The organism is Comamonas guangdongensis (assembly GCF_041079535.1).
In the GTDB taxonomy this organism is placed as follows: Bacteria; Pseudomonadota; Gammaproteobacteria; order Burkholderiales; family Burkholderiaceae_C; genus Comamonas; species Comamonas guangdongensis.
The window spans coordinates 1-56,504 of sequence record NZ_JBFYGN010000018.1; the positions used below are offsets into that span (position 1 = coordinate 1).

Sequence of the window (56,504 nt, forward strand, 5' to 3'; positions counted from 1 at the left end):
GGCATCACCCCCAAACAGCGGCTGGCCATGGCTGCATAGCTCTACTTCTCGGGGCTATGGATTCTGGGGGGATTACCATCTCAGGGCCATCCGGCGTGACCACTCGGCGAGAGTGTTTACCCCGGATGAAAGCGCACTCTCACTTTTTCCCGCCGCCAACCAGATAGACGTTGCCGTCAGCTACGGCTTTGAGCAGATCTCGATAAGTATTCGCCAGAAAGTTGCGGGACTGCACGAAATCCGGATCGGCTCCGCATAGGCCATCTTGATGTTTGGCATCCAGCTGCGCGGCGCGCAACTCCCGCCAAACCTGATGAGCCACGTTGGGAGGAAGCGCCTTGACGATGGCAGTCACGACCATAGACAGCGCTGTGAGTGCGCCAGTTTCCTCTTGAGTCATTGATCAGCTCCAGTGGTTGGCCCATTCTAGTTTTCAGCCAGGCCTGGGGGCATCTCCTCCCTCCCTCTCTATCACTTCCCAAGGCACGCTCGGCCTGCACAAAAGAAAAGAGCTCACGCCTTTTCAGGTGTGAGCTCTTTTTAAAGGCAGAAGAAACTTATTTGCGTGGACGGGCCAGAGCCACTCCTATTGCACGCCCACCAAGCGGTTGATCGTTCAGCATCTGGATAGCTTTCTGCGCCTGCTCCTGAGTGCTCATTTCCACAAAGCCGAAGCCGCGCGAGCGCCCAGTGTCGCGATCCGAGATGACGTCTGCAGAGATCACATCACCACAGCTGCTGAAATGTGCGCGCAAGGCTTCGCCGTCGATGGAATAGCCAAGATTGGTAACGTAGAGATTGGATTGCATTGTGTTCTTTCAAAGATAGCTCAGGCATTTCAGCGATGAGCGGTTACAAGGTGGATAAGGGTTAACGGCGGCGCTTGAAGGCAGGCTTGGCCCCAGTAGCACCGCCAGTGCGTGGAGCAAGATGGCGGAAGGTCACCCGCCCTTTGTTTAGGTCATAGGGCGACATCTCGACAGTCACTTTGTCGCCAGCCAGCACGCGAATACGGTGCTTGCGCATCTTTCCGCCGCTGTAAGCAATGAGCTGATGGCCGTTTTCCAGAGTCACGCGAAAGCGTGCATCTGGTAGCACTTCATCAACTTGTCCTGACATCTCGATTAGTTCTTCTTTAGCCAAAGCGTCTCCTGTGGGTGAAGGATGCAGCCGCTCAATTCAGTTGATGCCTTAGCACCATGTTGCGCCCCTCAGTCAGAGCGTAGGTAGAGGCGAGCGACTCGTTAGAAAACTGGGGAACAAAGCGAAAAACGCGGTCATAAGCTCCGCGGCGAATAGAGACGGCAGCGACAAATTGGCCGTTTGCGTTCGTCTGAGTGAGAGGCGTGACCGCATAGCGACCAATCTGCTCTGTATTGTTTTTTTGCAGCATGAAAACGGACAGCCGCACGCACGATTGCGCAGGCCATCGAATGAAATAGGGAGTGTCCGTGCAGAACGCAGAGACAGCACGGATCCAGGAGGGGGTTGAGGATCCTGAGGGATTCGCCGTAGAGAGAGTGACAACCGCAAGCTTCGTGTAGGAAGGGCGGCTACCGGCGGCCAAGGGGCGGCTTAGGTGTCAGACAGGCGCTGCAGGGACGAACGACAAAACAGCGAGTGGAACCAGTATAGGTGAATTGGAATGACCTTCGGAATTTTGTCTGCTTCAACTGAGTACGACATCCGCAGGCCCCATCGCCTATGGATTCGCGGCGCACCCGAACCGCTTGTGCAGCCTTTGAAGTTCCCAGGCTCGGATGGCGTCTACACGAAATCGCTAGACCTAGCTGGCTTATCCATGTACCGTCTAAAGCGGTTCAGCAACATCACCAGAAGCGCGCTCATGAGCAAAACTAAAGAGTCAATGGTCCGCCACATCGTGGAGGCCAAACGATGGGAGCTCAGTCGAGAAAAGGAGCGCATCACATATCCGCCCGAGCATGCTGGACCGATACAGATGGACTGGCGCAAGCGCGAAAACTATTCAGCCACCGATCTCGACTATCGCGGAAGAACCAAAACTCCGTAAAAGCAGATACGCCATTCACCCGCCCACGGCCTGCCACTGCGGGCTTTTTGCTTTTTGGAGAAACGCTAGGCTGGTAGCAGGCTGACGATCGAGTCCAGCAGGTGCCGGCCGCGCGTGGCAATGCGGGGCACGTTCTCGAAGAGGATCGGCTCCGGCAGATCGTCGTGCCAGGCCTTGAGCATCAGCCAGACACCCCACAGCGTGAGACGGTTCAGGGCTTGGTTTTCAACGTATTCGAGCCGACTTCGGCATTCGAATACCAATGCAAGTCATTGATTTATATTGAATTCGAAAAATTTCGCTTATAAAAGCATCCGCTACAAGATCGAGCTGATCGAGTGCAAGGAACGGGCACGGGTCTGCGCTGAACGCGAGTTCCTGCCCCTTGCTCACAAAGCGGTGCCCAGGCACCGCTTTTTTGTTGCCATCGTCCGAATGCAGGTTTCGCCCGGTGCTGCAGTTCCCAGAATCCCGGGTTCAGACAACCGGGAGACAAACCATGAGTGAAGCGGCTTTGGCGGATTTGCAGCAGCGACTGCAGCGCCTTGAAGATATTCAAGCCATACAGGCCTTGAAGGCCCAGTATCTGCGTGCCTGCGACCGCAAGCAGGCCGATGCCATGCGCCGGTGTTTTGTGGCGCATGGCGCGGTGATCGAGGCCGATGGTTTTCCGCTATTTACGGACCGCGAAGACTGGGTCGCGACCTTCACCCGGTTGGCCGTTGAGAATCCTGCGATTCAAGACATGCACCACGGCCACAATCCGCAGATTTCAATCACCGGACCCGATAGCGCCACGGGCCTGTGGGATCTGGAGTTCTGCCAGATCAATGTGAAAGAGCGGACCATCGTGCAGCTGTCGGGCCAGTACACCGATGAATATGAGCGTGCCAATGGCCGCTGGCAGATTCGCAGCATGCGTTTTCAGCGCGGCTCGTTTGTGATGCGCCAGATCGATGAGCATGGGTTTGAAAAACTGCTGGCCCTGGGCCAGCCGCCGGCCTCGGGCTTTATCGAAAACAGCTGATTTTCAAGCGCCGTCCTTGAATGGCAAAAAAGCCCGATACGGCAAATACCATATCGGGCCTTGGGGCGAGAAGCGCCGGGCTTAGTCGGCCAGGATCACTTCCACACGGCGAGCTGCGGCGTTGTTGCCATCGGCCTGGGTTTGTTCGGGCTTCTTCAGCTCGACCTTGTCTTCGGCCACGCCCAGGCCGATCAGTGCGGCTTGCACGGCTTGGGCGCGCTTCTTGGCCAGTTCGGCATTGACTTCGGCGCTGCCGGTTGCGTCATGGAAGCCCGAGATCACCGCGCGCTTGCCCTGCTGCACGCCCTTGACCACATCGGCCAGCGCTTCATTGGCGCCATCGGCAACTTCGGCCATGCCGGTGGCGAAGTAGAACTTGACCACGCCGTCTTCCACGATCACGCGTGCCACTTCCTCCTGCACGACGACCGGCACATTGGTCGAGGCGGCGCTCACGGCTTCGGCCTTGGGCGCATGGGCAATGCCGCGCTTGTAGACGACGGTGCCCACCACCGTGGACACGACCAGGGCGATCAGGGCAAACAGAAAGCCCAGGGCAAAACGTTGTTGGCTATCGTCGTCAGAGCTGTTGAAGGACATCGAGAATCTCCGTTATTGGGAATGAGGTTGAGGTGGAAAATCTGTCTCTGCTGCGCCCGGCGCATTCACCGGACCTCGGGCGGCAAAACCACGCATTGTAGAGGTTTGGCATGAAATACCTGCCTGCGGCGAATGGCGGCAAATTATTTCCGCGTTGCTTTTGCGCATGCTGGCGCTGCCAGGTACACCGCTAGGCGGGCAGACGCGTTATACATGTCAGGCAAGCCAGTCCGGATGCCGGTTTTGGGAGTTTTCATGTCCACCCTGCTCTCGTTGAATGCGCAGTCGCGCGATGCAGATCACATGCTGGAGCAGGCCTTGCAGCAATGGGGCGGCGAGAGGGATTTGTGGATTTTCGGCTATGGCTCGCTGATCTGGCGGCCCGATTTTGACTTTAGCGAGCGCTGCTCTGCCCATGTCCATGGCTGGCATCGTGCTCTCAAAATGTGGAGCACCATCAACCGTGGCACGCCGCAATGCCCGGGCCTGGTGTTCGGCATGCTGTCGGGCGGCAGCTGCCAGGGCATGGTCTTCAGGATTCCGCGCGACTATGGCGAGGCCGTGATGCGCAAGCTCTGGCTGCGCGAGATGCCCAATGCCGTCTACGACCCGCGCTGGCTGCCCTGCAAAACCCTGCAGGGGCCGGTTCAGGCCCTGGCCTTTACCTTGTCGCGCCAAAGCCCGCACCATACGGGCGAGCTGGAGCCCGATGAATATCGGCGCATTTTTTCGCAGGCCAGAGGAATTTACGGCACAACCTTGGACTATGCACAGGCCACTTTCGATGAACTGCAGCGCCTGGGCATCGCCGACAAGGCTTTGCAACGGCTGCTGAGTTATGCCGATTGCGATCGCTCCGTCGAGTCTGTTGCTATCTGATCCATAGCTTACAGCGCTCTATCGGTCTGGGTTTCAAGAATGTAGAGTGCTTGGGGCACAATGCGCTTTTGATTTCAGGAAAGAAGCCATGTCCTCCAGCCGTGCTGCCACCCTCTTTTCTCGCCCTCTGCTGACCGGCCTGTCGCTGGCGGCCGCCCTGGCCCTGACGGCCTGCTCCACCAGCGCCCCCTCCACCGTGGCGGATAGCAGCACGGCTACGGTGCGCAGCAGCAGTGGCGTGCAATCTGTTGCGCGGCTGGAGGCCACCAAGGGCAGCAAGGTCAGCGGTGCGGTGCAGTTCATCCCGCTGGCCGAGGGCGGTGTCCGCGTCCAGGGCCGGGTGGAAGGCCTGGCGCCCAATAGCGAGCATGGTTTTCACATCCATGAAAAAGGCGATTGCTCCAGCGGCGACGGCCTGAGCGCCGGCGGCCACTTCAATCCCACGCAGCAGGCCCACGGCAGGCTCAATGGCAGCCAACCCCACCACCTCGGTGATCTGCCCAGCCTGGATGCCGATACCCAGGGTGTCGCGACTATCGACTTTGTGAGCAAGAGCATCACGCTGGATAAAGGCAGCAGCGGCATTCTGGGCCGGGCTCTGATCGTGCATAACGCCCCCGATGACTACACTACCCAGCCTACGGGCAATTCGGGGGCACGCCTGGCCTGCGCCGTGATCGAGCGCGGCGCCTAAAGCCTCGCTCCGAAATCCTGTTTCCGCCGCAAGCCCCTTGTTTCCAGGGGCCGGCTTATTTGGAAGCCCGCACCTTCTGGCGCTCGCGCCAGATCCGGCGGGCCTGCTCCAGTGCCTCTACCGTGTCCACGTCCAGAACGCAGCCCATGTCTTCGCAGTCCCAGCGCTGCAGACGCTTGGCATCGGCGGCCTGGCGCACGATGGCGGCTGCGCCCTGATCGCCGCTCAGTTGCATCAGCGCCGGGCCAGCGGCGCGGCTGAAAGCCACGGGATGGCCTTTTTGAGCTTGATAGAAGGGCTGGATCACCTGCAGCGCATCGGGATCGGCCTGGGCCAGCCGCGAAGCCAGCTCCTGCAGGGTCTGCGGCCGGACCAGAGGCAGGTCCGCGGGCAGGATCAGCCAGCCATTGGCCTGTGCCGTGGCCTTGACTGCCGCCGCAATGCTGTCGCCCATGCCCGGATGCGGGCCGCTCTCCAGATGCCAGGGCAGGCCGGACGCCCGAACGCTGGCCAAGGTGGTCTGCAGCACGCTGCGCTCGCCCAGCATGGCCTGCAGCTTGTGGCTGGAGCCGCCCGAGGCCAGAAAGCGCTCTCCCCTGCCCGCGGCCAGTATCAGCATGCAGGGCTGGTGAATATTCAGCTTGGAGTCTTGTTGATCCATGTTGCGGCCGAGCATAACCGCGAGTCCGCCGACGCGGCACAATGCGGTTATGAGCAGCTTATCTTCTTCCATTGCCGATCTTCGCAAAAGCTATGAGCGCGCGGAGCTGAGCGAATCCGCATCCAACGCCAACCCACTGCAGCAGTTCGACCAGTGGCTGCAGGAAGCCCTGCGCGCCCAGATTCCCGAGCCCAACGCCATGACCGTGGCCACCGTGGGCGGAGATATGCGCCCCAGCACGCGCATCGTGCTGATCAAGGCCTATGACGAGAGCGGCATCGTCTGGTACACCAATTACGACAGTCGCAAGGGCCAGCAGCTGGCGGGCAATCCGTTCGCGGCGCTGCAGTTCCACTGGGTGGAGCTCGAGCGCGTGGTGCGCATCGAAGGCCGGGTGGAGAAGGTCAGCGACGAGGAAAGCGACGCCTATTTCGACAGCCGCCCGCTGGACTCGCGCATCGGTGCCTGGGCCAGCCCGCAAAGCCAGGTCATCAGCGGCCGCGGGGTGCTGGTGGCCAATGCCGCCAAATACGGCGCGCAGTTCATGCTGAACCCGCCCCGCCCGCCGCACTGGGGCGGTTTCCGCCTGATTCCCGATCGCTGGGAGTTCTGGCAGGGCCGCAAGAGCCGCTTGCATGACCGCCTCAGCTATCGCCTCGAAGGAGACGTATGGATTCGCGAGCGTTTGGCGCCCTGAGCACGGACGACTGGAGGGGCTTCGCCCCTCCTTTGCTGATAAGCAGTGATCCCAATCAGCAAATCTTTGGAACGGATGCCTAACATATACATGTAAGTTACATAGAATAACTGTATGAAGCCAAGCTCTATCCAGACATCGACACCCTCTTCGGATCTGCCCTCGGGGCCCGATCTGTTCAGCGACTGGCTGGCCCATGAGGGCAGCAAAAGCTGGGATGCCCTCGACACATCTCCGGAAGGCAGTTACGAGAAGGTCTGGCAGGCCTGGCTCTGGCATCTCAGCGATCAACAGGAATCCGGGACCGGGCCCTCCTCTTCTCACGCGAAGCCCTGGCACGAAGCCACGGCCGTGGATGTGCAGCGCTTCTTGCGCATCCGTGAAGGCCAACGCGCCCACCACCACCCCGACAGACAGATCAGCCCCGTCACACGCCGCCGCTACTGGCGTTTGCTGGAGCGCATCTATGACCATGCGCTGGAGCATGGCTGGATTGCCGCCAACCCGGCAACCGGACTCGAGCCTGCCGAGCGCCCCCCTGCCGAAGACGGCAAAGGCCATTGCCTGCCGCCGCTGCTCTGGCAGTCCCTGCCGCGTCACTTCCCCACGGCCGACGGTTATCAGAACGCACGCGACAGAGCCATCATCCTGCTGCTGTACGAGATGGCGCTGGCACCCGAAGAGGTCCGGACCCTGCTCTGGAAGGATTTGCGCGCTGCGCCGGACGAAGGAGCCACTGCTCTGCCCCGCTTTCTGCATATCGAAGGCGGGCGGGCCGCGCAGCAACGGCGGCTGGAGCTTCCCGGCAGCGTGGCCCAGGCCCTGGCCGACTGGCGGCGCTACAGTGCCGCCCAACGCGGCCCGGCCGTGACGGCGGATGAGCAAGCGGTTTTCTATTCGCGCCGCGGCGGCCCGCTTTCGGTGCGCATGCTGTTCCATGTCGCATCGCAGATCATCCAGCGTGCCCACCAGGCACAGGCCGAGGGCAGCCAGAAATACCCGCTGCAGCGGGTGGGGCCGCAGGTGTTGCGCAACACGGCCATAGTCCAGTGGCTGCGCGCCGGCGTACCGGAGCTGGAGGTGATAGCCCGGATAGGCGTGGACAGCGGCCGTGCCCTGCGCCATCTCCAGCACTATCTATAGCTTGCAGCCCTTGCACTGCTAGGGCTGCAGGCTATTTCCCTCGGAGAGCGACGATCAGAAGTCCATTCTCAGGCCGACCACCAGATTGCGCCCCGTCAACGGCGCAGCGGTCTTGATGAAGGAGGTCGCGGCATAGGCCAGGCGATTGGTCAGATTCTGCCCCTTCACATAGAACTGCCACTGATTGCCGCCGCTGCGCCACTGGTAGCTGGCGCCCAGATTCAGCATGCCGTAGCCCGGAGTCTCGGTCTCGAAATTGGCGGTGCGGTTCTGGCGCAACACCTGGGTCCATTCGGCCATGGTGTCCCAGCCGGCCAGACGCGCATTCACCCGCAGGCCGGCGCGCAGGGCCGGAATGCGCGGCAGCGCCGACCCGTCGTCCAGGCGCGCACGCACGCCGTCGCCAAACACGGTCAGACTCAGTTCACGGCTCAGGCGCTGGCTCAGCTGTGCTTCCCAACCGGTGAAGCGCGCATTGCCCTGGGTGTACTGCAGCAGTTGCAGGCCTTCGTCCTCATCCAGGGTGGCGCCATAGATATAGCCCTTGATCCGGTAGTGGTAGGCATTGAGCTTCCAGGTCGTGTCGCCGGCCGTCTTGGCCAGGCCCAGATCCAGTGCCTGGGAGCGTTCGCGCTTCAGATTCGGGTTGCCCAGCTCATAGGTGGCCGTGGCCATGTGCAGGCCGTGGGCGAACAGCTCTTCGGCCGTAGGCATGCGGCCGCCGCTGGTCACGGATGCCGTGGCGCTGTATCCGGGCTGGAACTTCCAGACCGTGCCCAGCGAGAATGAGGTCGCGCTGTGGTTGCGGCGCTCGTCGCTCTGCTCGGCATCGATGCGCTGGCGGTCGTGCCGCATCGCGGCCTGCAGGCTCCAGTCCTGCCAGCGGTATTCCTCGAGCAGATACAGGCTCTGGCGCTGCGTCTCTGTGGGCTGGACATAGGCTTCCTCGCCGGTAGCGCTGAAGCGCCGGTTCAGCGTCTGCAGGCCCAGCGTACCGCGCCAGCCCGCAATGGGCTGGTGCTCGAGCTCCAGCCTCAGGTCATGGGCGCGGTTTCTGAACTGCGTGCTCACCGCGCCGTCCTCGATTTCGTCATGGCGGTAATTGGTCCAGCCGCCGCGCAGGCGCAAGGCGGCAATGCCTGCTGCAGGGTTGCGCCACTCGCCGCGCAGATCCCAGCGCTCGCTGGTCAGGTCCACCACGGGCACGCTGGTCGAGGCACCGGGAGCCGAATGGTCGTGGCCGTCATCGCCGCCGCAGTGCAGATGGTCGCCATGCGCATGGCAGCCTTCGAAGCTGTGCTGATGGCCGGGCAGGCCGTAATAAGCCGTCTGCCGGGTATAGGCCAGGCCCAGGTAGCCGCTGTTGCCCACCCAGGACAGGCCCACGCTGCCGGTGTTGCCGCGGCTGAAGCTGCCGGGCACCTTGCCCTGGCCCCAGCCGCTGCCCACGCGGTAGTCGCCCGCGTTGCGCGCCACGCCCTCAGCATGCAGGACCAGCGTGCCGTTGTCGTTCTTCAAGGGGGTGGCGCCGGTCAGCGAGAACGCGCCGGCCGACATGCCCGCGGCCGTGCCGGCCTGCGCCTCGACCGAGCCTTCCACGCCTTTGTCGGGCACCGTCGTGGGAATCTTGCCGTCGAGCACATTGACCACACCGCCCATGGCACCCGCGCTGTACAGCAGAGCCGACGGCCCGCGCAGTATCTCCATCTGCGTGGCCAGCATGGGTTCGCTGGTGACCGCATGGTCGGGGCTCACGGTGGAGGCGTCGAGCAGCTCCGAGCCGTCGCTGAGCACCGACACCCGGGCACCGTCCATGCCGCGGATCACCGGGCGGCTCGCGCCCGCGCCGAAGTGGCTGGCATTGATGCCGGGCTCGGCAGCCAGGGTCTCGCCCAGCGTGGCCGCGCGGCGCAGGCGCAGCTCCTTGTCGTCCAGCATCTGGACGGGCGTGGCCATGTCGCCGGCAGCCATGCCCGTGGCGGAGACCGTGACCTCGGCCAGGCTCGCGTCCTGGGCGGCCGGTGCGGCCTCGGCCTGAGCCATGGCCATGGGGGCGCAGACCAGCAGGCCCGCGCCCAGGGCCAGGCCGCGCCCGGCGGGCTGCAGCGCATCGATGGCCAGCATCAGCGCCGATTTGGGAGAGTGTCGAAAAACGGAAGACGAAGAAACAGAAAAACGGTGAATCATCACGGTTCCACAAACAGCCGTGCGCGCCGGTTCATCGCGTTGGCGGACACGGAAATTTCAATCAAAACAGCTTGCTGCGCCCATCAAACAAGCGCTAGCTGCTACGAATTTTGGAGATTGGGGCGCGATGCGGCCCGGCCACGCGCAGCATGGCCGGCCGGACTTAGGCCCGGGAACTGTGGAGTGGAGGCGCGCGCGCGTCGAAGGGCGCGGCGAGAGCCACGGCACGTGGTGCCGCAACAAAAGGCCGGGGCAGCGCGGATTCGGGCGCGACGCCGACAAAAGCCAGCATGGCCGGCGGGCCTGCATAGCCATGGCTGGCCTGGTCCAGCAACTGACAGGCGGCCGGGCCATGGCCCGCAAACAGCGCATGCACCCAGGAGTTGGATGCGCAGCCGTCGGCGCAATCGGCACCGTCTGCCGCCTGCGTTGCAAAGCCCGCATGGGTGACGCCATGCTGCACCGCCACCGATGCCTGGGAGGCTGCGGCCGCGTGCACCGCACGGTGCATCTGGCCCAGCGTGGGCCCCAGCACCATGGCCCAGACCAGCAGGCCCAGCAACCAGCGGGTCAGGCCGGCACCGCGCAGGCTTGCGCGCCCCGCAGCATGGGCTGGCGGGGTCTGACTAGGCTGGCGAGGGGAATGCTGCTGGGACAACATGATGGGAACGGTCGGCTGCGGCTCATCGGCGAGAAGCCGCCGATGAGGATTGCAAAGTGTATCGCGCCTGGGACGGGCCGGCGCGAACAAACTCTAATCCTTGAGCCAGCGCGAGAAGGTCTGGCGGAATTTCTGCACCTTGGGGCCGACCACGAACGCGCAATAGCCCTGGTTGGGGTGCTTGGCGAAATAGTCCTGATGGTAGTCCTCGGCACTCCAGTAGCTGCGCAGAGGCTCGACCTCGGTGACTATGGGAGCGTCATAGGCCCCCTCCTCGCGCAGCTCCTGCAGCAAGGCCCTGGCGGTCTCTGCCTGGGCGGCGCTGCCGGTGTAGACGCCGCTGCGGTACTGGGTCCCCACATCATTGCCCTGGCGGTTGAGCGTGGTCGGGTCGTGGGTGCCGAAGAAAATCAGCAGCACATCGCGCAGGCCGATGACGGCCGGGTCGAACTCCAGCTTCACCACCTCGGCATGGCCGGTCTGGCCCGTGCAGACGTCTTCGTAGCTGGGATGCTCCAGATGGCCGTTGGCATAGCCGCTTTCCACATCGACGATGCCGCGCACGCGATCGAACACGGCCTCGGTGCACCAGAAGCAACCTCCGCCAAGCACAATTGTTTCCGTCATAGTTTTCACCTGAATCCTTGACGCCCGGCAGCAAAACCAACTGGTATTTTTTGCGACGCAAATCGCCGCGGGCCATAGAATTTTAAGGGCCCGGAATAGCCGGCACCAGCAGCCAAGGCCGGCCGGTGCTGTGAAGGAGATGCCGGCCCTGAACCCCGGCGCCCCTATCCGGATACCGGGCCAGATTTTTGAGTCAACCTCAGCCAGAGCCATGAAGAGAAAAAAGATATTTGCCATCGCAGCCGTATTTCTGGCCTGCATTCCGGTCGCCGCATTTTCAACGGTCAAGCCCTTGAGAATTCTTGCGCCGGCACTCTTTGCCAAGTTGACATGCGTGGACGGGAATGTCTGCACCGACGACCCGGCGAGGCTGGCGCAGGCTCGGCGGCTGTATCAAGACAACCAACAGCTTGTCGCCAGCCAGATCGGCGGTTTCCGCCATGACGCCAAGATCCTGTTCTGCTCGTCGCCGCAATGCGCGCAAACCTTTGGCCTGGGCCAGCGTGCGGGACTTGCCATCGGCAATTTCGGCATCGCGATTGCACCCCGCGGCTGGACGGATTTCTATGTGAAACACGAACTCATTCACCACAGGCAGGCCGAGGAGCTGGGAAACTGGGGTGTTCTGAGCAAACCCGAATGGCTGATTGAGGGAATGGCATATTCTCTGAGCGACGACCCCAGACGTCCCCTGCCCGCGCTTTCCGAGGCTTGGCGTGCCGATTTCGAAGCCTGGCACGCAAAAATGAATGCCGCAGATCTATGGCTCAACGCCAAGGCCTTGCCTTAGGCCTCTCGCGAACGATTTCTCCGGGCGAGAAATCCTGCGATCTGCCGAAGCGCGGCGCCAGACTGCCGCCCCCTGCCTCGCACTCCCCGCTACACTGATTGTTGGCCATGCAATAAAACCGGCCCGTCCAGCATCTAGGATGCTGGCTGGAGACCGCACCATCACAGACCACCAAGAGTTTTGCCGCAGAGGGACCCCGACACCATGAAGCGTTCAGGCCGCTGGGCCATAGGCCTGGTCATTGCCGGCTTGCTGGCCGTAGCCGGCTGGCGTGCTGCCAGCCATCAGCAACAGAAGAAGCAGGCCATGGCCGCCGCAAGCGCGCCGCTGGAGTTGCCGATCCAGATTGCCGCCCCAGAGGTGCTGGCGCTACAGCCCCAGCAGCTGGCTCTTACCGTTCCCGTCAACGGCGTGGTCCAGGCCGTCAACTCGGCCGTGGTCAAAGCCTATGTGGCCGGCGAGCTGCGCGGCTTCAAGCTGCGCGAAGGCGACAGCGTCGGCAAGGGCCAGCAGCTGGCGCACATCGATGCGACCGAGGCCGAGGCGCGCTGGCGCCAGGCCAGGCTGCAGGCCGAGGCCGCCAAGGGCCAGCTGGCGATCGCCCAGCGCAACCAGGACAACAACGCGGTTCTGGTGCAAAAAGGCTTTATTTCCACCACGGCGCTGGCCACCTCCCAGGCCAATCTGGATTCGGCGCTGGCCAATCTGGCCGCCGCCCAGGCCGCGGCCGACGCCGCACGCAAGGCCGTGACCGACTCGGTGATCACCAGCCCCATGAACGGCCAGATCGCTCAGCGTTTTGTGCAGAACGGCGAGCGCGTCGGTGTCGAGGCGCGCATCGTCGAGGTCGTGGACCCGGCGCGGCTGGAGATCATGGCCCAGCTGGCCCCCGCGGATTCGGTGCAGGTCCAGCTCGGCCAGACGGCCGAGCTCCTGGTGCCGGGTGCGCCCCAGGACATGGCGGCCGTGGCGGCCAAGGTGGTGCGCATCAACCCCAGCGCCCAGACCGGCTCGCGCACGGTGGCCGTCTATCTGGCTGTGCCGCAAGCCAGCAACAGCGATGGCAGCCAGCGCAGTCTGCAACTGCGCCCCGGCCTGTTCTTGCAGGGCAGCATCATCACCGGCAGGAGCAGCCAGCTGGCCGTGCCGCTGACCGCGGTGCGCACCGACAAGCCCCAGCCCTATGTGCAGGTGCTGCAGGCCGCCGCGCCCGGCGCACAGCAGGCTCCGCTGCGCGTGCGCCACCAAAGCGTAGAGCTCGGGCGCCAGACGCCGCACCAGGGCGCGACCTGGGTGCAGGTGCTCAGCGGCCTGAACGCCGGCGACCGCATCCTGGCCGGTAGCGCCGGCGGCCTGCGCGAAGGCACGGCCGTCGAGATCCTGGCACCCGCGCACGCCTCCGGCAGCGCCAAGGCCGAGGGCAGATAAATGTGGTTCACCCGCATCAGCCTCAGGAATCCGGTGCTGGCCACCATGCTCATGCTGGCCTTTGTGGTGCTGGGCGTGTTCTCCTACCAGCGGCTCAAGGTCGATCAGTTTCCCAATATCGAGTTTCCCGTGGTGGTGGTCACGGTGGAATATCCGGGCGCCTCGCCCGAGATCGTGGAGAGCGAGGTCACCAAGAAGATCGAGGAAAGCGTGAACTCGGTCGCCGGCATCAACGCCCTGACCTCGCGCAGCTATGAAGGCACGAGCGTGGTCGTCATCGAGTTCCAGCTGAACATCGATGGGCGCCGCGCCGCCGACGATGTGCGCGAGAAGGTGGCCTCGGTACGCCCCACGCTGCGCGACGAGGTCAAGGAGCCGCGCGTCATACGCTTCGACCCGGCGAGCACCGCGATCTGGTCGCTGGCCGTGCTGCCCGACCCTCAGGCCCTGCATGGCGAGGCGGCGCCCAAGGGCCAGAGCGTGACGCCGCCCGATGCGATCGCGCTGACGAGCTGGGCCGATCAGGTGCTCAAGAAGCGGCTTGAAAACGTGCGCGGCGTGGGCGCCGTCAATCTGGTGGGCGCCACCAAACGCGAAATCAACATCTATCTCGACCCCGAGGCGCTGGAAGCCTATTCCATCACGCCCGAGCAGGTGGCCCAGGCCGTGCGCGCCGAGAACCAGGACCTGCCCGTGGGCGCCATACGCTCCAAGGCGCAGGAGCGCGTGGTGCAGATCGATGCCCGCATCCAGCGCCCCGCGGAGTTCGCCAACATCATCGTGGCCCAGCGCAATGGCGCGCCCATACGCGTGCGCCAGCTGGCCCGCGTGCAGGACGATGCCCAGGAACTGCAGACCCTGGCGCTCTACAACGGCGCGCGCACCCTGCTGATGTCGGTGCAGAAGGCCCAGGACGAGAACACCATCGAGGTGGTCGACGGCCTGAATGCCGCGATCAAGGCCATGGCGCCCGAGCTGCCGCCCGGCGTGCGCCTGCAGGCCATTGCCGACAACTCGCGCTCGATACGCGTGGGCGTGGACAACGTGCGCCAGACCCTGATCGAAGGCGCGCTGCTGACCGTGCTCATCGTGTTCCTGTTCCTCAACTCCTGGCGCTCCACGGTGATCACGGGGCTGACGCTGCCGATCGCGCTGATAGGCACGTTTCTGTTCATGTACTGGTTAGGCTTTTCCATCAACATGGTCACGCTGATGGCGCTGTCGCTGTGCGTGGGCCTGCTGATCGATGACGCCATCGTGGTGCGCGAGAACATCGTGCGCCATGTACAGATGGGCAAGGGAGCGTTCCAGGCCTCGCTGGACGGCACGCAGGAGATCGGCCTGGCCGTGCTGGCCACCACACTGTCCATCGTGGCCGTGTTCCTGCCCATAGGCTTTATGGGCGGCATCATTGGCAAGTTCTTCCACGAGTTCGGCATCACCATCGTCGCGGCCGTGCTGATCTCCATGTTCGTGAGCTTCACGCTGGACCCCATGCTCTCCAGCGTCTGGCACGACCCCGCCATCCATGCCCATGGCGAGCATGGCCGCCGGAGCCTCTACGACAGGACGCTGGGCCGGCTCACGGCCTGGGTGGAGCGCTGCGGCGACAGGCTCGCGGAGGTCTATCAGACCATGCTGCGCTGGTCGCTGCGGCACAAGCTGCTGACGCTGGGTCTGGCGCTGCTGATCTTCGTGGCCAGCGTGGCGCTGGTGCCCCTGCTGGGCACGGAGTTCGTGCCCAAGGCGGACTTCTCCGAAACCACGGTCAGCTTCAACACGCCCGAAGGCTCGTCCATAGAAGCCACCGAAGCCAAGGCCAGACAGGTCAACGCCGTCATAGCCGGCATGGCCGAGGTGCGCTACACCCTGACCACCATCAACACCGGCAACGCCAACGGCAAGAATTACGCCAGCATCTATGTACGCCTGGTGGATCGCAGCCAGCGCGGCCGCAGCGTGGACGCGCTCTCGGCCGAGCTGCGCACCCAGCTGCGCGCGATCGCCGGCATACAGCTCACCCATGTGGGACTGCGCGAGCCCGTGGGCGGGCAAAAGCAGGTGGAGTTCTCGCTGATGGGCCCGGACCTCGACGAGCTGGCCCGCCTCAGCCGCCTGGTGCAGGAACGCATCCGCGGCATTCCCGGGCTCGTGGATCTGGACTCCAGCCTCAAGCCCAACAAGCCCATGGTCAATATCGAGGTGCACCGCGATGCGGCCGCCGATCTGGGCCTGTCCGTGGGCGGCATGGCCAGCGCGCTGCGCACCTGGGTCGCGGGCCAGACCGTGGGCAACTGGCGCGCCAGCGACGACCAGACCTATGACGTGAACGTGCGCCTGGCCCCCGAGGCGCGCAGCACGCCGCAGGATCTGGAGCGGCTGCCGTTCGCGCTGTCCGCCGCCGACGGCGGCACGCGCATCGTGCGCCTCAACCAGGTGGCCAGCGTGGTGGACAGCACGGGCCCCAGTCAGATCAACCGCCGCAACCTCAATCGCGAGGTGGCCATCAACGCCAATGTCTATATGCGCAGCGCGGGCGAGGTCACGGCGGATATCAAGCAGGCCCTGGCCCAGGTGCCGCTGCCTCCGGGCTACAGCTACCAGTTCAGCGGCGCGGCCAAGAACATGGCCGAGTCCTTCGGCTATGCGATTTCCGCGCTGGCCCTGGCCATCATCTTCATCTACATGATTCTGGCCAGCCAGTTCAAGAGCTTTCTGCAGCCGCTGGCGCTCATGACCTCGCTGCCGCTGACCCTGATCGGCGTGGTGCTGGCCCTCTTGATGTTCGGCTCGGCCCTGTCCATGTTCTCCATCATCGGCGTGGTCATGCTCATGGGGCTGGTGACGAAGAACGCGATCTTGCTGGTGGATTTCGCCATCCGCGCGCGCGCCCCCCACCGCGACGAGGCCACGGGCCGAACCCTGGACGGCCTGCCGCGCGACGAGGCGCTGCTGCTGGCGGCCCGGGTGCGGCTGCGCCCGATCTTGATGACCACCCTGGCCATGATCTTCGGCATGGTGCCGCTGGCCTTTGCTGTGACCGAGGGCTCGGAGCAGCGCGCGCCCATGGGCCAGGCCGTGATCGGCGGGGTCATCACCTCCTCGCTGCTGACCCTGGTGGTCGTGCCCGTGGCCTATTGCTATCTGGATGATTTCGCCGCCTGGCTGCGCCGCAAATGGTTTGGCGCCGCCGCAAAAAATGCCGAACCGCCGCACGATGCCTCCGAGGCTCGTAGAATCGATGGTTTGTCCTGATAAGTCTTTCCCCCGGAGATCTCCATGGCCTTGCCAATGAACGCCCAAGTGGACCCGCGCGATGTGCACGCGCAGGCTCGTTTCAACATGATCGAACAGCAGGTCCGCCCCTGGAACGTGCTGGACGAGAATGTGCTGGAGCTGCTGGGCCGGGTCCGCCGCGAAGACTTTGTGCCGCCCGAATACCTGAACATGGCCTATATGGACATGGAAGTGCCGCTCAAGGGCACGCCCGAAGAGGCTGCCAGCCACGGCTGGCACATGCTCGCGCCCAAGATCGAGGCCCGCACCCTGCAAGACCTGCAACTCAAGCCCACGGACCGCGTGCTCGAGATCGGCTCCGGCTCGGGCTATATGGCCGCCTTGCTGGCCGCCCAGGCCAAGGAAGTCGTCACGCTGGAAATCGACCCCGAACTGGCCGAGATGGCCCGCGAGAACCTGCTCGGCGCCGGCATCAAGAATGTGGAAGTCAAGCTGGCCAACGGCGCCACGGCATCCCTGGCCCAGGGCACTTTCGATGTGATCGTGCTCAGCGGTTCCGTGGCCGAGATCCCCGAGGCGCTCTACGCCCAGCTCAACGACGGCGGCCGCATCGCCGCCATCGTGGGCAAGATGCCCGTGATGCGCTTCACCCTGGTGACCAAGAAGGGCAACCACTTCGACGTCAAACAGCCCTGGGACACGGCCGCGTCGCGCCTGACCGGCTTTGAAGAGCCTTCGCGCTTCTCGTTCTAAGAAGACCCCCGCCCTGCCCGATGCCGGTTCGGTCAGGGAGTTTCATCTGCCAGGGCGGTCGCCGCCAGGAGTTTCTATGTTGTCCCAGGTTTTGCCCGCACAGTTCAAGCAATGGCTGGCTTCCCATGCCGCCCATGGCGTCACGCCCGTGGTGCTGGACGTGCGCGAGCCCTGGGAGATCGCCCAGGCCAGCGTGAAGGCCGACGGCTTCGAGCTGCGCTGCATTCCCATGCACGAGATTCCGGCCCGGCTCGAGGAGCTGAACCCCGACCACCCGGTCGCCTGCCTGTGCCACCACGGCGCGCGCAGCATGAGCGTGGCGGCCTTTCTCGTCAACCGCGGCTTCGAGGATGTGAGCAACATCACGGGCGGCATAGACGCCTGGTCGCTGAGCGCCGACCCCAGCGTGCCCCGTTACTAGACCCCCGCCGCTTTGGCCCAGGCAAGACGCCTGGCTTGCGGACTGCCTGTTGTGCGCCCTGCCCGGCCAAAGTCCGGCCAGGGTTTCCATCCGACCGAGACTGCCCAGAACCAACGTCTATGACCAAGCTGCCCCGGCCCCTGCAAGCCCGTCCCGCCAATGCGCTTTGCGCTGTTTCACTCGGGGCCCTGCTCGGCTGGCTAGGCGGCCCCGCCCAGGCCCAGACCCTTTCGGAGCTGGTGGCCCAGGCCCGCGGCTATGATGCCTCCTGGCAGGCGCAGCAGGCCGATGCGCGCGCAGCGGCAAGCCGCGCCGACCAGGCGCTGGGCGGGCTGCTGCCCAGCGTGGGTCTGCAGGCCGGCGCCAACCGCACTCATGTGGACATTCATACCGGCTTGCCCATCCCCGGCGTGCCCGGCAGCTTCAACAATACCCAGCAGAACCTGCAGCTCAGTGCCCAGCAGCCGCTGTACCGGCCCGCCAACAAGCTGGCCTACGAGCAGGGCCAGCGCGGCGCGGACGCGGCGCAGGCACAGCTCGACGGCGCGGCCCAGAGCCTGATCGTGCGTGTGGCTCAGGCCTATTTCGACGTGCTGGCCGCCCAGGATTCGCTGAACGTGGTCCAGGCGCAGCAGAAAGCCATCTCCCAGCAGCTTGAATCGGCCCGGCGCAACTTCGAGGTCGGCACGGCTACCATCACCGACTCACGCGAAGCCCAGTCGCGCTTCGATCTCGCGACGGCCCAGGAAATCGCGGCCCAGAACGATTTGCAGGTCAAGCGCGTGGTGCTGGATCAGCTGGTGGGCCGCGTCGGCACCCAGCCCGCGCGCCTGGCCACGCCCGTGACCCTGCCCAAGATACAACCCGACAACGCCCAGAGCTGGGTGGATACCGCCTTCGCCAACCAGCCGCAGATCCGCCAGGCCCAGCTGGCCCTGGATATCGCCAAGCTCGAAACGCAGAAGGCCGAAACCGGCCACAAGCCCACGGTTGATCTGCAGGCCGGCTATGTGGTCAACCGCTACCCCAACGGCTCCATGACTCCTTCCATACCGCTGAGCTACCGCACCAATGCGGCACAGATCGGCGTGGTGATGAATATGCCGCTGTTTGCGGGCTTTTCGGTGCAGAACCGCATCAAGGAAACCGTGGCCCTGGAAGAGAAGGCCGGCGCCCAGCTCGACGATGCGCGCCGCAGCGTGGAGCAGAGCACGCGTACGGCTTTTCTCGGCGTGCAGTCGGGCCAGGCCCAGGTCAAGGCCCTGGAAGCCGCCCTCGCCTCCAGCCAGAGCGCGCTGGACGCCAACCAGGTCGGCTACGAGGTCGGCGTGCGCATCAATATCGATGTGCTCAACGCCCAGAGCCAGCTCTACCAGACCGAGCGCGATCTGGCCAACGCGCGCTACCAGGTGCTACTGGGCCAGCTCAAGCTGCGCCAGGCGGCCGGCGTGCTCGGCGATGAAGATCTGCGCGGCCTGGATGCACTGACCATGGCGCCCGCCATCTCCGGCGCCGCCGGGCCTCAGGCCAGGCCGGCTCTCAAAACCTCGAAACGCTAAGGCCTGCTCTCTCAGAAAAAAAGAGCTGCTAGCGCTGGTCAGCTCTTTCTTTCAGAGATATTCATCTCTGAAACCATTGCAGATCAGGCGCTAGCAGCTCCTGATAAAGCAGCAATTCAGCGCATGAGCGCCACGATGGCCTGTGCCGTGGCCCGGGCAGCGCCGCGGTGCTGCTGCATGAACTCGCCGGCCCGGGCCTGGGCCGCGGCCAGCCTGGGTCCGTCCTGCACCAGGGCCATGGCGTCCTGCACGGCCGCCGCCATATCGGCGCTGCGCAGCGCGGCACCGGCCTGCACGGCCTGCTCCGAAGCCTGGCTGAAATTGAAGGTGTGCGGGCCCAGCACCACGGGTGTGGCGCAGGCCAGGGCCTCGATCAGGTTCTGTCCGCCCAGGGGCTCGAAGCTGCCGCCCATCAGAGCGGCGGCCGCGAGGCCGTAATACAGAGGCATCTCGCCCAGCGAATCGCCGAGCCAGATGTCGGCCTGCGGCTCGGCCAGCGCGTCTCCCCATGCACTGCGCCGCGAAAGCGTGAAGCCCGCTTCGGCGATCAGCTGCGCCACGACGTCGAAACGCTGGGGATGACGCGGCACGATCAGCCACTGCACGGCATGCGCCGCGGCCCCCAGCACCTTGAGCCGCTCCAGCAGCAGCGCCTCCTCGCCCTCGCGGCTGCTGGCCAGCAGCACCACGGGCTTGGCCAGCTTCGGCCGCCAGCCGGCCGCACGGGCCAGCTGCGCCTCGTCGGGCCGAACATCGAATTTGAGATTGCCGAGCACCGCATCCACCTGCGCGCCCACATGGCGCAGGCGCCGCGCGTCGTCCTCGGTCTGGGCCCAGACCGCGGCCAGCGCGCCATAGGCGGGACGCGCTATCGGCGCCATGCGCAGGGCTCCGGCCTCGGATTTTTCGTTGAGGCGCGCATTGGCCAGCGCCAGGGGAATGCCGGCATTGGCGCAGCCCGCGATCAGATTCGGCCAGATCTCGGTTTCCATGAGCACGCCCACGGCCGGGCGAAACTGCGCAATAAAGCTGCGCGTGGCGGCCAGGGTGTCCCAGGGCAGCCAGACCTGCAGATCGGCCTTGCCACCCGCCCCTTCCAGCAGCCTGGCCCCCTCCTCTCGGCCCGTGGCCGTGCTGTGGGTCAGCAGCAGACGCATGCCGGGCAGGATCTCGCGCAAGGCCCGGATCAGAATCGCCGCGGCCCTGGTCTCCCCCAGGGATACCGAGTGAATCCAGATCCATTGCCCGCGCCCGTCCTGTCCCAGATCGGCGGGCGTGTAGTGGCCGAAGCGCTCGGCCACGGCCAGGCCGTAACCGGGCTCGGCCAGGGCGCGGCGCCGCAGCTTGCGGCGCAGCAGCGGCTGGGCCGCCCAGGCCAACACGCTATACAGCGCGCGGGCAAGACTCAGTGGAACGCGCCTGGCCATATTGCGGTGAATAACGCGGTGAGGTCGCCTGGCTGAACTCAGTGAGCCGCATGGCCCAGCTGGGCATCGGGCTTGACGCGCTTGAGCAGGGCCAGCATCTGCGCTTCGATACGCTGCAGCGCCTGCTGACTATGGCCTTCAAAGCGCAGCACCAGCACCGGCGTGGTGTTGCTGGCGCGGATCAGGCCGAAGCCGTCGGCCCAGTCCACGCGCAGACCGTCGATGGTGCTGACCCGGGCCGGCGCCGCAAATTCGGTCGCGGCCAGTGCCTGCAGCTCGGCCGCCAGACGGTGGGGCTCGCCCTCGGCGCAGCTCACGTTGAGCTCGGGCGTGGAAAAGCTGGTCGGCAAGGCGTTGAGCACGGCGCTGGGGTCGGCCTCGCGGCTCACGATTTCCAGCAGGCGGCAGCCCGCATAAGTGCCGTCGTCAAAGCCGTACCAGCGCTCCTTGAAGAAGATATGGCCGCTCATCTCGCCGCCCAGCGGAGCACCCAGCTCCTTCATGCGCGCCTTGACCAGCGAATGGCCGGTCTTGTACATCACGGCCTTGCCACCCGCGGCCTCGATCTCGGGCGCCAGACGCTGCGTGCACTTGACGTCGAAGACGATGGAGCCGCCGGGCACGCGCGACAGCACGTCCCTGGCGAACAGCATCATCTGGCGGTCGGGGAAGATGGTCTGGCCGTCCTTGGTCACGATGCCCAGGCGGTCGCCGTCGCCGTCGAAGGCCAGGCCCAGCTCGGCATCGGTGGTCTGCAGCGCATGGATCACGTCGCGCAGGTTCTCGGGCTTGCTGGGGTCGGGATGGTGATTGGGAAAATCGCCGTCGACCTCGGAGAACAGCTCGATCACCTCGCAGCCCAGCTGGCGGAAGATGCCCGGGGCCGAGGCACCGGCAACGCCGTTGCCGCAGTCCACGACGATCTTCATGGGGCGCGCCAGCTTCACATCGCCCACGATGCGCGCCGTGTAATCGGCCAGCACATCGGCCCGGCGGATCTTGCCCGTGCCGCTGATGCTCCAGTCGTCCGCCTCCATGCGCTGGCGCAGTGCCTGGATCTCGTCGCCGTAGATGGCACGGCCGCCCAGCACCATCTTGAAACCGTTGTAATCCTTGGGATTGTGGCTGCCCGTGACCTGGATGCCGCTGGTGCACAGCGTCGCGGCCGCAAAGTACAGCATGGGCGTGGTGGCCATGCCGATATCGATCACGTCCACGCCCACCTCGGTCAGGCCCTGCATCAGCGCCGCCGACAGCGACGGGCCGGACAGCCGGCCGTCGCGGCCCACGGCCACGGTGCTCTCGCCGGCCGCCAGGGCCGCCATCCCGAAAGCGCGGCCTATGCCGCGCGCCACCTCTTCGGTCAGCGTGGACGGCACGATGCCGCGAATGTCATAGGCCTTGAAAATGGATGATGCAACTTGCACGACGGGTCTTTCTCTTAGCTATTCGATCCCGCAGCGCTTGGCCTGGGCCGGCGCAGCGTAATCGAGCGATTTTAGGCTGAGAAGAGTCCCCCCTGATCCGCTTCGCGTCTTCCCCCAGGGACGACGGCCTTTGCTGCGGGGCGGCCCTTACCGGCCGTCCCACACTTGGGTCATGCCGGTTTCATGGGCCATGGGTCACCGATGTTTACAGGCGCTGCTGCACCTGGGCCAGCACGGCCGGGTCTTCCATGGTGCTCAGATCGCCAGGATCTCGGCCCTCGGCCACGGCCTGCAGCGCACGGCGCAGCAGCTTGCCGCTGCGCGTCTTGGGCAGGGCCGCGACGAACAGCACACGCGACGGGCGCGCCACGGCGCCCAGCCGCGAGTCGACGAGCTTCATCACCTCGGCCTCCAAAGCCTTGCAGGCCGCCTCGTCGGCCACCAGAGAGGCATCGCGCACCACGGCAAAAGCCAGAGCCGCCTGGCCCTTGAGATTGTCGGCCACCCCGACCACGGCCACCTCGGCGATCTGGGCATGTGCCGAGATGCTCTCCTCGATCTCGCGCGTGCCCAGGCGATGGCCCGCCACATTGATCACGTCGTCGGTACGCCCGAGGATGAAGTAGTAACCGTCCTCGTCGCGAATGCCCCAGTCGAAGGTGCTGTAGATCAGCCGGCCCGGAATGCTCTTCCAATAGGTGTTGACGAAACGGTTGTCGTCCCGCCACACGGTCTGCATGCAGCCCGGCGGCAGCGGGCCTTCTATGGCCAGCACGCCTTTTTGCTGGGCACCGGTCAGCTCCTCGCCCGTGGCATCGTCGATCAGCTTGACGTTGTAGCCGTAGACGGCCTTGCCGGGGCTGCCGAAGCGCGTGGCCTGCTGCTCCACGCCGTTGCACAGCGTCATGATGGGCCAGCCGGTCTCCGTCTGCCAATAGTTGTCGATGATGGGCTTCTTGATCGCGGCGCTGATCCAGGCCGCCGTGGGCTCGTCCAGCGGCTCGCCGGCCAGCCACAGGGCCTTGAGGCTGGAGATGTCGTAGCGCGTCAGATATTCGGCCTCGTGCTTCTTGAGCACGCGGATCGCCGTGGGCGCCGAGAACATATGCGTGACCTTGTACTTCTCGACAATGCTCCACCAGATGCCCGCATCGGGACGTATCGGCAGGCCTTCGTACATCACGGTAGCCATGCCCGCGATCAGCGGCGCATAGATGATGTAGCTATGGCCCACGACCCAGCCTATGTCGCTGGTGCAGAAGAAGGTCTGGCCGGCCTGCGCATCGAAGATATGCGGCATGCTGGCCGCCAGCGCCACGGTATAGCCGCCCGTGTCGCGCTGCACGCCCTTGGGCTTGCCCGTGGTGCCGCTGGTATAGAGGGTGTAGCTGGGGTGGGTGGACTCCACCCACACGCAATCGATGCGGGCCTGCAGATGCCGGGCGCGCAAGGCCGCCCAGTCATGGTCGCGGCCGGCCTGCATGGGCATCTCGGCCAGGCCGCGGTTGACCATGAGCACGGCCGCAGGCTGATGCGTGGACTGTTTGAGCGCCTCGTCCAGCAAAGGCTTGTAAGGCACGACCCGCCCGCCGCGCGAGCCCGCATCGGCGCTCACGATCACCTTGGGCTGGGCGTCGTCGATACGCGAGGCCAGCGCCCCCGAGGCAAAGCCGCCGAAGACCACCGAGTGAATCGCACCCAGGCGCACGCAGGCCAGCATGGCGAAGCAGGCCTCGGCAATCATGGGCATATAGATCTGCACGCGGTCGCCTTTTTGCACGCCCAGCGCCTGCAGCGCCGCCGCCATGCGGTTGACCTCGGCATGCAGCTCCCGGTAGCTATAGGCTTTCTCGGTATTGGTCTCGGTGGAGATCGCGATCAGCGCATTCTGGTCGGCGCGCGCCGCCAGATGGCGATCCACGGCGTTGTGGCAGAGATTAATGGTGCCGCCCACAAACCATTTGGCGAACGGCGGCTGGCTGTAGTCGCAGATCTGCTGCGGCTTCTGCTGCCACTCGATCAACTCGGCCTGCTCGGCCCAGAAGCCGTCGCGGTCGTCGATGGAGCGCTGGTAGAAATCAGCAAACCCGGGGTTCAAGTGCGTGCTCATATGAATCTGTCTCCTTGACTTCCCATTCTTGGCGAGAAGTCTTCTGAATTCATAATTATTCATAATGCGCTTGCCGAAACCTGACAACGCATCGGGCGCTGCTGCCGAAACCCATGCCAGGAAAGCGCCCCGAACCACCATTCCACGACCACCGCCTGCCGATCGCCCAGCTGAGCGAATCAGCGAGGAGAGGCCGCATGCTTGAGATGGTACTCAAAGGCCAAGCCTTGAGGTCCACCCTTCCGTCGTCTGAGGCAGCCCATCTTCGCCTCGACAAAACGGCACCGACGATGCGCCGCTCTGCAGCTGATGCTCTGCTGCATGGCGTTGCTTGACACTGACCGTCGCTGACTGTGGATTCAACTGGTCAATGGCGTTGTTGCATAAATCAGCCTCAGGCCAGATTTCCCCAACCCCAGACGTGGCTATGGCACAGCTACCGTCTGCGGGCAACCCAGCTCAGTAAACCGATTGAGGATAGCGACTCGAACGTGCGTGACATCACTCGTTCACCCAGCCGCTTGATGCAGTTCATCTTGGTCTCAACCAAGCTGCGCCGGTGGTAACCACTCCAGCATTTCCATAGCTTGCGACCGAAGCGCCTGCATGCGGCGATAGCCGCATTGCGGTGCACAAAGACATCGCCTTTGCGCATCCTTGCATTCTTTCTCGGGGGAATGATCGGAGCGGCATTGCGCTGCATGACCGCCTCATGCACGGGCTGAGTGTCATAGGCCCCGTCGCCTGTTACGGTCAACAGCGGCTCATCACCCGGGACTTGCGTCAATAGTTGCGGCATCACCGCAGCGTCAGTGACATTGTTGGAAGTGACGCAGATAGCCCGTACCTGCAGCGTTTGCGCATCAATGCCGATGTGCAGCTTGCGCCATTGGCGCCGACGCTCCGGCCCATGCTTTTTGCATTTCCACTCGCCTTCTCCCAAGAATTTAATGCCTGTGGAGTCAACCAGCAGGTGCAGGCCGACTGCGCTCGAGCGGTACGCCACCTGCACATCTAGGCTGCGTTGACGGCGACACAACGTGCTGAAGTCGGGGACCGGCCACATCAGTCCAGACAACGCCAGTAGTGACTGAACAAAGCCTGTGGTCTGCCGCAAGGCCAACCCAAAGAGGTTCTTGATGGTCAGGCAGAACTGAATCGCTGCATCCGAGAACTGCGGGCTGCGCCCGCGTTTGCCGCTGGCAGCGGCAAACCAGGACATGCTTTTATCCAGCCAGATGGTCAATGAGCCCCGCGCTTTGAGCGCTGTGTTGTATTGCTTCCAGTTGGTGATGCGGTAGCGGGATTTGGACTGCGGGGACTGACTCATCATCCGAGGCTACCTGACCCTAGTCGGCGATTTGTGCAACAACGCCCTGTGGCGATGAACAACCGGGAAACACGCACATGGCCCTCGATGCGTCGTTTTTTCATCGGGTGCGCCCAGCCTTGCCGCACTCGCCTGCGACCTGCTGCCGGGGTTCACGCCTCGTCTTGAACGTGTGCTCGCCGCTCTTACTTCACCAGCGCCAGCATATCTTTGAATGCAGGGTCTTCACAGGTACGCAGCCACTCGAACAGCACCATCTCGGTGGTCACCAGTTCCGCGCCGGCGCCGGCCAGCCGGTCGAAAGCCGCATCGCGGTTGCGCTCGGTGCGCGAGCCACAGGCATCCGTCACCACCCAGACGTCGAACTCGTCTTCCAGCAGCTCCAGTGCCGTCTGCAGCAGGCAGACATGGGTTTCGCAGCCTGCAATCACCACCATATTGCGCTCGGGCGCCTGCTGCTGGGGCTTTTGCAGATGCTTGGGCAGGCTGCGCGCATTGCCGCCCTGGGGCTTTGCGGGCGGACGCAGCCACTCGCCCAGGCCTTCGGGGACGGCGCTGAAGTACATTTTCTCCAGCGTCTTGCGGCACAGGGCCTTGAGCTCGGCATTGTTGGCGCCCAGGCGCGAGGGGTTCTGCTCCGTGCCCCAGGTCGGCACATCCAGCAGCTGGGCCATGGTGGCCAGCTTGATTGCGTTAGCCAGCGCCTGCGGACCTTCGTAGATGACGGGCATGAGCTTGTCCTGGTAGTCGACCAGAACCAGTTGCGACTCGGAAGCTTCTAACAGCATGGCAATTCTTTCTGAGAAATCTTGGGCCCGAAGCCAGGCGGGCTGTGCTTAGCGCAGGCCAGTCTTGAGGACTTGACCCAACGGGCAAGGCACGCAGACGGAAATGAGGGAGATGGGCTATTGTCGCCGCAAGCCGCGCTCGCAAGAGGCTTGGGGTCCAGTAGCCTTGAAATATCGCGCTAACACGGATTGCCCGCCCCCCTCCCCACATTCACCAGAATAGGGAAAACACCGACAGTGATGTGCTTCATTTTTGGGAGCACTCCAGGCAATAAGCTCATGACTGCAAGGCATTTGCTGCGGAAGATCAAAAACCCAGGCTAAAAATTTGGAATTGGGGGTTCTGTCCTACAAATTAACGTGGTACCCTCACGCCCCATGTCCAGATGGCTTATTGCACTTCTATTTGTCGGCGTCACCTCCGCACATGCGGCACCCAGTGATCAGCGGGACGACGACATGAACCAGTTGCTTGTCAACCGCGGTCTCATCACCCAACTGCGCGAAGCTCGCCACACGGTGGCCGAGAGGACTTCCGACTTCGTGCGCGAAGCCCGCCAGAACGTGACCGAGAAAACCTCCAACCTGGTCGTCACGGCCATGGGCTTTCTCGGGGTTCCCTATCGCTTCGGCGGCAATAGTGTCGAAACCGGCTTCGACTGCAGCGGCTTTGTGCGCGCCATCTACTCGGAGACCGTGGGCAAGGTTCTGCCCCGCCGTGCGGAAGAGCAAGCCCAGGCTTCGCAGCAAATCGACCGCAACGAACTCAAGCCCGGCGACCTGGTGTTCTTCAACACCATGCGCCGCGCCTTCAGCCATGTGGGCATCTATGTCGGCGAAGGCAAGTTCATCCACGCACCGCGCACCGGCGCCAGCATCCGCGTCGAGAGCATGCAGACCTCCTACTGGGCCCGCCGCTTTGACGGCGCACGCCGCGTAGAAGGTGCCGATGCCTCCGCCGCAACGGCCGCCGCTTACAGCGCCATGGCTCCGATTCAGCCCTGATCCGAGCGCTCCCCCAAAAAACGCCTGCTGCATGCAGGCGTTTTTTCTTTGCGCTCGCCATTTCCGCAGCAGACAACGCTGGAAGAACCTGGCCCGCGCAGACACCCTACCCCGTCCGACAGGAGCCGGCCGCACATGCTTCTAGAGTGATAAATCATTGACTCCTGCGAGGGATTTCATCATGTCCATCATTGGCACCGTCATCGTCGGTCTCATCGTCGGCCTGATCGCTCGCGCCATCAAACCCGGCGACGACAGCATGGGCTGGATCATGACCATACTGCTGGGTATCGTCGGCTCCTTTGTCGCAAGCTATCTGGGCGCCGCGTTCGGCTTTTACCGGCCCGGCCAGACCGCGGGCTGGATTGCCTCGGTCGTCGGCGCCATCATCGTGCTTTTCATCTACGACCTGGTGCGCGGCAAGACCAAGAGCTGAGACGCGGACTGTTTCAGCGACCGGCGCCCCGGAGTCCGCCGGCTGGCCGCTGCGGCGCTGGCGGCGCTATCCGTGCGACATGCCCCCGGCGGAACAGATCTAGCAGGACCGCTCGACCCGGCTGCACCACGCCGGGCAGCAATTCAGCAACGGCGCCGGCAACGCTTGCGCAACCGAACACCGAAGGAGCATCTCCCTGGCCCCGCGACACTGGCATAAGCCCTGCCCATTGGCCCACAATGCGCACATGACCCACAGCAGCACACAGGCCGAGCGCCCGCCCCGTTACTGGCTCATGAAGAACGAGCCCGAGGAATACTCGATTGACCATGCGCTTGCGGCGCCGGGGCAGATCATGGCCTGGAACGGCGTACGCAACTACCAGGCGCGCAACTTCATGCGCGACGAGATGCAGCCGGGCGACGGCGTGCTGTACTGGCATTCGAGCTGTGCCGAGCCCGGCATCTACGGCATTGCACGCATTGCCGGCAATCTGCGCGTGGACCCCTCGCAGTTTGACCCGGCCGACCTCTATTACGACCCCAAGTCCTCGCCCGACAAGCCGCGCTGGCTGATGCTGGATGTGCAGGCCGAACGCAAGACCCGCCCCCTGCTGATCGCCGAACTGCGCGAACAGCCGGCTCTGGCGAACATGCGCGTGCTGCAAAAAGGCAACCGCCTGTCCATCACTCCCGTGAGCGAGACCGAATGGCAGTGCATTCTGGGCCTGCTGCAAGGCCGCTAGGTCCAGGCAAGGAGTTTCTCAATTGCGCTGGAGCACCCCCTTCATGCTGGCCTGGCGACGGGCCAAAACGACTTTGCCCTCACGCACGCGGCTGGCTGCGCGCGACGCGACCGCCGCGGCCCTGGCCAGCGCCGGCGCCTGGCTGCTGTCCCAGCAGCTCTGGCACCACCCGCGGCCCGCGTTTGCGGTGGTCACCGCCATTGTCTGCCTGGCACCGGGCCTGCCCAGCCATCTCAAGCAGGCCAAGAGCCTGCTGATAGGCAGCACCCTGGGCATTGTGCTCGGCGACCTGCTCTGGCAGTTGCCCGACCAGCATCAGCTGCTGCGCCTGTGTCTGGGCATTTTCGTCTCCGTTTTGCTGGGGGCCGTGATCGGACCCGCGCCCGTGGTGCCCATCCAGGCCGGGGTATCGCTGGTGCTGGTGCTGGCCATGGGCCCGAGCGCGGCCGGTGAGGCGCGCCTGCTCGACGTGATGGTCGGGGCGGCCGTGGGCCTGCTGTTCAGCCAGGTGCTGTTCACCTCCAATCCCATCAAGGACATGGGCCAGGCCGCATCCATTTTTCTCAAGCAACTGGCCAACGGGCTGGATCTGATCCTGCGCGCCTGCAAGGAGCAAAAAGCCGATGCGGCCGAGACCGCTCTGGGCCAGCTGTCGCTGGCACAGGAATCGCTGGCGGCCCTGCGTGCGGCCGTGGGCCAGGCCCATGCGTCGCGGCGCTGGTCGTTGCGCGGGCGGCTCAATGCCGAACGCCTGGCTTTTGTCACGCGCCGCTATGACCGCCATGCGCTGCGCGTCTATGCCACGGCGCTGTTGCTGGCCGAAAGCCTGAACCGCGCCGCTTCCCACACCCATGGCGCGCCGCCAGCGGCTCTGGCCAGCTACTGCCGCTGGCTCGTCGATACCTGCCTGGACCTGGCCCGCCAGCCCACGGTGGTGGCGCTCAAGAGCGACGACCCGCTGGCCACCATGGGCGGCTGGCAGCCCGCGCCCGGCGCTGCGCAGAGCCCCGCAGAGGCGCCCGAGTGGGCGGCAGTCCACGAGATTGCGCAGAAGCTTGAAAACGCGCTGCGCGCGCTCATAGGCTCGCGCGACGCCTGATCGGCTCGCGGCCGACTTCAGGTTCAGGAGTCTTGCGGGTTCAGCCGGTAGACGCTGCGCCCTCCCTTGATGGTCTCCAGCACCTGCAGCGTGGCCAGCTTGTGGCGCTCCATGGTCAGCGGGTTGTCGGACAGGATCACCAGATCGGCCAGCTTGCCGGGCTCTATCGATCCCTTGTGCGCGTCCTCGAAGTGCTGATAGGCCGACCACAGGGTCTGGGCCTGCAGCGCAATCCAGGGCGAGACACAGTGCTCGGGCCCCAGTACCTGGCCCGAGCGCGTGGTGCGGTTCACCGTGGCGTCCAGCACGCGAATCGACGACGGCAGAGCCACGGGCGCATCGTGGTGGGAGCTAAAGCGCATCCCCTGCTCCAGCACCCAGCCCGTGGGCGAGATGTTCTGCGCGCGCGGGTCGCCCAGCACCGAGTCCCGGTGCCAGTCGCCCCAGTAAAAAGTGTGCATGGGAAACAGCGAGGGAAAGATGCCCAGTTCCTTGAGCTGTGGAATCTGGTCGCGGCGCAGCGTCTGACCGTGAATCAGCACCGGGCGCACGGCACGCGCCCTGTCCACGGGGCCGCTGGCGCGCACGGCGGCGATGAACTGGTCGATCGCCGCATCGCCGTTGCCGTGCACCAGAATCTGCCAGCCATTGGCGATCGCCTTGGCTACCTGCTCGTTGGCCTTGGCGTCGCTGAGGACCGCGTAGCCGCGATAGCCGGGCTTCTGCCCCTGGGGCGGCACCAGATAGGGCTGGGTCAGCCAGGCCGTCTTACCCTGGGGCGAGCCGTCCAGCGTGAGCTTGACGCCGCCGATGCGAAAGCGCTTGGTATAGCTGTGGCCGTAATACGGGCCCTGCATGAAAGCGCCATCGCCCATCTGCAGAATATCGGGGTAGGACACCACGTCCAGCACCAGGCGTCCGGCCTCGGCCGCGGCAATCGCCGTCGCAACAGACCCCGGGTCGGCCCGGCCGTCCTGCGCTGTGGTGTAGCCAAACTGCAGATAAAGCTGCTGGGCTTTTTCCAGCCAGCTGATGGCCTGCTCCTGCGACAGCTTGGGCATGAGCCGGCCCAGGGTATGGAAGAAGGCATTTTCCTCGAGCACGCCATCGGGCTCCCGGCCACCGCTTTTGCGTCGTATCACCCCGCCTTCGGGATCGGGCGTGCTCGCCGTGATGCCGGCCCTGGCCAGGGCCAGCGAGTTCAGCGCCCCGAAATGCCCGGACTGGTGAATCACCACCACGGGCAGCTCGCGCGATACCGCGTCCAGATCGTCGCGGGTCGGATGGCGCAGCTCCCTGAGCTGCGAGTCGTCGTAGCCAAAGCCGAAGACCACGGCCAGCTCCCCGACCTCGGGCGAGCTCTGCATATACGCGCGCAGCGTGCGCTGCAGCTCGGCAATAGAGGCATTGCCGCCATCGGGCGGCGGCAGCAGATTGGCCGAAATCGCCTGCAGGCCCACGCCGCCTATATGGCTGTGCGGGTCCACAAAACCCGGGATCAAGCTGCGCCCCTGCAGATCCACCATGCGGGTCTGCGGCCCCTGCAAGGCCTGAACCGCCTGGCGCTGGCCCACGGCCGCGATTCTGCCGCCCCTCACGGCCACGGCTTCCACCTGCGGCTGGGCATTGTTCATGGTCAAGATCGGACCGCCAAAGAAGATGGCGTCGGCTGGTGCGGCTGTGGCGCCCGGCGCGGCGCAGCCCGCAAGCCAGGGCGAAGAGGAAGCCGCGGCCCACGAAGCGGCTGAGGCCAGAAATTGACGCTTTTGCATATCGCTCCCCTAAAAGCCAAAGCCTAACCGCAGGCTCCGTATCAAGCCATATCAGACCATGCCGGAGCCTGTGCCCAGACCGTATTTCACGCAGGAAGTCGCTTCAGGGCCCGCCTGCCAAGCGCCAGCAGCTATCAAATCTGCAGGGCTTCAGCGCGCCACGCGGCTCCAGCAGCGGTGCACGCCCAGCGCCAGCAGCCAGCCCAGCACGCACATGCTGCCCGTCACCATCCAGGTGAACTGCCAGCCTCCCATATGCGTGGCCACGGCCGCCACCAGTGGCGGGCCCGCAAACTGGCCCACGCAGGACCACTGCTGCATAAAGCCTACCGTGGTCGAGACCGTGCCCTGGCTGGGCGCCAGATGCATGGCCGAGGTGAACAGGGTGGCCGGGATCAGGCCGCCGGCAGCCGAGAACAGGACCACGGCCGCAAAGCGCAGCCATAGCGGCGCCAGCGGCTCGCCGCCGATCTGCAGATAGGCCAGCAGCACGGTCAAGCCCATCATCACATAGCCGGTCTGCAGGCAGCGCTTGGCGCTCCAGCCGCGGTACAGCAGCTTGCCCGAGGCCACATTGCCCACGATGTTGGCCGCCGCAACCACGGCCGTGAGCGTGCCCGCCAGCTTGGCGCCCAGCCCCGCCTGGGCATACATGGTGGGCAGAAAGCCCACGATGCCCATCCACTGGCCCGAATACAGCATGAAGCCCAGCGACACCAGCCAGGGTCCGGGGCTGCGCAGCGTCAGCAGCAGGCGCGGCCGCCAGCCCTGGTCCGCGGGTGCGTTGGCCGCAGCGGCATGGGCGGCATCGGCCGGCACCCAGCGCCAGACGGCCAGGGCCGCCAGCGCCGAGCTGCAACCCAGCGCAATCCACCAGGTCTGCCAGGACGTGGCTTGCAGCACCCAGGGGCCCAGCATCAGCCCCATGGCGCTGCCTATGGGCATGTACGAGCCCCACCAGCCCATGCGCCCGCTGAGCTCCGAAGGCTTGACGTTGCGCCGTATGAGCCCCGGCGCGGGCATGGCCACCAGCAAAAAGCCCAGGCCTTCGAGCACCCGCAGCGCCAGCAGCCAGGCAAAACCCGTCGCCGCGGCGCCCACCATGCTGGACAAGGCCATCAGCATCAGGCCCACGAGCACGCTGCGGCGCAGCCCCCATTTGTCGGCCCCCAGGCCCACGACCAGCCCCAGGACCATGCCCGCGACCTGCACCGTGGACAGCAGAAAGCCGGCCTGCACCAGCGAGATGCCCAGGCTCTGCTGCAGCACGGACAGCGCCGGCGGCAACTTGCCCACGTGCAGCGAGGCACTGATGCCAGCGGCAACAACAATCCAGGAAGGGTTCAGGCTCTGACGCGAATTGGATTCCACCGCTTGTCCGTTTTCTGTAATAGGTGATATGTCAACTATCAAGCATAGGGCAAAACACAGATCAAGAATGCCGCAGCGCCGACAAACCCTAAAGCCGGAGGCACTTCGAATGCGGGCACACTTGGGGCTTTGCCGCATCGCAAGCGGCGCATAGTCCGCGCCCTCTAGCTCAGCAAGTCATGAACCTGCCGGAAAACCCCAGTCCATCCCGCCCTGCCCAGGCTCCCGCGCTCGAGGTCGCGCTGGCATTTCTCAAGCTGGGCCTGAGCTCATTCGGTGGCCCCGTCGCCCATCTCGGCTATTTCCGCAGCGAGTTCGTCGAGCGCCGCCGCTGGCTCAGCGACGCCGATTACGCCGACCTCGTCGCGCTGTGCCAGTTTCTGCCGGGCCCGGCCAGCAGCCAGGTAGGCATGGCCCTGGGCATGATGCGCGCTGGCTGGCTGGGCTCCCTGCTCGCCTGGCTGGCCTTCACCCTGCCCTCGGCCATGCTGCTCACGCTGCTGGCCCTGGGTCTTGGCGCCGGCGGCCAATCGGCCGGCCTGCTTCCGGGTCTGTTTCATGGCCTGAAGATCGTGGCCGTGGCCGTGGTGGCCCAGGCCGTATGGGGCATGGCCAAGAGCCTGTGCCCCGACCGCGCGCGTGCCGGCATGGCGACCCTGGCCGCAGCGGCCCTGCTGGTCTTCTCGGGCGCCTGGACCCAGTTGCTGGTGATTGCGGCCGGCGCCCTGCTGGGCCGGTACTGGCTGCCTGCGGATGCCATGCCTGGGAACGCCGGCGTCGCAGGCCAGGCTCTGCGCGCCCCCATCGGCCGCCGCTGCGGCGCCTGGCTGCTGTCCCTGTTCTTTGCCTTGTTGCTGCTGCTGCCCCTGGCCGCCCATATCTGGCCCAGTCCCGCGCTGCAGGCCGTGCAGGCTTTCTATCAGGCCGGCGCCCTGGTGTTTGGCGGCGGCCATGTGGTTCTGCCGCTGCTGCAGTCGGCCGTGCAGGTGCCGGGCTGGGTCTCTGCCGACCAGTTTCTGACCGGCTATGCGGCGGCGCAGGCCGTGCCCGGGCCGCTGTTCACTCTGGCCGCCTATCTGGGCGCGCTGCTGCCTCTGGGCCATGGGCTCAACGGCGTGGGCGGAGCGCTCCTGGCCCTGCTGGCGATTTTTGCGCCCGCCGCCCTGCTGGTGCTCGGTGCCCTGCCGTTCTGGGAGCAGCTGCGCGGCCACACGGGCATGCGCCGCACGCTGGCCGGCATCAATGCCAGCGTGGTCGGCGTGCTGGGTGCGGCGCTGTACGACCCGGTCTGGACCAGCGCCATCCGCGGCCACATGGATCTGGCCCTGGCGCTGATCTGCTATGCCATGCTGAGCTGGCTGAGGCTTCCCCCCCTGGCCGTGGTGCTGTTCGGCGCCATTGCGGGCGCTGCCCTGGGCTGACAAAACCGCCGCTAGGGGCCCACGCGCCGTGGCGAAACTCCATCGCCGCTTGATATTTGACAATCCGCTTCGGCAGCTTGCTTAAAAACAGCTGAAAAGCGGAACGTACAATCGCTGCGCGCCTTCAATCCGCGGATTGAAGCCGGCGCTCTCCGCGTCCTCCTATCCGGAGGTAAAACCATCGCAAGCTATTCGCTATAGATTTCATAACAAAGGGAGTAATTACATGTTCAAGTCCGTCGCCGCAGCTGTGCTCGGCCTGTCACTGTCCTTGGGCCTCTGGGCCAAGGCCGCTGATGCCACCGAGCAGACCAACGAGCTGCCCGCAGAAATCAAGCAGCTGCACTGGATCGAAAAAGGCCAGGGTGAAATTGCCGGCAAGGCCAGCATCAAGATCCCCGACGGCTACGCGTTCCTGAACCAGGCCGATACCTCCAAGCTGCTGCAGGCCTTCGGCAATCCGCCCAGCAGCGATCACTTCCTGATCGCCCCCAAGTCGCTGGACTGGTTTGCGGTGTTCTCCTTCGAGGAAACCGGCTATGTGAAGGACGACGAGAAGATCGACGCCGCAGCGCTGCTCAAATCCATGCAGGCCGGCGATGAGGCCGGCAACCAGGAGCGCAAGAAGCTGGGCCTGGAGGCTTTGTACACCGAAGGCTGGCAGGTGCAGCCCCACTATGACGAAGGCACGCGCCGCCTCGAATGGGGTCTGCGCCTGCGCGACGAATCGGGTCAGCGCAATGTGAACTACACCTCGCGCATTCTGGGCCGCACGGGCGTGATGAGCGCGACCCTGGTCTCCGACACCGATGCGCTGAGCAGGAACACCGACGAGTTCAAGAAGGTGCTCACGGGCTTCAACTACAACAGCGGTCTGGCCTACTCCGAGTTCAAGAACGGTGACAAGCTGGCCGGCATAGGCCTGGGCGCCCTGGTGCTGGGCGGCGCGGCCGCCGTGGCGACCAAGAAGGGCCTGTGGGGCGTAATCGGCGGCTTCCTGGCCGCGGGCTGGAAGTTCATTGCCGCCGCTTTTGTGGCACTGTTCGCCGGCATCGGCAAGTTCTTCAAGCGCAACAAGAGCGCCTGATCGACTCATAGCACGCCAGCCCCGCGCATCGCTAAGATCGCGGGGTTTGTTTTTGCCGCCAAGAAAGCGCAGCGCCTTGTATTTCACGATCACCACGGAGGTGCAGATGGTTCTGGCCATCTGCCTGTTCTATCTGTACGACGCGGCCCTGGCGCTGCAGCCCGAGCAAGGCCTGCTGCGCGCGGGCCGCGGGCAATGGCGGGTGCGGCTGGCAAGCGAAGGCTTCGAGCTGCGCCGCAACTGGCTGCTGTGGCCGCCGCTGTGGCTGCCGCACCAGCCCCTGTACAAGCTGCGCTGGAACCCCGCGCACATCGCCCTGCCCGGCGAGCAGGCCGCAGCGCGGTCGCTGGCCGCCCATGCGGCGAGCTTCAAGGCCTTTGCGCCGCCGCTGTATCTGCTGGCCGCGGCGCTGTTCATCGCCCTGCCCGCGGCGCTGTTCGTGCTGCATTCGGAGCAGGCCCTGCTCATGCTGCTGGCGCTGATCTATCTGTGCACCTTGTGGCTCAGCCTGCTGACCTTGCGCCATGCCCGCCTCGGCCATAGCGAGCGCGGCCTGGCGCGCTCGATCGCGCTGCAGATCATGCTGTGCCCGCCGTTCGCGCTGAATGCGGTGCGCAAGCTGTCCCTGGCCCATGGGACGCCCGCCGATCTGCTGCAAAGCGCCGAGCGGCTCATGGCGGCCCGGCCCTGGTCCGAACTCGCGCAGCGCGTGCAGGCCGTGATGGAGCAGGAAATGCAGGAGATCGCCGAGCTGCCCGAATATGCGCAGCACCATGCGCGGATGCAGACCGCGCTCGAGGCGCTCAAGGCCAGCCACCGGCCCGCGCCGGCCGATGACCAGGGTCTTTAATCGGCCGCCGGCAGGCCATGCTCTATGCGCCGGTCCGGAATCAGCCACATCAGCGCCACCAGCACATAGATGAGCTGGGCCGCAACCGGCTGCACAAAGGACAGCACAATGCCGGACAGATAGGCCAGAGGCGAGAGCTTGCCCTTCCAGTCGCGACCCAGCGCGCGCTCCAGCACCGAACCGCTGCCGTCGGCCGCGATGATGCGCCGCTGCAGCAGGTAGTAGCTGATGGCCGCGGCCAGCAGCACCGAGCCGTAGACGGCCGATGGCCAGGGCGCGAGCGGATGCTCGCCCATCCAGTCCGTGGTGACGGGAAACAGCGACAGCCAGAACAGCAGGTTCAGATTGGCCCACAGCACCGAGCCCGAGGTATGGTGGGCCGCATGCAGCAGATGGTGGTGGTTGTTCCAGTAGATGCCCACGTAGATGAAGCTCAGCACATAGGCCACGAACTTGGGCAGCATGGTGGCCAGCGCCGCCAGATCATCGCCATGCGGCACCTTGAGCTCCAGCACCATGATGGTGATGATGATGGCCAACACGCCATCGCTGAATGCTTCCAGTCTTGCCTTGCCCATGAATCGTTCCTTCCTTGGCTGTCGCCGAGCAGTATCCACGAACTGGCCCCCTGCGTCTGTCGACTCCGAGCGGCAGTCGCCTCCGGCCTGCCTGCTTCAGCGTAGAACCGCGCCGGGTTTGAGGCCAGAGGCCTTGAACTTGGCCCACAATCCATGGTTTTGACGAAAACCCACGCGAGCACACCATGGCCTTTGCCGACAACCTCAAGCAACTCCCCTCCATCGCCCATATCGCCGAGCTGCAGCTGATCGACGGCGACGGCCATGTGGCGGCGACCATTCCCAACGCTCCCGGCAAGGCCGGCTCGGTGACGGTGTATCACGCTCTGCACGCCAAGCACGGCAGCATCAATGTGGCGGCCGCCGAGGAAGGCCTGGAGATCTTTGCCGAGCACACGGCCGACGCCAAGGCCCACCCGGGCGCACACCCGAACATCGACCGCCTGCTCGAAGTGATCGCCACTGGCAAGGGCTATGCGGTCAAGGTGATTGCGGCCTGAGCCGGCCGCTAGCAAAAACAAGCGCCGGCTGCCATTTCGAGCTCAGACCCGGCCGCTGAACTTCAGCGTGGCCTGGCGCACGACCTCGGGCAGCTGCTGCACATCGGCATAGCAGGCACGCAGCCAGCCCGCGTCATTGCCCTCGCGGCTCACGATATGGCGCAGCTCCTGCAACGCCTCTCTGTCCGCTGCCGGCACATGGCCGGCAATGCGCTGCAGCGTCAGCAGAATATGCTCGCGCAGCGAAAACTGTTCGCTGCTCGCCGGGTCCACATAAGTGCCGTCCAGGCCGAAGCGGCAGGCCTGGAAGCGGTTGTAGGTATAGACCAGATAGTCGTCCTCGACGGGCACGAACGGGCTGTCGTTCAGAAACCAGGCTCCCAGCGCCTGCACATAGGCGGCCAGCTGTGCGGCGCGTGCTATGGACAGCGGAGTGTCGAAGACGCGCACCTCCACGGTGCCGAACTCGGGCTTGGGGCGTATGTCCCAGTAGAAGTCCTTCATGCTGTGGATCACGCCCGTGGCGCGCATCTTGTCGAAATAGCGCTCGAAGTCCTCCCAGTGCAGCACGAACGGCGCGCGCCCCGAAAGCGGGAAGGCAAACACCGAGTTGAGCCTGGCCGAGTCGAAGGCCGTGTCCTGGCCCTGCACAAACGGGCTCGATGCCGACAGCGCGATGAAGTGCGGGATATAGCGCGAGAGCCGGTGCAGCATCAGCAGCGCGGCATCGGCGTCGGGGCAGCCCAGATGCACATGCTGGCCGAAGACCGTGAACTGCTTGGTCAGATAGCCGTAGAGCGCCGTCAGCTCCTTGAAGCGCGGCTTGTCGTAGATGCGCTGCTGATGCCATTGCTGAAACGGATGGGTGCCGCCGCCGGCCAGCGCGATATTGAGCCGGTCCGCGGCCTTGACCAGGGCGTCGCGCGTCACGGACAGCTGCCCATAGGCATCCTCGGCATCCTCGCAGATGCCCGTGGAGATCTCGATCATGCTGGAAGTGACCTCGGGCACGATGGAGCCCGGCACCTTGGCGTTTTTCAGCAGCGCCAGCATATCGGGCGCATAAGGCGTCATATCGTAGTGGTGGGTGTTGACCAGCTGCAGCTCCAGCTCCACCCCCAGGGTCAGCGCTCTCGATGCCGCAAACTCGCGCAGCCGGTCCGCCGCACCAGAATCCACCTTGGGGCTCTGATTCAGGTCATGTGTCATGGCGCTTCTCCCCTTGATGCAGCGCGGCGCGGCCTATGCCGCGATGGGCATCACCGCTGCGCCAGAGTGTGGTGGAGGCCAGCAGCACGCCCAGCACCTCGCAGACCACGATCATGGGCAGGGCGATCGCCGTGACCTGCCTGGCTGCGTCGGCACTGAAAGGCGCCCACCGCTGGGCGATGCCCGAGACCATGAGCAGCGCCACCCCCGACAGCGCCATCTGCGCACAGGCCACGGGCCACTGCCGGCGCCAGCCCAGGCCCGTACCATGGCCCAGCAGCAGGATGGAGCCGAACTTGCCCAGCATTCTTGCCAGCACCGCGCTGGCCACCACGGGAATCAGAGCCCAGGAGAGATCCGCCTGCACGGCCATGTTCGCCACCAGCACAAACATCAGCAGGTTCAGCATGCTGTTGGCCGCCTGAAAAGCCTGGGGCCAGATCAGCGGCCGGGGACTGAGATTGCGCAGCAGCAGCCCCGCCACCACAAAGGCCAGCACGGCCGAGCCGCCCCAGCGATCGGCCAGCATGCTGGCGGCCGCCAGGGTCGCCAGCAGATACAGTCCCGTGGCGTCGCTCAGCGACGACTGCCAGCGCAGCACCGGCCAGAACGCAAGCGTCACCAATACCGCCCAGGCCAGGGTCAGCAGAGCATTCAGCAACAGATGTCCCAGCCCCGCCACCGAGAAGCGCAGACCACCATGGACGGGCGCGGCCTGGGGCACGAAGACCACGGTCAGCACCAGTGCGGCCACCAGGGCCAGCATGGTGCTCAGCGTGGCCAGCAACAGGCTGCGGTCGGTGACCGCGCCGCTGGCGCGCAGATCCTCGGCAATGCGCAGCAGCACGGCCGGCGATGCGGCCATGGCCACCACGCCCACGGCCAGCGCCACGGGCCAGCTCCAGTCCAGCGCCAGCAGGACTCCCGTGGTCAGGGCCAGCGTGATCAGCGGCTCGCCCAGGCCTTGCAGCAGCAGCCAGGGCTGGCGCAGCAGCCAGGGCAGAGACATCTGGGACGCAGCCAGCAGCAGGCTGGTGCCCACGGCCACTTCCAGCATCAGCGCCGTGCTGCCCTGCAGCGGCCAGGGCAGATCGCCAAAGCCGAACCAGCCCGCGACCAGGCCCACCGCCGTATAGCCGAGCATGCGCGGAAAGCCTGAGAGACGATGGACCAGATGGCCGAGCATGGCTGCCGCCGCGACCAGCACGCACCAGCTCAGCAGCGGCGGAAAACCTGCGGGCGAGATGCCCGCCCAGAAATTGCCGAATGGCATAAAGCGCCCTCCTGTATCAAGTCCCGGAGCAGCGCGAGCGCAGACCGGGTTTGGTGCAGGCAGCGTTGCGATGGAGAGACGGCGTGGGCCGCTGGAGCTTGGCCCCTGGATGCAACAACTGCGATGGACGGCAGCCCGATAAAAGCTGCCGCAGCGCACGCTCCACAAGCTCTGGAGCGCTGGCTACATCATAGAACCGGCCGCACAAATCGCAGCGTCGGGTGTCAGCCTTCCGACATTCGGGCGCTTGATTTACAGGTTGCAACTACCGCGGCGCGCACAAAAAAGCCGGGCTGAAACCCGGCTTCTTCCGTATGCGCGGCGCTCAGGCCGGCAGCTGGCCGTCGCGCAGCAGGGCCGCGACCAGCTCCACCCAGTAGCGCATGCCCAGGGGCAAGGCCTGGTCGTTGAAATCGTACTTGGGGCTGTGCAGCGAGGCGCTGTGTTCGCCATTGCCCAGCCAGATATAGACGCCCGGGCAGGCCTGGGCCATGAAGGCAAAGTCCTCGGAGGCCATGCTGGGGACCATGTCGCGGTGCACCCGGTCCTCGCCCAGCACGCGGGCCAGCACGGCGGCGCAGACCTGGGCATGGGCGGCATTGTTGATGGTGGCCGGGTAGCTCACGCGGTAGTCAAGCTCGGCCTGCAGACCGTGCAGTGCGCAGGTGGCGGCAATCGCGTCGCGAAAACGCTGCTCTATGCGCGCGCGCTGCTCCATGTCGAAACAGCGCACCGTGCCGCGCAGCTTGATCTTCTCGGGCATCACGTTATAGGTGTCGCCGGCGTTGAAGCTGGTCACGCTCAGCACCGCGGGCTTGTGCACCTCCTGCTCGCGCGCTATCAGTGCGGGCAGCTGGGTCACCAGCTGGCAGGCGGCCAGCAGCGCATCCTTGCCCAGATGCGGCATGGCCGCATGGCAGCCCTTGCCGCTCAGCGTCAGATCGAAGATGTCGAAGGCCGCCATCACGGCGCCCGCATGCACGGCCGCCGTGCCCACGGGCAGGCCTGGCCAGTTGTGCATGCTGTAGACGGCCTGCATGGGAAAGCGCTGGAACAGCCCGTCCTCGATCATGGCGCGCGCACCGCCCTCGTTTTCCTCGGCGGGCTGGAAGATGAAATGCACCGTGCCCGCAAACTCGGGATCGGCCGCCAGCACCTTGGCCGCTCCCAGCAGCATGCTGGTATGGCCGTCATGGCCGCAGGCATGCATGCGGCCCGCATGCTGCGAGGCATGGTCGCAGGTGTTGAGCTCCTGCACATGCAGCGCATCCATGTCGGCGCGCAGACCTATGCTCGGTCCGTCGCCCAGCCTACCCTTGAGCACGGCCACCACGCCGGTGCCGGCCAGGCCCGTGTGCACTTCCAGGCCCCAGCTCTGCAGCAGCTCGGCCACGCGCGCGCTGGTGCGGTGCTCCTGAAAAGCGGTTTCGGGGTGGCGGTGAAAATCATGGCGCCAGGCTTGCAGCTCCTGCTGGCCCGGCCATTTGATGGTGTTCATCATGGTCTTGCTCCGGCTTTACAGCGTGTGCACAAAGAACTGGGCGATCACCGTGGCTGCCAGGAACACGCCGGCATTGGCCATCAGCGACACCACGACGATGCGCCAGCCCAGACGCCGGAAGGCCGGAATGTCCTTGGCCAGGGACAGGCCCGCAAAGGTCAGCATGGGGGTGATCATGGCCAGGAAGTTCACCTTGCCGGTGAGCGCTGCCACCTCGGCCGCATACGGCGTATGCGGGAAGGTCATGGCCATGGCGATGAAGGAAATCCAGCACACGGCGGGCAGGATGCGGCGGGTGCCGATATAGATCAGGTCGCCGATGAGCACGGCCACGATCATGATCAGCACGCCGGGCAGCGCGTCCAGCACGGGCACGCCATGGCCTATGCGGTTGCCTATCAGCACCATCACGCCCACCCAGACCCAGCACAGCAAACGCATCGCCAGGCTGAGCGAGGGTGCATGCGCGACCTCCTCGGCCTCTTCCTCAGCCGCGGTTTTTTCGACCAGCACGGCCTGGCGCTTGCGGCCCAGCAGCGGCTCCAGCAGGCGGTAGGCCTGGACGGCCAGCGGCAGCGAGATGAACAGCGTCAGATAGGTACCCACCGTGGTGGCGATCAGATTGGCAGCCGCCGCAAAGGTCGCGATCTGGTCGGCCATGTCCGGGTGCTGGGCCGCGATCGCGCCCACGGCGGCGGCCGTCATGCTGCCCGAGCCCACGCCCGCGCCCATGCCCAGGGCCAGCGGGTGGAAGATGTTGAGGCTGGAGACAAAGCCCGCGAGCAGCGAGATGAAGATCGCGCCTATCAGGGTGCCGGTAATGTACTCGGCCAGCACGCCGCGGCCCTCGGGCGAGTCCATGCCGAAGCGCTCGCCGATGATGGCCAGGCCCGGCTCGCGGCCTATGGAGAAGGTCGCGCCCACGGCCTCGCGCTTGATGCCCAGCAGCAGCGCCAGCGGCATGCCCAGCAGAATGCAGCCCACCAGATTGCCGAGCTCCTGCAGCACCAGGCCCGCGCCCACCTCGGCCAGCTTGGGCAGGGATCCGCCCACCAGCAGGCCCAGCTTGGCGATGAACAGGAACAGCGCGCAGGACAGAATGGCAGCGGCCAGATGCTGGCTTTGCAGGCTCAGCTTCAGCGGCGCGGGCAGGCGCTTGCGCAGCAGGCCCAGCACCAGCCCTATCAGCAGCGCCCAGATCATGGGCAGCAGCACCACCTTGCCCACGCCCAGCGCGATCGGCAAAGGCCCCAGCCATTCGGACAGGGCCGCAATCACCAGCGCCAACGCAAAAATCTGCAGCACGCTGCCCATCTCCAGCCCGCTCTTGCCGGACCGCATCTCTGTACTCATCGACATCCCCTCAATCACTGTATTTATATACAGGAAGCACTTGCTTTCAGCCAAAGGCAGAGCTGGACTGCCATCTGCCCGATACTGGCAACGAATATATCAATGCGTATATTTCATGACTTTGTGTTTTCTGTTCTAAAAAACTGCACACTAACGGCTTGGAAGCTCAACCCCTCACCCGTCATGCCAGCCTTTCAAGACTCCCGCGCGCAATACCTGTATGAGGCCGTGATCTGCGGCTCCGTCCGCTCGGCGGCCGAAAAGCTGGGCATCGTGCCCTCGGCCGTGAGCCGGCAGATCAGCCTGCTCGAGGAATCACTGGGCGTGGCCCTGCTGGAGCGCCACCGCAGCGGCGTCGTGCCCACCCAGGCCGGCCAGTTGATACTCGACTACCACCGCCAGAACCTGGCCCACCGCCACGACATGCTGGCCAAGATGGACGCGCTACGCGGCCTGCACAGCGGCAGCGTGAGCGTGGTCAGCGGCGAAGGCTTTGCGCAGGAGCTGGTCGACGGACCGATACGCCAGTTCCGCCAGCAATATCCGGGCGTGTCCATCGCGCTGGAGATCCACGGCACCAACGAGATCATGCGCCGCGTGCGCGAGGACGAGGCCGAGCTCGGCCTGGTCTACTACGCCCCGGCCGACAGTCATATCAGCTCGCGCGGCTCGGCGCGCCAGCCCATGCATGCCATCGTCCAGCCCGGCCATGCGCTGGCCGGCGCGGCCCAGACCTCGCTGCAGGAGCTCAGCCAGTGGCCGGTCGCGCTGCTGCAAGGCGTGTACGGCATACGCCAGCTCGTGGAATACGGCGAGCAGAGCGACAAGATCCGGCTCTCACCGGTGCTGACCAGCAACCTCATCAGCGTGCTCATCAGCTTTGTAACCACGGGCCAGGGCCTGACCCTGCTGCCCCGATGCGCGATCACCGCCGAGCTGGCCCAGGGCCGGGTGCTGGCCATACCCGTGAACAACCCCGCGCTTCAGCATGCCGAGATGCAGCTCATCACGCGCACGGGCCGCCAACTCTCCCCGGCCGCCAACCGCTTTCTGCAATATTGCATGCAGGGCATGCAGGCGTTTCAGGAGACGGCTTGATAGCACAGAAGAGATAAATACGAGCCAGATCACCCGCCAGATCACCCTCAAGCCCAGGCACATGAAGCTCTGCCAGCTATCAAAATAGCGGCTTCGATCTCAATCCCGAGCCGGCGAGCGAATACGGCGCCGCTACTACAGCGATAGCAGCCTGCGCTCAGCCAGACTTGGCTAAGCAGCGAATCAGCGCTGCTACCATAGCCCGCATTTTTATCTGCCAGCCTCTGCCATGTTTTTTGGAATCAGCCATCTTATCCTGCCCGTCACCGATCTCGAGCAAAGTGCCGGTCTCTGGCGCGATGTGATGGGTTTTGGCGAAGCGCAGCGCGGCGCAGGCTTTGTCGATATAGACACGGGCAGCGCCACGCTGCGCCTGGCCCAGGTGCAGAGCGTGGAAGCCTGGGTCAGCCTGCGCCTGCAGGTTGCCGATGTGGAGCAGGCCTATGCGAGGCTGCTGGCGGCCGGCGCCATATCCCGCTACGCGCCCATGCAGACGCCGGCGCTCGAAGCCATGGCCTGCGTGAGCGATGCCGACGGCCATGCCATCGTGCTCTGGCGCGCGCTGACCGAGGACGAATGGGGCTTTGTGCCCGAGCTGCCCAAGCAAGGCCAGTGGTTGCCCGAGGCCGAGGAGCTGCTCAAGCGCCTGCTCGCCCATGTGCCCGCGCTCTTCCGCATGCTGGCGCGGCGCAAGACCACCAGAGTCATCGAGCAACTGGCCGAAGAAGCAAAGAGCCCGGTCACGCGCGAGCTGGTGATCAAGGGCTATATCACTGCCTCGGCCAAGATCACGCGCTTTAGATTGGTGGAGCCGCTGAGGGCCGAGGGCATTGACCCCGATCAGTACCGGGCGGAGTTTGAGTACGAGTGATGCTGCAGCCTGCCGCTGTCGCAGACTTTATGCAAAAGGGCTGCAACCCTGATAAACAATGCGCAGGCCGCTATCAATAGCACAGGGAAAACGCTGGAAATGAATTGGTTGGTCGGGCTCGGTATCTTGCTGCTGGCGTTGCTGCTGCTGTGGGCTTTTGCCGCGCCGTTCCTCAGCATGCTCGCCGGCCTGATGGTCAGCGCCCTGATCAGGCCGTGCTGGACATGGTGGGCCGTGGCGATATGCCCGACCCCAGCCTGCTGGCCTATGCCCAATGCCAGCCTTCAAGCGAGAGAATGACGCGCAGCCGGTTTCTGAGCCAGGGCCGCAGGCTCATGCAGCAAATGCAGGCCTGCGTGCAGGAAACAACCGCCGCCCTGCGCCCTGTCATGCAGTTGCTCCAGGGCCATCTGGAACCTGTGCAGGTTCAGCAAACCTGGTTTATCCCCAAGCGCAGCAACTGGCTGCAATGGGCAAGCTGACCTTCCCGAAGGCGACGAGCTGCGGGAACTGGATGCAATGCGCTGATGCGTCTAAGGAAGACCTAAATATTCCCGATCAGGAAATATTTACCCTTAGACGTCTCAAAACTCAAAATAATTCCCGATCGGGAATTTTAGATTGACTGAAAATTCCTCACCAATCAGCCAGACGCCAGCCGCTTTATCGTCAAGGCGCAGCGTTGCTCGATCAGCTGCGCGATCTGTTCCACCACCGCATTGCCCTCAAAGCCATGCTGCGGCGCAGCCTGCAGCTTGCGGGCTGCGGTGGGTAGTTCGGTAGCCAGCGTCTGCAAACGCTTGCGCGTCGCAGCCTTGGCGAGGCCTGCTTCTTCGGCAAACTGCTCCCAGTGCCTGGCCTCCAGCTCGCTGAACTTGTATTTGCTGCCAATCTTCATCGCCATCTTGGGCGTCAGCTGGGGGTAGATCGCTGTAGCCAACAGATCGTAGAACGGTGCCAGCACAGGGCTGCGCCCGCCGTACAGCAGCGAAAAATTCTTGCCATGGGCATCATGGTTGCCGACCAGGGCATTGAAGATCGTCCCATCCAGCAGCCGCAGCACCTGCGGCGCGCTGGGGCGGGTCACGCTGCGCAGCAGGGTAAAGCATTGCGCCAGGCCCGGCCCGCCCTCGTTCTGGTACTTCATCTCGGGCACTACGCCCAGCGCCTGGCAAAAGTCTTCCTGATGCATTCGCTGCAGCTGCGACGAATGCTGTGCATCATTCTTCAGCACGCGGTCATAGCGCTCCACCAGCAAAAACGAACGGCTCAGCACGCTATGTATGCGGGCACTGGCAGGTCTCAGACCCATGACCTCGGCCAGCAGCATGCAAAAGCCTTCGTTGGCCACGCTGTCCGCCACCGCATGGATGGCGGGCTTCAAGATATGCGAGCTGGGCGCGCCGTTGCGCGGCAGGCCGATACGCACTGCCCCCGGAATGCTCTCGTCCACCACCACGGGCAACTTGTCTTGCGCTCCGGCCAGCGACAGCCGCAGCCCGTCAGCCCCCGCCAGCATGGGGCGGCGCGGCAATTCATCCAGCAGAGCAAGCAGTTTTTCATCGCTGAGCCACTCCACATCGCCCGCCGCCCCGGTCACATTGCCCTGCGGCAAGGCCTGCCCCGGCTCCAGAAAGGTCACCGCACCCGCACACTCGCCGCCAATATGGTCCAGCAACGCAAAATCGTTCTGGCCCGACACCTGAAACTGCTGCGCAATCAGGCGGCGCATCTGCCCCTCGGGCAACAGACCGGCGAAGAAAGGCCGGGTCTGGTGATCGTCAAAGGGTTCAGCCTGCAGCGGCAGCGACTGCGATAAAGCCGTGGCCTGCGGCAGTGCCAACCAGTCGGACGCATAGGCAAAGCTCAGCCGCCCATGCACCAGCGACAGACTGCCGACGCGCCCATCAAACAGCCAGACTTCGAGTTCATGCTCCATGGTCTGCGCCCTCAGAAGCTGTATTCGGCAAGCCGCTCAATCGCAGCTCCACGCCCAGCGCATCGATCACCCGCAGCACATGCTCCAACCGCACCGTGGGCTTGCCCGACTCCAGATCCACAATAAAGCGCGTACCCACGCCTGCAGCCAAGGCCAGCTGAGGCTGGGTCAGGCCCAGCTGTTTGCGGGCGGTGCGTAAGGCCGCGCCCAGTTGGTCGGTGGTTTGGATGGTGGACATAAGCTGGCCTAGCCTGAAAATTCCCGTTCGGGAAATTATGAACCAGAGCACGCGGAAAAGGAACCAATATTTCCTGATCGGGAAATTAATCAGCAGACTGGCTCTGCTGCGATGCCAAAAAGATCAAGGAGAAACAGGCTCCAACGCTTATTTATCAAGCACTAGTAGCTATCAATCTCTAAGTTCTGCCTCTGCCAGCGCATTGGCTTCATAACGCACCCAGCCCAAGCAGGAAGTTCCTGTTCCAGAAATTATGCAAGCTTGACCCAAAGCTAAAAAAGCAAACTTATCTGCGACCTGCTTCAACTTGAAACACTTGGCGATGTTCCTGGAAAAAAAGGTGGATCCGTTCTTCAAATCAACGTACTCAAAAAGCAGGTACGTCTACAGGAATCCAAAGCCGGAGGCTTTGGCGCGACGAAGCCTGAACGGGTAAGATTCTGCATTCAGTATTGAGTGGCTCACCAAGTGCAAAGCCACCTGGGAAATTACTGGTTATGAGAGGCTCCCTATGCAACCCGATTTCATTATAGAATCTTTACACTATCTTCATGCTCTATTTTTGACAAGACACAAACAAAATGAGAGTTGATAAAAGTAAGCAAATATATAGATCGTTATTGCAAAAATCTGTACGAAGAGGCTACCCCTCTGTCGCAGAGAAAACAGTTATGCACCTATTAAAAAATGGTGATGCAATTTGGCTAAGGAATAGATTAGGGGTAATAACATTCGAAGAATCGTTTGGATTTACCAGTAGCCTTAATTTTACTACCAACGAAGAATCTCTTATTGAACAGTATATAAGAATTGCAAAATCATATAAAAATAAAAATGCCGCTGGCCTTGGCAGTTTAGCCTACGAATTTTCAAAGGGATCGACATCAGTTCTTCAAAAAAACTCCAACAATCGGCACATAAAAATCGTAGCTGAAGCAATAAAAAGACCAAATGACTTTTGGCGATGGGCCAAAAATATAAAATCAGATGCTCTCTCTAAGAAATTTTTAGCCAATTCAGAAACCGGATTTAAATTAGCGGGCTGGCCATGGGATAAGGCTTTTTCACTTGCTAGCGCATTCCTTTATGTATCCGAAGAAATACAAGAAGCAAGCACATTTGATTCAATAGAAAATATAGATTTTCCTTACTGGATAGCTATAGACAAGCACACCGCAATCGGCAAAAAAGTTTTAGAAGAATGCGCAGAATCTTTCAATTTGAACAAAACAACTCTTGGATGGGTACAGTTTTATCTAGAAAGCGCCAAATGCAATTTTTTGCAACCATCTTTATGGTGGGAAATAGAAAAATCATGGAGAATAAAGAATGAAAATTTAAATGAAGATAAAGCAGTAATTATTTGGGAGTCTGCATCTGATTTTTTAAGAAGCAAATTAGAAAGTCAGGCATCAGAAATAAAAGAAACATTAGATCAGTCTTTTATTTCATACAAATCCACATCTGAAAATCAAAGTAGATTAATATAATATGGCCATCACCAATATCACAGAAATCAACGATATTTCAAATCGAATAAAAAATAGAGGAGCGTTTTTATATCATGCATGCCAACTTAAAGATTTCAAATCATATTTAGAGCTTGGAGGAGTCCCCTCTAGAAATAAGCTTCATGAAAGTGGTTTAGACTTCACAGAATTTGAAACTGATTATATTGATAAGAAAAATTCCGTATGGGATAAAGTTTTTGGAAATTTTTCTGATTTCGGAAAAAATTTTCCAAGAGAAAAAACAAAGTCAATGCCGAATCCATATGGCCCTATTCAAATAGTGTTTGATCCATTAGTTTTGAAATCGGTAACTGATATTTCAATCACATTAAGATCGGCGGGAGCTAAAGATTTCCATCGCGATAATGAATGTCTTAAATCATCAGCAGAAATTGAAAAAATCTATGCACATATAAACCCAGAAGACACAACGAAAGACTATGAGAAAGCATATATCGCATTCTCAGAAGATCTCAACTCACGATTTAAAAAAAATAATTGCACCTCGCCAGAATTCAATTGCGCAATAGAAAATGAACTGTTGAGTTTTAATGAGGCAATCCACATTATTGTAGACAATTGCGAATATCAAGGTTCAGCACTAATTAATGAAATAAAAGAATTAATAAAAACAAAAGAATTGACAAAAATAAAAGTGTTTGAAAGAAAATATTACTGCAATATAAAAAAAACAATCATTAATGAGTTATCAAAAATAGCTTTGGACAAAGATTGCTCTTGGAAAAATATAATTAACAACAAAGATGCTAGTAACGAACTAAAAGAATGGGTTAAAAATTGCAACGAATTTCATTACAACAGGTTCATTAAATATTTGACACTTGGAACAATCAGAGCATAAATTACAATAAGTGACATTGGCCTTAAATACAAGGCCAATGTCACTTATTTATAACGAAAATTTTTTATATTATTTTTTTCAAGCCTTCTGCTTCAGGCTCTGGATGATTGTGCACGCTCTTGGAGAATAAATCAGAGGCAGAAGTTCAGACTAAAGTACAAAACCTGTCACCGTTTAGGTTCGCAAATGTCATCACCCCATTCGCCCTAACAGCAGCTTCAACTTAAAGAGCACATCACAACTGTCAGCCTGATTCAGCAACACCGCGGCAAGCAACATTAGCAGGGAGATTCAGTGCAATACATCGACAAGCAACGGCGACGCTGTGCGCAGTGAATCACAATTAATAATCAGATCAACCCGCAAAGGGCTTGAGATACGATCACAACTATGCGTTTACCGGAGTTGTTGATCTACAATCCTCAGCATTTATTCCTGATTCATTGAATCCACAGGTCTTGCACTTCGGTACCGAAGTCAGAAAATTATGAGAAATATAAAAGACAATATCTAAAAATCAATTATTCACCACAATTTGATCTAATATATTTTTTTATCGACAAATTAGATTTCAAATCTTTCTCCAAATTCATTTTCTTTATTCTTCTATATATACCATGCGGCGATGGATTTTCTGACAAGTTGATATCCAAAACCCTACTTTCAATACCTTCTTTAAATTTTTTTGAACAAATCAACGTCTTTTCAAAAACTCTATAGTACACTGAGTCAACGTTAAAAAAAGTTGTTGAAAGCAGATCCATCATTCCATCATCATTTTGAACGTACCCTTTTTTTATTGCCCATGTTTCTGACAAAGACCAAATATCAATAATTCTTTTACCAAATTTAAACCTAAATCCGCCAAACTTATTCTCAATAGGTTTAAAATCAACCAACACCATTCTGAGAACATTAGCATCACAATTAACAACAAAGTCAAGATCTGATTCAGAAGGCAATTTACCGAAGAGAAACACATCCCTTATTGCACCGCCAAATAAAGCCACTTCTTTTAATTCATTCTTATTTCTTTCAAAAAAACAAACCAAATCTAAATCTCGATATTTAGTAGATTCTAGTTCATATTGAATGGTTGGAACAATTTTTGCAAGCTGCATAATTATTTAACATCCAAAAATTAAACTAAGCAAGGGACAAATCGTGTGTCTTGTACTGCTTCAACTCATCCAAAATATTCATAGCATATGAATCAGTCATTCCTGACATCATATCTGTAAGAAGCAAGCAGCGCCTATACTCTAAAGGAAGTTTTTTGTCTTCCTCCGTGGGATTTTCGAATACTCTTCTATAATTTTCAGAAATCCGCGAGTACACGTATCTAGCATATGGATGTTCCGACTTATCCAATCCACCTTGCACAACCTGTGCATTCTTAATCGCGAACCAAAAAATATCCATCAGCTCTGTGATTGTATTGAAGCCTTTCAGTTCCAACTGCAAAACAGATCTATTCTTAAATGCATACTGTTTCGTTATTTTCCCCAAACACTCACGCAAATCAGCAGAATCTGATATCTCTATCAGCGAGCTATTCAAACTACCCGACATCAAATCATCATACTTATCCGATATTACTTTCACAACAGACTTGATGAATTGCGATATAACAAAAACTCTAAATCGCTGAATAGAAATATCATTCAATTCATGCGGAGAAAGATCAGCCTTTAGATATTCATTATATTTTTCAGATGATTTTTCTACTATCTCTTGAATTATTGAGTCATGCGGGTAATGATTTCTCATAAAACCCATCACATCATTAAAAGATGCCAACCCTTTTTTCACACAGTCTTCAACATCAATCGTCGCATATGCAATATCATCACAGGCCTCCATCACATATGCCAAAGGATGCCTAGTCCCAATAGAAAGTCCGACCTTATTGAAAATATTCTTAGCAATCTCTGCTTCAGAATGGAAAAACCCATGTTTCTTTTTACACGCGACTGACTTATCAATACAATCTGTTCCCACCGTGTATTTCATTAAGGCTGCAAGAGTTGCATATGTCAGATCAATACCATAATTATCATTCAGCATCTGAAGGCGAGTCACAAGACGCAATGTTTGAGCATTACCATCAAACTTCAAAAAATCATCGAACAAATACTTATCTTTTGCATCAAATTCAGACAAGAAAATTTTTTCTCTATTAGCAAACCACTTTCTGATAGCAGCTTCACCTTGATGCCCAAAAGGCGGGTTACCTAAATCATGCACTAAACCTACAGCGGCCAAAACAGCAGGAATATCTCTAATGCCATTAATAACATTATCCGCATGCTTAGTAGCAATAATAACCCCAAGACTTCTCGCCAAATTAGAAACCTCATGCGAATGAGTTAATCTATTTCTAACACTATCATTTCTATCTAGTGGAAAAACCTGCGTCTTATCCGCCAACCGCCTTACAGGGGTAGAAAATAATATCCTGTCGTAATCACGCTCCAATTCCGTTCTCAACTCATCAGGATGCTGATCACTTTTCCCATTTTTGCGTCGATCACTATTTAAAATATTAATCCAGCTCACTACTCACGCTCCAAATTATTTAAAATTGTAATTTTTTTTACTACACTAACTTCACTGCTTTTATAAGCACCAATCAGACCGTATTTCTAGATGGTCTGAAAAACTTCATTTTTTGACCATAGCACTTTCAGTACTGCTCGTCAGCATAAAAAGACCAGACAAGCTCCCCTAAGCCACAACAACGTTGCTTCACTATAACAATCAAAAAAGGCAGCCCGAAGGCTGCCTTTTTTTGAGCAAGCGATGATGCTTGATCGCTGCGCTTACTTGCGCACCGGTGGCACATCCGTGCAGGAACCGTGGGCCACTTCCGCCGCCATGCCGATGGACTCGCCCAGCGTGGGGTGGGGGTGAATGGTCTTGCCGATGTCCACGGTGTCCGCGCCCATTTCGATGGCCAGGGCGATTTCACCGATCATGTCGCCGGCGTGCGTGCCGACCATGCCGCCGCCCAGGATGCGGCCGTGGCCGTGGGCTTCGGGGGAGTCGTCAAACAGCAGCTTGGTGAAGCCTTCGTCGCGGCCGTTGGCGATGGCGCGGCCCGAGGCGGCCCAGGGGAACAGGCCCTTCTTGACCTTGATGCCTTGCGCCTTGGCCTGGTCTTCGGTCAGACCCACCCATGCGACTTCGGGGTCGGTGTAGGCGACCGAAGGAATCACGCGGGCGTTGAAAGCCGCAGCAGCCAGCTCCTTGTTGCCTTGCAGTTCGCCGGCAATGACCTCGGCGGCCACATGCGCTTCGTGCACGGCCTTGTGTGCCAGCATGGGCTGGCCCACGATGTCGCCGATCGCGAAGATGTTGGGCACGTTGGTGCGCATCTGGATGTCGACGTCGATGAAGCCGCGGTCGGTCACGGCCACGCCAGCCTTGTCGGCGCTGATCTTCTTGCCGTTGGGCGTGCGGCCCACGGCTTGCAGCACCAGATCGTAGGTCTGGGGTTCGGGCACGGTGACGCCGTCCTTGGCAGGCGCGAACGTGACCTTGATGCCTTCGGGCGTGGCTTCGGCACCCACGGTCTTGGTGTTGACCATGATGTTGTCGAAACGCGGTGCGTTCATCTTCTGCCAGACCTTGACCAGATCACGGTCGGCGCCCTGCATCAGGCCGTCCATCATTTCCACCACGTCCAGGCGTGCGCCCAGGGTGCTATAGACGGTGCCCATTTCCAGGCCGATGATGCCGCCACCCAGGATCAGCATGCGCTTGGGCACTTCCTTCAGGTCCAGCGCGCCCGTGGAATCGACCACGCGAGGGTCCTTGGGCATGAAGGGCAGATGCACGGCTTGCGAGCCTGCGGCGATGATGGCGTTCTTGAACTGCACGACCTTTTTGCTGCCGGTCTTGTCCTGGCCGTCGCCCGAAGTCTCTTCGACTTCGATATGGTTGGCCGAGACAAAGTTGCCGTAGCCGCGCACGATGGTGACCTTGCGCATCTTGGCCATCTGGCCCAGGCCGCCGGTCAGCTTGCCGATCACTTTTTCCTTGTGGCCGCGCAACTGGTCGATGTTGACCTCGGGAGCCGCGAACTTCACGCCCGCCACCTCCAGGTGCTTGACCTCGTCCATCACGGCGGCCACGTGCAACAGTGCCTTGGAGGGGATGCAACCCACGTTCAGGCACACCCCACCCAGCGTCTTGTAACGCTCGACCAGCACGACCTTGAGGCCCAGGTCGGCCGCCCGGAAGGCCGCCGAATAGCCGCCGGGGCCACCGCCCAGAACGACCACGTCGCAGTCCATGTCCACGCTGCCGCTGAAGTTGCTGGCCACGGGAGCAGGAGCGGCAGCCACGGGGGCCGCCACAGGTGCGGGAGCTGCTGCGGCGGGTGCCGGGGCAGCAGCTTGTGCGGGAGCGGCAGCACCGGCTGCGGCCTCCAGCGTCAGCACCAGCGAGCCTTCGGCCACCTTGTCGCCGACCTTGACCTTGATCTCCTTGACCACGCCGGCGTGGCTGGAAGGAATCTCCATGGAGGCCTTGTCGGACTCCACGGTGATGAGCGACTGGTCCGCGGCCACGGTGTCACCGGGCTGAACCAGCACTTCGATCACGCCCACTTCGGCGAAATCGCCGATATTGGGCACCTTGATATCGATGAGACTCATATCGATTCTCCTAATCTCCGGCGCTGCGGCCTCTCCATGGGCCGGCGCCTGATATGTATGCGTTAAAAGACCTCGATCCGGCTGAGCAGCCGGTCCCGGATCGGTGCAAATGCGGCCTCCGCAGCAAAGCCCGGAAAGCCGGCATGCACCAGCAGGCTCCAGCGCAGATAGCCGACGAAGTCGAAAGCCTGGCCCCAGTCCTGCTCGGCAGCGCTACCCTCATAGCCCAGCCAGGGAGTCAGCACATCGCTCTGTCCCCGCTGCACCCGCAAGCCGTAGCCGGCGCCGCCGCTGACATCGTCCTTGTGGTAGGCGTCCGGTGACAGCGGGAAATAAAACTCCTCGGGACTGTCCTGGAACTCCTCCCACTCGGAAAGGAAGTAATCTTCCGCATCCGCATGCAGGGCTTCGATGTACAGGCCATCGCAGCAGGCATCGCCCAGACCTTGCTCCTGCCAGAAGTCCAGATGCACGTAGTCGCCCAGACTGACCAGGGACACGCCACCGACCTCCTGCCAGAAGCAGGCCAGCGATAACGGAATGGGAGCGCCCAGCGCCTGCTCCAGCCGCGCAATGCGCTGCGGCAGCGCGGTGCTGGGGCACAGCATGGACTCCACCGGATAGTTCAGCGCGAGCAACTCGGACTGCCGGGACTCCAGCGCCTGCCGGCACCCCTGGAAGGTGCTCCGCAAAATGGCTTCGGCATCCGCTCCCGGCGCATCGAACAGGCCGCACCATTGCCGGTGCAGCGTTCGTATGGCCTGAGTGCGGGGCGAAGCCATCGCGGCGGCAGCGCTTACAGCAGGATGCGGCGGTAGTCGGCCAGCACGGCGCCCAGATAGGCGTTGAAGCGTGCGGCAGCGGCACCGTCGATGACGCGGTGGTCGTACGACAGGCTCAGAGGCAGCGTCAGGCGCGGCACGAACTGCTTGCCGTCCCACACGGGCTTCATGGCCGACTTGGACAGACCCAGGATCGCGACTTCAGGCGCATTGATGATGGGCGTGAAGTTGGTGCCACCGATGCCGCCCAGGGACGAGATCGAGAAGCAGCCGCCTTGCATGTCTGCAGCGCCCAGCTTGCCGTCGCGGGCCTTCTTGGCCAGCTCGCCCATTTCCTGGCTGATCTGCAGAATGCCCTTCTTGTCGGCGTCCTTGAGCACGGGCACGACCAGACCGTTGGGCGTATCGGCCGCAAAGCCGATGTTGTAGTATTGCTTGTAGACCAGGGTGTCGCCATCCAGAGAGGCATTGAACTCGGGGAACTTCTTGAGCGCCGCGACCACGGCCTTGATCACGAAGGCCAGCATCGTCACCTTGACGTCGCTCTTGGCCTTGGCGCTTTCGGCATTGGTTTGCACGCGGAAGGCTTCGAGCTCGGTGATGTCGGCTTCGTCATTGTTGGTGACGTGGGGGATGACCACCCAGTTGCGGTGCAGGTTGGCACCCGAGATCTTCTTGATGCGCGACAGTTCCTTGCGCTCGACGGCGCCGAACTTGGCAAAGTCGACCTTGGGCCAAGCCAGCACTTCCAGGCCGCCGACGTTCCCGCCGGAAGACTTGGGAGCCACAGCCTGCTGGGCCAGGGTCTGCACGGCACCGGCCATCACCGACTTGGTGAAAGCCTGCACGTCGTCCGCAGTGATGCGGCCCTTGTTGCCCGAACCCTTGACCTCGGCCAGCGGCACGCCCAGTTCGCGGGCGAACTTGCGCACCGAAGGCGACGCATAAGGCAGGCTGCCCGTGGGCGCCACCGTGGGGTTGTGGGCCGGCACGGCGGCAGGAGCCGCGGCCACAGGGGCAGCCACCGGCGCTGCAACGGGAGCCGCGGCTGGCACAGGTGCCGCCACGGGAGCGGCAGCCTGGGCAGGAGCCGCGCCCTGCACCGTCATCTGGCCGACCACGTCGCCCACATTGACCTTGTCGCCGATCTTGATGCTCAGCGCCGTGACGGTGCCGGCCGCGGGCGACGGGATTTCCATCGAAGCCTTGTCGGATTCGACGGTGAACAGCGATTGCTCGGCCGTCACGGCGTCGCCCACCTTGGCCAGGATCTCGATCACGGCCACGTCCTTGAAGTCGCCGATATCGGGGATCTTGATGTCCTGGGTGGATGACGCTGCAGGGGCGGCCGCCACAGGGGCTGCAGCCACGGGTGCAGCTGCAGCGGCCACGGGGGCTGCAACTGGCGCGGGAGCCGCGGCCGAAGGAGCCGAAGCGGCGTCCGCGGTTTCCAGCAGCACCAGCACCGAGCCTTCCTTGACCTTGTCGCCCAGCGCGACCTTGATCTCCTTGACCACGCCAGCCTGGCTGGAGGGGATTTCCATGGAGGCCTTGTCGGACTCCACGGTGATCAGCGACTGTTCGACCTTGATGGAGTCACCCACCTTGACCAGCACTTCGATCACGCCGACTTCGGAGAAGTCGCCGATATCGGGGACTTTGATTTCTGTCAATGCCATGTTGAATGTCTCCCGTTCTTAAGCGTGCAGCGGGTTGATCTTGTCGACGTTGATGCCGTACTTCTTGATGGCTTCCGCCACGGTGGTTGCGTTGATCTTGCCTTCGTCGGCCAGACCGCGCAGTGCAGCCACCACGATGTAGTGACGGTTGACTTCGAAGTGCTCGCGCAGCTTGGCGCGGAAGT

53 protein-coding genes and 1 pseudogene (1 of these 54 running past the window's edge) are annotated in these 56,504 nt (G+C 62.2%); 25 read left to right on the plus strand and 29 right to left on the minus strand.

Features of this window, described 5'->3' with window-relative positions:
- Positions 1-139: 139 nt before the first annotated feature.
- The 3 genes from AB6724_RS15015 to infA all read right to left on the minus strand — a co-directional run bounded on the left by AB6724_RS15015 (position 140) and on the right by infA (position 1,143).
- Complete coding sequence (locus AB6724_RS15015) at positions 140-400, minus strand: hypothetical protein (RefSeq protein ID WP_369339334.1); 261 nt, start codon at positions 398-400, stop codon at positions 140-142.
- Positions 401-557: 157 nt separating this feature from the next.
- On the minus strand, positions 558-809 hold the full coding sequence (locus AB6724_RS15020; RefSeq protein WP_369339335.1) for an RNA recognition motif domain-containing protein: 252 nt from the start codon (positions 807-809) through the stop codon (positions 558-560).
- A gap of 61 nt (positions 810-870) precedes the next feature.
- Complete coding sequence (gene infA, locus AB6724_RS15025; protein ID WP_369339336.1) at positions 871-1,143, minus strand: translation initiation factor IF-1; 273 nt, start codon at positions 1,141-1,143, stop codon at positions 871-873.
- Positions 1,144-1,846: 703 nt separating this feature from the next.
- Between infA and AB6724_RS15030 the strand changes: the two genes are divergently transcribed.
- Positions 1,847-2,032 carry a hypothetical protein gene (locus tag AB6724_RS15030; protein WP_369339420.1) on the plus strand — a complete coding sequence of 62 codons (186 nt, stop codon included), beginning with the start codon at positions 1,847-1,849 and terminating at the stop codon, positions 2,030-2,032.
- Between the two features lie 65 nt (positions 2,033-2,097).
- Here the strand turns inward: AB6724_RS15030 and AB6724_RS15035 are convergent, their stop codons facing one another.
- Positions 2,098-2,295 carry a hypothetical protein gene (locus AB6724_RS15035; protein ID WP_369339424.1) on the minus strand — a complete coding sequence of 66 codons (198 nt, stop codon included), beginning with the start codon at positions 2,293-2,295 and terminating at the stop codon, positions 2,098-2,100.
- Between the two features lie 236 nt (positions 2,296-2,531).
- Here AB6724_RS15035 and AB6724_RS15040 point away from each other — a divergent pair, with 236 nt between their 5' ends.
- Entirely contained in the window at positions 2,532-3,059 is a 528-nt protein-coding gene (locus AB6724_RS15040; protein ID WP_369339337.1) for a nuclear transport factor 2 family protein, read from the plus strand.
- An 81-nt stretch (positions 3,060-3,140) separates the two neighbouring features.
- Here AB6724_RS15040 and AB6724_RS15045 read toward each other — a convergent pair whose 3' ends face one another.
- Positions 3,141-3,659, minus strand: a complete 519-nt coding sequence (locus tag AB6724_RS15045) for an OmpA family protein (RefSeq protein WP_369339338.1) — start codon at positions 3,657-3,659, stop codon at positions 3,141-3,143.
- Positions 3,660-3,914: 255 nt separating this feature from the next.
- On the opposite strand from AB6724_RS15045, the gene AB6724_RS15050 reads away from it, so the two are divergent.
- Positions 3,915-4,538 (plus strand): gamma-glutamylcyclotransferase, encoded by a 624-nt coding sequence (locus AB6724_RS15050; RefSeq protein WP_369339339.1) that lies wholly within the window; start codon positions 3,915-3,917, stop codon positions 4,536-4,538.
- An 88-nt stretch (positions 4,539-4,626) separates the two neighbouring features.
- The gene (locus AB6724_RS15055) at positions 4,627-5,232 is read left to right on the plus strand and encodes a superoxide dismutase family protein (protein ID WP_369339340.1); all 606 of its coding nucleotides are present in this window, start codon (positions 4,627-4,629) and stop codon (positions 5,230-5,232) included.
- 55 nt (positions 5,233-5,287) lie between these two features.
- Here the strand turns inward: AB6724_RS15055 and AB6724_RS15060 are convergent, their stop codons facing one another.
- Positions 5,288-5,908: a nucleotidyltransferase family protein gene (locus AB6724_RS15060; protein ID WP_439329875.1), complete on the minus strand. Its 621-nt coding sequence runs from the start codon at positions 5,906-5,908 to the stop codon at positions 5,288-5,290.
- Between the two features lie 34 nt (positions 5,909-5,942).
- Between AB6724_RS15060 and pdxH the strand changes: the two genes are divergently transcribed.
- Positions 5,943-6,590, plus strand: coding sequence for a pyridoxamine 5'-phosphate oxidase (pdxH, locus tag AB6724_RS15065; RefSeq protein ID WP_369339342.1), 648 nt, complete (start codon positions 5,943-5,945; stop codon positions 6,588-6,590).
- Between the two features lie 114 nt (positions 6,591-6,704).
- Positions 6,705-7,733: a tyrosine-type recombinase/integrase gene (locus AB6724_RS15070; protein WP_369339343.1), complete on the plus strand. Its 1,029-nt coding sequence runs from the start codon at positions 6,705-6,707 to the stop codon at positions 7,731-7,733.
- A gap of 54 nt (positions 7,734-7,787) precedes the next feature.
- Here AB6724_RS15070 and AB6724_RS15075 read toward each other — a convergent pair whose 3' ends face one another.
- From AB6724_RS15075 to msrA, 3 genes are all read right to left on the minus strand, one after another.
- Positions 7,788-9,920 carry a TonB-dependent receptor domain-containing protein gene (locus AB6724_RS15075; RefSeq protein WP_369339344.1) on the minus strand — a complete coding sequence of 711 codons (2,133 nt, stop codon included), beginning with the start codon at positions 9,918-9,920 and terminating at the stop codon, positions 7,788-7,790.
- 163 nt (positions 9,921-10,083) lie between these two features.
- Complete coding sequence (locus AB6724_RS15080; RefSeq protein ID WP_369339345.1) at positions 10,084-10,581, minus strand: hypothetical protein; 498 nt, start codon at positions 10,579-10,581, stop codon at positions 10,084-10,086.
- A gap of 93 nt (positions 10,582-10,674) precedes the next feature.
- The gene (gene msrA / locus AB6724_RS15085) at positions 10,675-11,208 is read right to left on the minus strand and encodes a peptide-methionine (S)-S-oxide reductase MsrA (RefSeq protein ID WP_369339346.1); all 534 of its coding nucleotides are present in this window, start codon (positions 11,206-11,208) and stop codon (positions 10,675-10,677) included.
- 211 nt (positions 11,209-11,419) lie between these two features.
- Here msrA and AB6724_RS15090 point away from each other — a divergent pair, with 211 nt between their 5' ends.
- The 6 genes from AB6724_RS15090 (at position 11,420) to AB6724_RS15115 (ending at position 19,396) form a co-directional block, all read left to right on the plus strand.
- A complete protein-coding gene (locus AB6724_RS15090) occupies positions 11,420-11,998 on the plus strand; it encodes a hypothetical protein (protein WP_369339347.1) in 579 nt (192 codons plus the stop codon).
- A gap of 204 nt (positions 11,999-12,202) precedes the next feature.
- Positions 12,203-13,426 carry an efflux RND transporter periplasmic adaptor subunit gene (locus AB6724_RS15095; protein WP_369339348.1) on the plus strand — a complete coding sequence of 408 codons (1,224 nt, stop codon included), beginning with the start codon at positions 12,203-12,205 and terminating at the stop codon, positions 13,424-13,426.
- Positions 13,427-16,681: an efflux RND transporter permease subunit gene (locus AB6724_RS15100; protein WP_369339349.1), complete on the plus strand. Its 3,255-nt coding sequence runs from the start codon at positions 13,427-13,429 to the stop codon at positions 16,679-16,681.
- 24 nt (positions 16,682-16,705) lie between these two features.
- Complete coding sequence (locus tag AB6724_RS15105; RefSeq protein ID WP_369339350.1) at positions 16,706-17,416, plus strand: protein-L-isoaspartate O-methyltransferase family protein; 711 nt, start codon at positions 16,706-16,708, stop codon at positions 17,414-17,416.
- A 76-nt stretch (positions 17,417-17,492) separates the two neighbouring features.
- Entirely contained in the window at positions 17,493-17,837 is a 345-nt protein-coding gene (locus AB6724_RS15110; protein ID WP_369339351.1) for a rhodanese-like domain-containing protein, read from the plus strand.
- A 119-nt stretch (positions 17,838-17,956) separates the two neighbouring features.
- The gene (locus AB6724_RS15115) at positions 17,957-19,396 is read left to right on the plus strand and encodes a TolC family outer membrane protein (protein WP_369339352.1); all 1,440 of its coding nucleotides are present in this window, start codon (positions 17,957-17,959) and stop codon (positions 19,394-19,396) included.
- 116 nt (positions 19,397-19,512) lie between these two features.
- Here the strand turns inward: AB6724_RS15115 and AB6724_RS15120 are convergent, their stop codons facing one another.
- From AB6724_RS15120 to AB6724_RS15140, 5 genes and pseudogenes are all read right to left on the minus strand, one after another.
- Entirely contained in the window at positions 19,513-20,823 is a 1,311-nt protein-coding gene (locus tag AB6724_RS15120) for a 3-deoxy-D-manno-octulosonic acid transferase (RefSeq protein ID WP_369339353.1), read from the minus strand.
- A 38-nt stretch (positions 20,824-20,861) separates the two neighbouring features.
- Entirely contained in the window at positions 20,862-22,250 is a 1,389-nt protein-coding gene (locus tag AB6724_RS15125; protein WP_369339354.1) for a phosphomannomutase/phosphoglucomutase, read from the minus strand.
- Positions 22,251-22,455: 205 nt separating this feature from the next.
- A complete protein-coding gene (locus AB6724_RS15130; RefSeq protein ID WP_369339355.1) occupies positions 22,456-24,360 on the minus strand; it encodes a propionate--CoA ligase in 1,905 nt (634 codons plus the stop codon).
- Positions 24,361-24,785: 425 nt separating this feature from the next.
- A pseudogene (locus AB6724_RS15135) lies at positions 24,786-25,690 on the minus strand (IS5 family transposase).
- 185 nt (positions 25,691-25,875) lie between these two features.
- Positions 25,876-26,478, minus strand: coding sequence for an isochorismatase family protein (locus AB6724_RS15140; RefSeq protein ID WP_369339356.1), 603 nt, complete (start codon positions 26,476-26,478; stop codon positions 25,876-25,878).
- Between the two features lie 378 nt (positions 26,479-26,856).
- On the opposite strand from AB6724_RS15140, the gene AB6724_RS15145 reads away from it, so the two are divergent.
- The 4 genes from AB6724_RS15145 to AB6724_RS15160 all read left to right on the plus strand — a co-directional run bounded on the left by AB6724_RS15145 (position 26,857) and on the right by AB6724_RS15160 (position 29,763).
- Complete coding sequence (locus AB6724_RS15145; RefSeq protein ID WP_369339357.1) at positions 26,857-27,483, plus strand: C40 family peptidase; 627 nt, start codon at positions 26,857-26,859, stop codon at positions 27,481-27,483.
- 181 nt (positions 27,484-27,664) lie between these two features.
- On the plus strand, positions 27,665-27,919 hold the full coding sequence (locus AB6724_RS15150) for a GlsB/YeaQ/YmgE family stress response membrane protein (RefSeq protein ID WP_369339358.1): 255 nt from the start codon (positions 27,665-27,667) through the stop codon (positions 27,917-27,919).
- A 247-nt stretch (positions 27,920-28,166) separates the two neighbouring features.
- The gene (locus AB6724_RS15155; protein ID WP_369339359.1) at positions 28,167-28,664 is read left to right on the plus strand and encodes an EVE domain-containing protein; all 498 of its coding nucleotides are present in this window, start codon (positions 28,167-28,169) and stop codon (positions 28,662-28,664) included.
- A 22-nt stretch (positions 28,665-28,686) separates the two neighbouring features.
- Positions 28,687-29,763 (plus strand): FUSC family protein, encoded by a 1,077-nt coding sequence (locus tag AB6724_RS15160; protein ID WP_369339360.1) that lies wholly within the window; start codon positions 28,687-28,689, stop codon positions 29,761-29,763.
- A 23-nt stretch (positions 29,764-29,786) separates the two neighbouring features.
- On the opposite strand, the gene AB6724_RS15165 is transcribed toward AB6724_RS15160, so the two are convergent.
- Positions 29,787-31,535 carry an amidohydrolase gene (locus tag AB6724_RS15165; protein ID WP_369339361.1) on the minus strand — a complete coding sequence of 583 codons (1,749 nt, stop codon included), beginning with the start codon at positions 31,533-31,535 and terminating at the stop codon, positions 29,787-29,789.
- 150 nt (positions 31,536-31,685) lie between these two features.
- Complete coding sequence (locus AB6724_RS15170) at positions 31,686-32,906, minus strand: MFS transporter (RefSeq protein WP_369339362.1); 1,221 nt, start codon at positions 32,904-32,906, stop codon at positions 31,686-31,688.
- A gap of 185 nt (positions 32,907-33,091) precedes the next feature.
- On the opposite strand from AB6724_RS15170, the gene chrA reads away from it, so the two are divergent.
- The 3 genes from chrA to AB6724_RS15185 all read left to right on the plus strand — a co-directional run bounded on the left by chrA (position 33,092) and on the right by AB6724_RS15185 (position 36,264).
- Positions 33,092-34,327 (plus strand): chromate efflux transporter, encoded by a 1,236-nt coding sequence (chrA, locus tag AB6724_RS15175; RefSeq protein WP_439329879.1) that lies wholly within the window; start codon positions 33,092-33,094, stop codon positions 34,325-34,327.
- 226 nt (positions 34,328-34,553) lie between these two features.
- The gene (locus AB6724_RS15180; protein WP_369339364.1) at positions 34,554-35,414 is read left to right on the plus strand and encodes a DUF2167 domain-containing protein; all 861 of its coding nucleotides are present in this window, start codon (positions 34,554-34,556) and stop codon (positions 35,412-35,414) included.
- A gap of 76 nt (positions 35,415-35,490) precedes the next feature.
- Entirely contained in the window at positions 35,491-36,264 is a 774-nt protein-coding gene (locus AB6724_RS15185; protein WP_369339365.1) for a hypothetical protein, read from the plus strand.
- On the opposite strand, the gene AB6724_RS15190 is transcribed toward AB6724_RS15185, so the two are convergent.
- The gene (locus tag AB6724_RS15190) at positions 36,261-36,842 is read right to left on the minus strand and encodes a TMEM175 family protein (RefSeq protein ID WP_369339366.1); all 582 of its coding nucleotides are present in this window, start codon (positions 36,840-36,842) and stop codon (positions 36,261-36,263) included. The genes AB6724_RS15185 and AB6724_RS15190 overlap by 4 nt on opposite strands.
- A gap of 185 nt (positions 36,843-37,027) precedes the next feature.
- Between AB6724_RS15190 and AB6724_RS15195 the strand changes: the two genes are divergently transcribed.
- Positions 37,028-37,342 (plus strand): DUF2322 family protein, encoded by a 315-nt coding sequence (locus AB6724_RS15195; RefSeq protein ID WP_369339367.1) that lies wholly within the window; start codon positions 37,028-37,030, stop codon positions 37,340-37,342.
- 42 nt (positions 37,343-37,384) lie between these two features.
- Here AB6724_RS15195 and AB6724_RS15200 read toward each other — a convergent pair whose 3' ends face one another.
- The 4 genes from AB6724_RS15200 to AB6724_RS15215 form a co-directional block, all read right to left on the minus strand.
- Complete coding sequence (locus tag AB6724_RS15200; protein WP_369339368.1) at positions 37,385-38,551, minus strand: YbdK family carboxylate-amine ligase; 1,167 nt, start codon at positions 38,549-38,551, stop codon at positions 37,385-37,387.
- The gene (locus AB6724_RS15205; RefSeq protein WP_369339369.1) at positions 38,541-39,824 is read right to left on the minus strand and encodes a cation:proton antiporter domain-containing protein; all 1,284 of its coding nucleotides are present in this window, start codon (positions 39,822-39,824) and stop codon (positions 38,541-38,543) included. Before AB6724_RS15205 ends, AB6724_RS15200 begins: the two co-directional genes overlap by 11 nt.
- A gap of 325 nt (positions 39,825-40,149) precedes the next feature.
- Positions 40,150-41,325, minus strand: coding sequence for a M20 aminoacylase family protein (locus AB6724_RS15210; RefSeq protein WP_369339370.1), 1,176 nt, complete (start codon positions 41,323-41,325; stop codon positions 40,150-40,152).
- A gap of 15 nt (positions 41,326-41,340) precedes the next feature.
- Positions 41,341-42,678 carry a DUF3100 domain-containing protein gene (locus AB6724_RS15215; RefSeq protein ID WP_369339371.1) on the minus strand — a complete coding sequence of 446 codons (1,338 nt, stop codon included), beginning with the start codon at positions 42,676-42,678 and terminating at the stop codon, positions 41,341-41,343.
- Between the two features lie 183 nt (positions 42,679-42,861).
- Here AB6724_RS15215 and AB6724_RS15220 point away from each other — a divergent pair, with 183 nt between their 5' ends.
- The 3 genes from AB6724_RS15220 to AB6724_RS15230 all read left to right on the plus strand — a co-directional run bounded on the left by AB6724_RS15220 (position 42,862) and on the right by AB6724_RS15230 (position 45,129).
- Complete coding sequence (locus tag AB6724_RS15220; protein WP_369339372.1) at positions 42,862-43,776, plus strand: LysR family transcriptional regulator; 915 nt, start codon at positions 42,862-42,864, stop codon at positions 43,774-43,776.
- 229 nt (positions 43,777-44,005) lie between these two features.
- Entirely contained in the window at positions 44,006-44,647 is a 642-nt protein-coding gene (locus AB6724_RS15225) for a VOC family protein (RefSeq protein WP_369339373.1), read from the plus strand.
- A gap of 215 nt (positions 44,648-44,862) precedes the next feature.
- Positions 44,863-45,129, plus strand: coding sequence for a hypothetical protein (locus tag AB6724_RS15230; RefSeq protein WP_369339374.1), 267 nt, complete (start codon positions 44,863-44,865; stop codon positions 45,127-45,129).
- 161 nt (positions 45,130-45,290) lie between these two features.
- Here AB6724_RS15230 and AB6724_RS15235 read toward each other — a convergent pair whose 3' ends face one another.
- Entirely contained in the window at positions 45,291-46,586 is a 1,296-nt protein-coding gene (locus AB6724_RS15235; protein WP_369339375.1) for a type II toxin-antitoxin system HipA family toxin, read from the minus strand.
- Positions 46,576-46,824, minus strand: a complete 249-nt coding sequence (locus AB6724_RS15240; RefSeq protein ID WP_369339376.1) for a helix-turn-helix transcriptional regulator — start codon at positions 46,822-46,824, stop codon at positions 46,576-46,578. The genes AB6724_RS15235 and AB6724_RS15240 overlap by 11 nt, the downstream gene beginning before the upstream one ends.
- Positions 46,825-47,405: 581 nt before the next feature.
- On the opposite strand from AB6724_RS15240, the gene AB6724_RS15245 reads away from it, so the two are divergent.
- Both AB6724_RS15245 and AB6724_RS15250 read left to right on the plus strand, forming a co-directional pair.
- Positions 47,406-48,314, plus strand: coding sequence for a hypothetical protein (locus AB6724_RS15245; protein ID WP_369339377.1), 909 nt, complete (start codon positions 47,406-47,408; stop codon positions 48,312-48,314).
- Position 48,315: 1 nt separating this feature from the next.
- Positions 48,316-49,197 (plus strand): hypothetical protein, encoded by an 882-nt coding sequence (locus AB6724_RS15250; RefSeq protein WP_369339378.1) that lies wholly within the window; start codon positions 48,316-48,318, stop codon positions 49,195-49,197.
- A gap of 521 nt (positions 49,198-49,718) precedes the next feature.
- Here AB6724_RS15250 and AB6724_RS15255 read toward each other — a convergent pair.
- The 6 genes from AB6724_RS15255 to aceE form a co-directional block, all read right to left on the minus strand.
- The gene (locus AB6724_RS15255) at positions 49,719-50,318 is read right to left on the minus strand and encodes a nucleotidyltransferase family protein (protein ID WP_369339379.1); all 600 of its coding nucleotides are present in this window, start codon (positions 50,316-50,318) and stop codon (positions 49,719-49,721) included.
- Positions 50,319-50,343: 25 nt separating this feature from the next.
- Positions 50,344-51,756, minus strand: a complete 1,413-nt coding sequence (dgt, locus tag AB6724_RS15260) for a dGTP triphosphohydrolase (protein WP_369339380.1) — start codon at positions 51,754-51,756, stop codon at positions 50,344-50,346.
- 263 nt (positions 51,757-52,019) lie between these two features.
- Complete coding sequence (gene lpdA / locus AB6724_RS15265; protein WP_369339381.1) at positions 52,020-53,858, minus strand: dihydrolipoyl dehydrogenase; 1,839 nt, start codon at positions 53,856-53,858, stop codon at positions 52,020-52,022.
- Positions 53,859-53,920: 62 nt separating this feature from the next.
- The gene (locus AB6724_RS15270) at positions 53,921-54,640 is read right to left on the minus strand and encodes a hypothetical protein (protein WP_369339382.1); all 720 of its coding nucleotides are present in this window, start codon (positions 54,638-54,640) and stop codon (positions 53,921-53,923) included.
- Positions 54,641-54,654: 14 nt separating this feature from the next.
- On the minus strand, positions 54,655-56,319 hold the full coding sequence (gene aceF, locus AB6724_RS15275; RefSeq protein ID WP_369339383.1) for a dihydrolipoyllysine-residue acetyltransferase: 1,665 nt from the start codon (positions 56,317-56,319) through the stop codon (positions 54,655-54,657).
- 18 nt (positions 56,320-56,337) lie between these two features.
- Positions 56,338-56,504, minus strand: partial view of a pyruvate dehydrogenase (acetyl-transferring), homodimeric type gene (gene aceE, locus AB6724_RS15280; protein ID WP_369339384.1) — the 3' portion only. It continues 2,548 nt past the right edge of the window; the window shows 167 of its 2,715 coding nt (coding positions 2,549-2,715); the start codon falls outside the window, past its right edge; the stop codon is at positions 56,338-56,340.

What these genes read in the sequence shown, in the direction of transcription:
- AB6724_RS15015 (WP_369339334.1), bottom strand. Translation starts at nt 400, where the DNA reads ATGACTCAAGAGGAAACTGGCGCACTCACAGCGCTGTCTATGGTCGTG.
- AB6724_RS15020 (WP_369339335.1), bottom strand. Translation starts at nt 809, where the DNA reads ATGCAATCCAATCTCTACGTTACCAATCTTGGCTATTCCATCGACGGC.
- AB6724_RS15030 (WP_369339420.1), top strand. Translation starts at nt 1,847, where the DNA reads ATGAGCAAAACTAAAGAGTCAATGGTCCGCCACATCGTGGAGGCCAAA.
- AB6724_RS15040 (WP_369339337.1), top strand. Translation starts at nt 2,532, where the DNA reads ATGAGTGAAGCGGCTTTGGCGGATTTGCAGCAGCGACTGCAGCGCCTT.
- AB6724_RS15045 (WP_369339338.1), bottom strand. Translation starts at nt 3,659, where the DNA reads ATGTCCTTCAACAGCTCTGACGACGATAGCCAACAACGTTTTGCCCTG.
- AB6724_RS15050 (WP_369339339.1), top strand. Translation starts at nt 3,915, where the DNA reads ATGTCCACCCTGCTCTCGTTGAATGCGCAGTCGCGCGATGCAGATCAC.
- AB6724_RS15055 (WP_369339340.1), top strand. Translation starts at nt 4,627, where the DNA reads ATGTCCTCCAGCCGTGCTGCCACCCTCTTTTCTCGCCCTCTGCTGACC.
- AB6724_RS15060 (WP_439329875.1), bottom strand. Translation starts at nt 5,908, where the DNA reads ATGCTCGGCCGCAACATGGATCAACAAGACTCCAAGCTGAATATTCAC.
- pdxH (WP_369339342.1), top strand. Translation starts at nt 5,943, where the DNA reads ATGAGCAGCTTATCTTCTTCCATTGCCGATCTTCGCAAAAGCTATGAG.
- AB6724_RS15070 (WP_369339343.1), top strand. Translation starts at nt 6,705, where the DNA reads ATGAAGCCAAGCTCTATCCAGACATCGACACCCTCTTCGGATCTGCCC.
- AB6724_RS15075 (WP_369339344.1), bottom strand. Translation starts at nt 9,920, where the DNA reads ATGATTCACCGTTTTTCTGTTTCTTCGTCTTCCGTTTTTCGACACTCT.
- AB6724_RS15080 (WP_369339345.1), bottom strand. Translation starts at nt 10,581, where the DNA reads ATGTTGTCCCAGCAGCATTCCCCTCGCCAGCCTAGTCAGACCCCGCCA.
- msrA (WP_369339346.1), bottom strand. Translation starts at nt 11,208, where the DNA reads ATGACGGAAACAATTGTGCTTGGCGGAGGTTGCTTCTGGTGCACCGAG.
- AB6724_RS15090 (WP_369339347.1), top strand. Translation starts at nt 11,420, where the DNA reads ATGAAGAGAAAAAAGATATTTGCCATCGCAGCCGTATTTCTGGCCTGC.
- AB6724_RS15095 (WP_369339348.1), top strand. Translation starts at nt 12,203, where the DNA reads ATGAAGCGTTCAGGCCGCTGGGCCATAGGCCTGGTCATTGCCGGCTTG.
- AB6724_RS15100 (WP_369339349.1), top strand. Translation starts at nt 13,427, where the DNA reads ATGTGGTTCACCCGCATCAGCCTCAGGAATCCGGTGCTGGCCACCATG.
- AB6724_RS15105 (WP_369339350.1), top strand. Translation starts at nt 16,706, where the DNA reads ATGGCCTTGCCAATGAACGCCCAAGTGGACCCGCGCGATGTGCACGCG.
- AB6724_RS15110 (WP_369339351.1), top strand. Translation starts at nt 17,493, where the DNA reads ATGTTGTCCCAGGTTTTGCCCGCACAGTTCAAGCAATGGCTGGCTTCC.
- AB6724_RS15115 (WP_369339352.1), top strand. Translation starts at nt 17,957, where the DNA reads ATGACCAAGCTGCCCCGGCCCCTGCAAGCCCGTCCCGCCAATGCGCTT.
- AB6724_RS15120 (WP_369339353.1), bottom strand. Translation starts at nt 20,823, where the DNA reads ATGGCCAGGCGCGTTCCACTGAGTCTTGCCCGCGCGCTGTATAGCGTG.
- AB6724_RS15130 (WP_369339355.1), bottom strand. Translation starts at nt 24,360, where the DNA reads ATGAGCACGCACTTGAACCCCGGGTTTGCTGATTTCTACCAGCGCTCC.
- AB6724_RS15140 (WP_369339356.1), bottom strand. Translation starts at nt 26,478, where the DNA reads ATGCTGTTAGAAGCTTCCGAGTCGCAACTGGTTCTGGTCGACTACCAG.
- AB6724_RS15145 (WP_369339357.1), top strand. Translation starts at nt 26,857, where the DNA reads ATGTCCAGATGGCTTATTGCACTTCTATTTGTCGGCGTCACCTCCGCA.
- AB6724_RS15150 (WP_369339358.1), top strand. Translation starts at nt 27,665, where the DNA reads ATGTCCATCATTGGCACCGTCATCGTCGGTCTCATCGTCGGCCTGATC.
- AB6724_RS15155 (WP_369339359.1), top strand. Translation starts at nt 28,167, where the DNA reads ATGACCCACAGCAGCACACAGGCCGAGCGCCCGCCCCGTTACTGGCTC.
- AB6724_RS15165 (WP_369339361.1), bottom strand. Translation starts at nt 31,535, where the DNA reads ATGCAAAAGCGTCAATTTCTGGCCTCAGCCGCTTCGTGGGCCGCGGCT.
- AB6724_RS15180 (WP_369339364.1), top strand. Translation starts at nt 34,554, where the DNA reads ATGTTCAAGTCCGTCGCCGCAGCTGTGCTCGGCCTGTCACTGTCCTTG.
- AB6724_RS15190 (WP_369339366.1), bottom strand. Translation starts at nt 36,842, where the DNA reads ATGGGCAAGGCAAGACTGGAAGCATTCAGCGATGGCGTGTTGGCCATC.
- AB6724_RS15195 (WP_369339367.1), top strand. Translation starts at nt 37,028, where the DNA reads ATGGCCTTTGCCGACAACCTCAAGCAACTCCCCTCCATCGCCCATATC.
- AB6724_RS15200 (WP_369339368.1), bottom strand. Translation starts at nt 38,551, where the DNA reads ATGACACATGACCTGAATCAGAGCCCCAAGGTGGATTCTGGTGCGGCG.
- AB6724_RS15205 (WP_369339369.1), bottom strand. Translation starts at nt 39,824, where the DNA reads ATGCCATTCGGCAATTTCTGGGCGGGCATCTCGCCCGCAGGTTTTCCG.
- AB6724_RS15210 (WP_369339370.1), bottom strand. Translation starts at nt 41,325, where the DNA reads ATGATGAACACCATCAAATGGCCGGGCCAGCAGGAGCTGCAAGCCTGG.
- AB6724_RS15215 (WP_369339371.1), bottom strand. Translation starts at nt 42,678, where the DNA reads ATGAGTACAGAGATGCGGTCCGGCAAGAGCGGGCTGGAGATGGGCAGC.
- AB6724_RS15220 (WP_369339372.1), top strand. Translation starts at nt 42,862, where the DNA reads ATGCCAGCCTTTCAAGACTCCCGCGCGCAATACCTGTATGAGGCCGTG.
- AB6724_RS15225 (WP_369339373.1), top strand. Translation starts at nt 44,006, where the DNA reads ATGTTTTTTGGAATCAGCCATCTTATCCTGCCCGTCACCGATCTCGAG.
- AB6724_RS15235 (WP_369339375.1), bottom strand. Translation starts at nt 46,586, where the DNA reads ATGGAGCATGAACTCGAAGTCTGGCTGTTTGATGGGCGCGTCGGCAGT.
- AB6724_RS15240 (WP_369339376.1), bottom strand. Translation starts at nt 46,824, where the DNA reads ATGTCCACCATCCAAACCACCGACCAACTGGGCGCGGCCTTACGCACC.
- AB6724_RS15245 (WP_369339377.1), top strand. Translation starts at nt 47,406, where the DNA reads ATGAGAGTTGATAAAAGTAAGCAAATATATAGATCGTTATTGCAAAAA.
- AB6724_RS15250 (WP_369339378.1), top strand. Translation starts at nt 48,316, where the DNA reads ATGGCCATCACCAATATCACAGAAATCAACGATATTTCAAATCGAATA.
- AB6724_RS15255 (WP_369339379.1), bottom strand. Translation starts at nt 50,318, where the DNA reads ATGCAGCTTGCAAAAATTGTTCCAACCATTCAATATGAACTAGAATCT.
- lpdA (WP_369339381.1), bottom strand. Translation starts at nt 53,858, where the DNA reads ATGAGTCTCATCGATATCAAGGTGCCCAATATCGGCGATTTCGCCGAA.
- AB6724_RS15270 (WP_369339382.1), bottom strand. Translation starts at nt 54,640, where the DNA reads ATGGCTTCGCCCCGCACTCAGGCCATACGAACGCTGCACCGGCAATGG.
- aceF (WP_369339383.1), bottom strand. Translation starts at nt 56,319, where the DNA reads ATGGCATTGACAGAAATCAAAGTCCCCGATATCGGCGACTTCTCCGAA.